Source organism: Shewanella benthica KT99 (genome assembly GCF_000172075.1).
Classification (GTDB): Bacteria; Pseudomonadota; Gammaproteobacteria; order Enterobacterales; family Shewanellaceae; genus Shewanella; species Shewanella benthica_A.
Genome location: NZ_ABIC01000026.1, coordinates 1 through 57,671, shown reverse-complemented (window position 1 = coordinate 57,671; position 57,671 = coordinate 1). Strand labels below are relative to the sequence as shown.

Sequence of the window (57,671 nt, the reverse complement as noted above, 5' to 3'; positions counted from 1 at the left end):
GAACGTCGTCTTTCTCGCTTAGGTGAGCAAGTTGCCGAGATTATCAACAAAGATTCACTAGACTTCATGAAGGGTGCGGTAGCTCAGCTATGTCAGCAGCTTGAAGTCGACACAGATGTACTTGCCGCCGCTCTGCTTCAGCAAGTACAGAAAGACCGTCCTCTGCAGCTACCCGCAATGAACGAACGTCAACGTGATAGCCGTGATGATCGTAACTCTCGTGACCGTAATGATCGCGGTTCTCGTGGAGAGCGCAGTGAGCGTCCGCGTCGTGATTCACGCCCAACTCCTAGCAACTTAGGTACAGCAGACTCGCTTAAAGACAATCCAGACGTTAAGATGTGTCGTTACATCATAGACGTTGGCCGTGACAATGGCGTTGGTGTCGGTAACATTGTAGGTGCAATAGCTAATGAAGCTAACATCGACAGCCGTTACATAGGTCAAATTCAGTTATTCGATCAAATAACATCTATCGACCTTCCTGCCGGAATGCCAGCAGATGTACTACAACACCTTACGAAAGTGCGTGTTTGTGGTAGACCTCTGAACATCCGTGAAGCTGAAGGTGCTGAACTTCCTTCAGGCGGAGATAGCCGTCCACCACGTCGCCCACGTAGATCTTCTAGCGATCGTCGCCCATCATCCGGTGACAGAAAGCCACATCGTAAAGGTGGCGCTCCTAAAGAGAGCTAATTTAAGATTTAGCTCTCTAGCTCATAAATGCTAAGTGAATATATCAATGAAAAGGAGCCTATGGCTCCTTTTTTTATGCCTTAAAAACTAGATAACGCTAAAACGCCAAAAACCAAGCCAGATAGCCACACCAATACCACATCTTCCCTACCCGCAGAAAGCACCAGTCAAACAAATAAAACACAAGAACCCAACAAGTAAGATTAAAATCGAGATACGGATCTAACATCCTGAATTTTCACGTGATTTTAAGCAGAAATTAAAAATATAATACTCACCAAAGATACACCAACGAACATTTTAGGCTCAGGTTTGTCCCCTTGGCTTAATCATCACAGGTAGCCATATGCTGTTAAAATTTCATCAAGATGTTCGCCTGCGCGTTGGAGATGTCATTGTGCAATACCGACTCATAAACAAAGATGCTCCCATAGTGATTACCTTCCCTCCCGGATCTGAATGGATAACCGAACAAGAGACAAATGAACAAGTGAAGCTGTGGGGATTTGATTTTTTCAAAAAACAGCAGATAAACGTCATCTCATTTATCCATATTGAGCAAGATGATTACTTTCCAAGCTGTTCAATAGAGTTGCAAAACTTTATTGAACAGCTTGGAAAGTTCATTGCCATGTTTCCTGACAAAATAGGTTATGGAAGCAGTAGAGGTGGTTTTGCAGTATCACTACACGCCAATGCACTAGGATTAGATAGAGCCTTACTATTGATGCCCCTTAGCACTTATTCGTCTGAACTCGCTCCTTGGGAGCCTAAAGTTATAAAGATGGCAATTTGGTTCTTTTCTGCTAGCAAAATTTGAAGCTACCAAGTGAGTCTCCCTAAAAACATAGGCTTGATAACGCTATCGAAGAAGACGACAACATAGAGTATGAGTAATAGTAAAACGCTGACGATGCAACGCCTTCGCGACTCTAAACCATCTGAGTTGAGCAAACTGGGGAAAAGAAAAAAAGTAAGCTATAACCAAGTAACCGATACCAATCGATTCTGACGTTTCGCATATGAACACCTCAAAGCTAGCAATAACCTTGCCCATAAGAGAGATACTGCACTACACTAGTTATAAATCTAGTACAATTTTCGCCAATCCAGCATTGCCGCAGACACTTTTAAAAAAGTGCGTTCACTTTTACCTAGTTAGAGTCCCACCTACGTTGTTTATGTTTCCTCTGCAAGTAATGCTTCTACATATTTTGCTATCGCCAAGCTGGCGGTGAGTCCTGGAGACTCGATGCCAAACAGGTTAATTAAGCCCTGTATGCCATGTGCTTTACAGCCACACAACTGGGCACGAAGAAAGCATTAGACTGGCTGACATCAAGCTTAATTTAGGCTCTTTCTGATTGATCTCGAATATATATTAGATTAATTATCATTTACCTACGAACTTATTCTCTCTCTGACGGCTCTAATACACTGAATTATCGATAAACACTCAAGCCCCTAAATTTTCTTTAGCGATACATCAAGGACTAGGGTGCTTGCCTAATGTAAATGTAACCGCTCACATTTTACAGACGTAGCTATTTTATACTAAGCTTCTATGGCGCTAAAAAAGTAATAATACAAGGAAGAAAAGCATGCATAAATTTAATTTTGGTTGTTCGGTCGAACTGTTAACTAACAATATTGCTCAAGTGACTATTGAGCCAGGTGTAGAGATCACTCTGGAGATGTTAGGGGAGTTTGATGAATACATGAGTCAAATTTTTAATCATGACTATGCCTTACTGGTCAATAAGCAACACAGATACAGCTATTCATTCGAAGCTCAACTTTGCATGGCATCACAAGAAAATTTAAAGGCAACTGCCGTAGTTTTCTACGATGAAAATGAGGAAAAACTCCCGCCAGAATTCAGTCAGAGACGTCAGATGGACGAATTGAATATACGCCTCTTCTCAGGCATCAACGACGGTAATAAGACCGCCGTCAACTGGTTAAAAGAACAGTTATCGACAGAGAAACAGCTCGAGTTGTCTTCATGATTTTACTTGTCATTTTTAACGGTTATGGAGATTCAGCTGTTTGATAAGATGGGGGAATATCTGCAGCACCATAAATTGCGTACACTAATCTAAGCGTTTGATGCCTAAGGTGACTTCTTGATTTAATTTGTCTATGCAGGATTCACAGATACAGGAGTTAGAGGATGGCATTGCACCTTGCAATACCTCTTTTGGCGGAAAACCGACGCCATTGCACCAGCAATCTGCTATCGCCCAACCAGACTCCACAGCACATGAGTTGCTTTGTTGACAGAGAGGGCAAAGGCCCTGTTCAATGACAGGCTTATGCATCTAAATCTACTTTCATTGTATTATACCATTCCATATAAGTACCTGGTCAGTTCAGAGACTCTCAGTTTTTTCAATTCAAGGCGCATTGATGAGGAAATGGTTATTCCCTTTTAAGTCAATGCAACACCGAAGTGGAAACACTGAGAGCCTCACGCAGTGCGGCTGATGTTTAAAGCAAAGGGCAAAGCCCTTTATGCTAGGTTGAATGTTCTCGATATACGACTGCATGGATGCAGGAGGTAGAGCAACGCAGGAGCTTGTTGCCGAGAATAACTATTAGCTTCAAACATTCGCCTTGCCTACAGTGCTTTGAACTCCCGCTGAATGTTCAGATACTTACTCGGAATGGTATTATAAATCTTATCCATAATATGGTAACGCCATCATATAGTGCCACGCCTTCTTGCAATAGCCGATGAAGTTGGCAAGGGTTATCCCCGCTAAAGATTGAACGCATAATTTCTCACCCCATAACGGCGGCAGGGAATAGACACCTGCTATTTCCAACCCTTGGCCATTATCACAGTGACACGACTGGCAATGAGCCCCATACACAGTTTTACCTCTCTCTGGTGAGTAAGCTAGCTTAGGCTTATCGATAGCAGGGAAGCCCTCTTTGATCGACCGTTAGCGCTTTCTGAATGGCCTCTGGAACAGAAAAATCAGCTCGCTTACCGCCTCATCACTCAACTCAGGGACCGCTCCCGCAACTTGATATTTATCCATCATGCCACTCATGCCTAACCAGCTCTGCTTGTTTATCTTGCAACTCTGTAGCCTGAGCAAGGGTAACATAGGAGAATAAGGCAGCGAATACGAAAGTTAGCCAGGCTGAAGCCACTAAAGCTTTTTTCAAAAAAATCATGAGTGACTCCCTATTTGAGTGTGGCGAAGTATTGCGATAAGGCATCGATTTCACTTGCAGTAATCTTGGCCGCTATATTACCCATAACTCCGTCATAGCACCTGCGAGCACTTGTCCACTTAGCAATAACGAAATGGTTAAGGTAAAAAGATATTTCATGTTAATCCCCCGATTAAGATGTGAATCTAATTAACTATTACCGAAATCGATATCGTATGCCAAGGCCCGGCACTCCAGATAAGCATAACAACCGGGATAAAAATCGTTACTGCATTCCATAATAACGTAACCATTGCCACCGACTCCCTGAGTCTGATATTTAAGATCGCGCTTGATAGAGTACCTGGAAGGTTTAAGAGAGTTCACCCCTTGCTGACATGAAGAAGCAATCAATGACCCTAGACCGCTTGATTGATAGCGCTGAATCTCCTCCGCGCTATATTCTATAACCTTGTCGGCATCAACCGAGTCTTGAACATGCTCAGCCAGAACGGGACTGATATTCGATTTGAATTTGATTCCACTACAAGCCGAGAGCAATACAGGCAAGAGCAATACAAGCAAAATTTTCATGACATTCTTCCCTAAATATCTAAATGTGTATTCTACTGAAACTAACACAATTTTTTAAAGAAAAGCTAATAAACTTAATGACTAAAACAAATTCAAGTCCCAGGGCGCACACCTAAGGTATGGCAGATGGCATAGGTCAGTTCGGCACGATTAAGGGTATAGAAATGGAAGTCTTTAACCCCTTCTCGAGACAGGACCTTAACCATATCGATGGCCACGTTAGCACCTACCATCTGACGGGTCGCGGGATCGTCATCTAAGCCTTCAAACTGCTTATGTAGCCAACCGGGAATAGAGACGTTAGTCATACCGGCGAAACGCTTAAGCTGTTTAAAGTTAGTCACAGGCAGTATGCCAGGAATGATTTCAGCATCGATACCGGCGGCGACACAACGATCACGGAATCTGAGGTAGGACTCGACATCGAAGAAGAACTGAGTGATGGCGCGGTTTGCCCCGGCATCTATCTTCTTCTTAAGATTGATCAAATCGGCCTGAGCATTCCTTGCATCCGGGTGAACTTCAGGATAAGCCGCTACCGAGATATCGAAATCGGCAACAGAGCGCAATAGACGCACTAAGTCATTGGCAAAACGGGTCGGCTTTGGACTGCCATCGGGGAGATCGCCACGTAATGCCACTATATCTCTGATACCTGAGTTCCAGTAATGCTTAGCAAGCTCTACGAGTTCCTCATCGCTGGCATCGACTAAGGTCAAATGAGGCGCGGCAAGCAGATCCGTCTCTCTCTGAATACGCTCAATAACACCATGTGTGCGGTCACGAACACCTGAGTTCGCACCGTAGGTCACAGATACAAACTTAGGTTTTAACGGCTCGAGACGACGAATAGAATTCCAGAGGATTTTTTCCATCTCTGGTGATGCAGGAGGGAAAAATTCGAAAGAAACGTTAATATCACCGTTAAGCTCAGCCAAGCTCTGATTTAGTGATGTTGAATGTTGTGCGTGATGAAAACCCATTCCTATCCCCTCTACTGCTCTACTTAACTGCAAAATAAAAACCGTCTAGACGTTTGGACGTCTAGATATCCATATTAGTGAAGCTGAGTTTGAAGTCAATAGTAAATGATAGATAGAATATACAGAACGGCTGAAAAACGCCTGTGAGAGCGCTGCAAAGCTGCTGCTAGAGCGTGACTTCGTCACTGCGAGGACGGCCTACGGCCTGCGAGAGCGCGGCACAGCCGCTGCTAGAACGGGCTGCGCCCTACAGAACGCAGCAAAGCTGCTGCGAGACAAAACTTTTGATCTTCTCTCGCAGCCGACTTGTTGGCGTCCTAGAAGTGAGCCCGCGAACGTTCTCGCAGCGAAGCGGCCTCGCAGTGAGCTTGCGAACGCCCTTCTTTACAGCTGCTATTCCTGCACAAGGTCCCGACAGATCTGCGCCAGATCAGACTGCACCGCAGCAGCCGTCACCTCACGGCCGGCACCCGGCCCTCTGATGATCAAAGGGTTGTCTTGATAGAAGGCACTGCGTATAACAAAAACATTGTCGCCAGGAGTTAAGTTAGCGTAGGCATGTTGAGTGTCGACCCACTCCATGCCAACTGCGGCCTTAAGCTGGCCATCGACAACATCCAGTCCGGCAACATATCTCAAGACCTTATTTTGCTCAGCCGCAGCCTGGAACTGCTGTAGCATCTCATTATCTAGCTCATCGATGCGCGCTAAAAACTGATCCAATGGAATATCGGCTAAGTCCTTTGGTACCAATGAGTTGAGCTCAATATCTTCCAGTTCAATCTCGTGGCCAATCTCACGGGCCAAGATCAATAATTTACGCTGCATGTCTCGACCGGACAGGTCATCACGGGGATCCGGCTCGGTAATACCTAAGCCTTTAGCCTCCAACACCAGCTCTGAAAACGGCTTCTTAGCGTCATATTTTTCAAATAACCAACACAGGGTGCCAGAGAATATGCCACCAATAGCTTCGATACTGTCACCGCTGTTATGCAGATCGTTCAATGCATGCTGTACGGGTAAACCCGCACCACAACTGGCGTTGTAGCGCCAGAACAGCCTGCGATTTCCCAGCTGTAGCTTAAGCTCTCGATAGAAAGCCAAGGGGCCTGAACCCGCCAGCTTGTTAGCGCTAACCACATGAATACCTCGTGAGAAGAACTCAGGGTATTGCAGAGTTAACTCGGCGCTGGCGCTGATATCCAAGGCGATGAGTTCGTCACATTCGAGCGCTTGCAGCTGCTCAAACATATGGTCATAGAGCCAAGGGGTAGCTTGCTGTTCAAAATCCTGCTTCCAGGAATCTAGATCTATCCCTTCCTCTTTTAACAAGGCCTTCTTAGAACTGAGTAATCCCACCAGCTCAACGCTAGCTTCTAACTCTTTATTGAGTGCGACTCGAGTGCGACTGAATAGATCCACCCAAGCTTCACCAATATTTCCCACGCCAAGCAGCAGCACACCGATGCGCTTTCGCGGACCTGCGCAGCGACGATGAACTTTTTGAGTCAGCAGGTTTACTTGTGATGTAGGCACTAAGGTCACCAGACTCAAGCCATCTTTAAACAGTGGCCTTGCATCCCGGCTCAACAGACGAGCGAAGCCACGGCGATAAAGGTCAGCATCTGCGCTGACCAAGGCGACTAGTCCCAGATCTTCTCGCAAATCTAAATCAGAAATACCCAGCCCATCGGTTTCCAGCATGGATTGAACTTGTTGCTGATTCTCGTGAGTAAAGGCGAGCTCGACTCGATTATGAGCCAGTTTCCAATGGGCTAACGGCATCAAGCCAGCACTTTCCAATAACTCAGCCAAATGAGCGACATCGGTACTTATCCTGAAGCTAAACAGGGAAACACTGGACAGATTCGTCACCACAGGGGCACTGGCTCGAGAGCTCTTTGGCGCAATCAAGGTGAAATCGGTATGAGAGGCATAGCTAGAACGAACAGCCAGGCTCACTTGAGTATCGAATAGGGGCTGCAGGGAACGGTTATGCAGCACGGGTGAACCCAGATGCGCTAAACGGTTAGCTTCATCTAACGACAGACTCTTGAGTAGCTTGGCATCGTTAATCTTATTGGGATCTGCGTTGAATACACCTTCCACATCGGTCCAGATGGTGACGCGGTCGATATCGGCTAAGCTGGCAATCAAGGTCGCACTATAATCTGAGCCGTTACGACCGAGTAACAAGGTTTCTCCACGACTGTTGGCGCAGATAAACCCAGTAATAATTAATCTTTCGTTGGCATGGTCATCCAGGGTTTGCTGAACACGTGCGCGGGACTCATCGAGTCTGATCTGCGGCACAGCCCCTTCATCGGCTAATAACAAGCTTCTGGAATCGATATCCAATGCTGCCACGCCGGACTCTCTGAGTAAAGCAGCTAAGAGACGGGCGGACCAACGCTCACCGAAACTCACCACTTCGTTTCTTTTATATTCGTTTAACGCCTCTAGAGAAAACAGGCTGATGAGTTGATACTTGTCGATAGACAAGCGTTCTCTCAGGCTTCTGGCCTGCTCGTTAGAAAGCAGCTGCTCAATTAGATTCTGTTGAAAGCCGATCAACACCTGCAGTTCTTCCTGCCATAGCTGACCCGTGTCTTTGAGTTGCAGTAGTTTATAAAGAAAGTTGGTGCTCTTACCTGCTGCCGATACCACGACGAGATCGTCGCTGTTGCCGTGAGTGAGAAGGATATGAGCAACACGACGGTAGCAATCTGCATCCGCTAAGCTAGAACCACCAAATTTGTGCAAATGACAACGCGCCATCTTTAACTCCTATCTACCGAGATTAACAACTCGCCGCAGCTGCTGCGAGTCCAGCTTCAATATCGGCAACTAAATCATCGGCATCTTCGATACCCACTGAAAGACGGATTAGGGTCTCTTTTACCCCAGCTTCTGCTCGAGCCTCTGGCTCCATAGCTCTGTGGGTCATTGTCGCAGGAACTGCGACTAAACTCTCTACCCCACCTAAACTTTCGGCAAGAGAAAACACCGAAAGTTTGTCCAGAAAAGCGACCAGCTGAGTTTCTCCACCCTTAAGCTCGAAACTGAGCATAGCACCGAAGCCTTGCTGCTGCTTCGCCGCAATCTTATGCCCTGGGTGATCACTCAGTCCCGGATAATACACCTTATCTACCGCCTCGCTGGCAGTTAATACCGCTAACACCCGCTGGGCATTGGCCTGATGTTCACGCATGCGTACTGCTAAGGTACGAATGCCGCGTAAGGTCAAGTAACTATCGAAGGCTGATCCTGTTAGACCTAAGGTATTAGACCACCAATGTAATAACTCACCTAGCTCGGCATCTTTAGCGACGACGGCACCACCGACTACGTCGCTATGGCCATTGATGTACTTAGTGGTCGAATGAATAACGATATCGGCACCGAGAAGCAGTGGTTGCTGCAAGATTGGCGACAAGAACGTGTTATCGACCACCACTAAGGCATCGACCAACTTACTCGCCTTGGAAATGGCTTCGATATCGACGACACGCAATAGAGGATTTGATGGTGTTTCCAGCCAAACCATTTTAGGCTTACGGGCAATGGCGGCTTCGAGTGCTGCACCGTCGGTCTGATCGACCACAGCAAGTTTAAAGGCTCCCTTCTTGGCTAAGTGAGTAAACAGACGATAACTTCCGCCATAACAGTCATGGGGGACGACCAGCAGGTCATCAGGGCCAAGCAGGCTAGTCACCAATGTGATCGCCGCCATACCGGTACAAGTCACCACGCCAGTGGCACCTTTTTCCAGAGCGGCGATAGCATCACCTAGAATAGAGCGAGTCGGATTACCCGAACGACTATAGTCATAATCTCTGGGATTCTTATGCCCATCGAAGGAGTAGTTAGTCGACAAATAGATGGGGGGCACCACAGCACCATATTGGCTATCGGACTCAATCCCTTGACGCACTGCAATTGTGGCTAACTTACGTTCGGTCATCTACTACTCCTAAACTATTTACTCAACACCTTGTTCTCAACAAAAATCAAACAAGAGATGTCTGGACGTCTAAATGTACCTAAGGGAAAGCCTAGCGTCAACCAGATATAGACGTCTATACCTATGGAAATCTATTTGCAATTGTCATAAATAAGAGGCAATAATTTGACTGTACAATTTAAAGGGTTAAAATCTGCCCCGAAATTTGAATATACAGGTGAGTCAATGACTGAGTGGAATGGCGATTATATCAGCCCATATGCTGAACACGGTAAGAAGAATGAACAAGTAAAGAAAATTACTGTTTCTATTCCCTTGAAGGTACTCAAGGTTCTTACCGATGAGCGCACGCGCCGCCAAGTGAATAACCTGCGTCATGCCACCAACAGTGAATTGCTTTGTGAGGCATTCTTGCATGCATACACGGGTCAGCCTCTGCCTAACGACGACGACTTGTCTAAAGATAAGCCTGACACCATCCCAGCCGAAGTGAAGCGCTTGATGGACCAGATGGGTATTGAGTGGGAAGATGTGGAGTAATCAGACTCACTTAACGTTTGACCAGTCAGTTTCAGGGATCGCATAGCGATCCCTGTTTGCTTCTACACGACTATTGACCCTGAAGATAAGTCCGCAGAAACAATCGAGACCAACTAACAGCTTAATTTCGAGGCCATTGCTATAAATTAATAGCGCTAACGCCTTCTCCAGCCACAATACATTAATAATTGAGAGAAAATGCCGTGCTTTCAATGATAGATCCAACGACCCTCGCCCTTGCCTCACTCATTATCTTCTGTGGTGCCTTGACCCAGAGCCTTATCGGTTTCGGTTTAGCCATTGTCGCCTCTCCCCTGCTGTATATCGTCGATCCTGAGCTTGTACCGGTCCCGGTTATCATCATGGGCTTCTCTATCTCCTTGTTAACCCTATTTAGAGAGCGAGGTGCCCTTGAGTTTAATGGACTGCAATATGCGCTGCTGGGGCGAATACCTGGAGGGTTTATCGGTGCGGGGCTATTGATATATGCACCACAACCGATTCTTGGACTGGCCATATCGGGCATCGTTGCCGCGGCGGTCATATTAAGTTTACTTAAGTTCAACATAGCCGTTAACCGCAAGAGTCTATTTGGCGCAGGCGTGATATCTGGCATATTTGGCAATATCGCTGCTATCGGTGGGCCACCACTGGCCATTCTGCTTTCAGGAAAAGATGCTCGCCAGTTTCGCGCGGCGCTAGCGGCTTTCTTCATCTTCAGCTCAATGATTGCCTTAGTGATTTTTGCAATCACAGGCTTACTCAACATCAAGCATTTCTGGCTGTCGTTGCTGCTGCTGCCTGCGGTGATCTTAGGTTATTGGGTGGCGGGAAGACTGGTAGGACACATTGATAAAAATAAGACTCGCAAGGCAACACTGATCTTATGTTCAGTCTGCGCAAGCTTATTGGCAGTAAAGTCGTTAATGGAATTAGGCTAGGCTTCGGCTGAGAAGCGCCTCAGAGAACGCGGCAAAGCTGCTGCGAGAAAAAGCTGTTGATCTTCTCTCGTAGCCAAGCGGCCTACAGAACGGCTGAAAAACGCCTCAGAGTACGGGCTTCGCCCTACGGAACGCAGCAAAGCTGCTGCGAGAAAAGTCTTTTGCTCTTGTCTCGTAGGGAACTTGTTCCCGTACTCACAGCGCAGCGTCCTCGAAGTGAGCCTGCGAACGCAGTCGCGGACTCGAAACTGCTTTTAAAAATGATATGAAGTCTGTAGCACACCGCCGATGGCATCATCGCTGCCGACCATGCCGCTGAGGTCTAAGTTGAACACACGACCAAGACTAAAGCCGGTACCAAGTGAATAAATATTGACCGTATTATCTTTCAGATCATGACGATAGCCGACCCTAAGTGCCAGCCAATCTGTCGCTAGCAACTCGCCTCCGACACGCCAATATTGAGTCTCTGCAAATTCCGCGAAACGCTTGCGGGCATTGAGGTCAATATCGCTAGTGAGCATGACCCCGCCCCAATCATAGGAGATCCCCGCCGTATAAAGAGGCTCGACCCGATAGGTAAATTGCCGACCTTTGGCTTGAATAGTCTCCAGCTCTCTGGCAATCAGATTACGGCCGGAGACGCCGAAAATTAACCCCTCTGTGGGCATGATGGCGACACCGACATCGAGATTAAACGCCGTTTCATCGGTTTGATATCTGTCGTCATCGAAGTCACTGGCATCGAAATTATTAGCACTGGCCACATAGTGATAGGTATCGATTCTTTGCACCTTAGCTGTTATGCCGACCGTAATAGGCATGTTGACAATAGACAGAGGCAAGCTTAACGCCACACCTAAATCCGATACGGCTCCGGCAATCACCACCCCCTGCGAATCAAGATCTGTGATCATAGGGGGATTGCTGGAATCGGCGCTATTTAATGTGTCGATATCCGACTGCTCTATTGCGGCCAGCCCGATGGCGTCGATATAGCCCTTATAGAAGAAGGCCATCGGCACTCTTTGGGTCGGTAACACCACAGAAAAACCTATGCCGACGCTCACGTAGCCATCGGTATCTTTCAGCGATTCGAGATCGATGACCAGTTCATCGCGATAGCGCACCATTCCAGCGATGTCACCCGTATGTACCGCCACTCCTAAGGCGTCGAACGAGTCTTGCAGGGCATCAAATTTATCCAGCATCTGATCCTTATCGGCACCCTCGATACCGACCATAGGTATCAACATGGAAATATTATCGTGTTTAGGAGCATGCAGGGCCAATAAAGCGGGATTGATGAAGGCCGCCCCCTCACGGTTTGATGATGCCACACCAGCGCCGCCCATGGCATCGCTGCGAGCCTCGTAGTATTGCTGCCCTGCGATAACCATCGACGGGGAGAGTATCAGTGCACAGCTAAGTGCAAGTTTGAGCATTTTCATCCTTTCAGCCCTTATCTTTATTTTTATTTTCTGATGTTCGTTACGTTTCTTCCTACTAGGTAAGGTTCAGCTTAGCGCTCTGAATAATACTCATGGAAATAAGTGGAGAGACATAGAAACAGTCAAATTTAAAGATAGTCCAACATTCAGGATTACGTACGATAAACGCTCAAAAAACCAACGCTGCTATTGATTTATTTTGATCTTTTTGTTAACAGAACTTCCTCCCCAATACCCACCTAATCTAACCAAGTAATAAATAAGAATATTTACCACATTTTATTGCCAACGAATCGGACGAATTCTCTTAATACCGCAGGCTGGCATCTGTCTTTATGGTAGAGGAGATAAAAGGGAGTATCGGCGACCCGCCGGTCATCAAACACCGAGACTAATTCGCCACGACTAGTTTCTTCAGCACCATACCGCTCTACTGAGACCCCTGAGCAATAAAGTCATTGACCAGACGCCACTATATCCTCGCCGAGAAAGCCACCCACACAGTTGATCTTGATGCTGCCCTGTTTGCTTACGAGCAACCTCAAAGCATCTGGGTGCGTGAAATCGTATTATCAGCGACTCGTCAACAAGCATAGCAAGGCAGCCGTAGTGAAAAAGAGTCCGATCCGACGCAGGTATCATCCCTGATACCCGTACGCGTTAAGCTTATTTTTGGTATGAACTAAAACAGTTAAAATGTTGGCGGAAGCTCGCGTAGCAGGGCGAATCCTTGCTTCATATGACTGCCGGTAACGACAAAACCAATCAGCTGCTGCTCTTCATCGAATGCTCTGGCCGTCATCCCCTCCCTGCTTGCGCTCACCTGCCAGCTAGCATCGGCGTTGGCGGTGTTACCACTTAACTGCATCGGGAGACGCGGGGTCTTAACCTTGACCATCATTGGCGGCAGCACCACATTGCTGGCCTGACCGAGTAAGGTTTTTGCCAGCGCATTGGCACTCAGTAGTATCGGCTGCAGAAAAGCCAGCACCTTGCCGTCAATTTCGGCGCAGTCCCCCAGCGCGAAGATATGGGGATCCGACGTTCGCAATTGACGATCCACCACTATGCCACGATTAGTTTGCAGGCCGGCCTCTGCCGCCAAGCGAATATTGGGCCTCAGCCCCACAGCGCACACCACGGCATCCACTCGATAGTCATGGCCATTTTCCATGCTGATAGCGATAGATTCTTCTGCCTGTCGCAGACTTTCAACTTGGGTGCCCAGTTCTATCGTCACCCCTTGATTGCCCAGGGACTGATATAGTTGCGCGGAGACAAAATCGGGTAACAGACTCGGCAGTAGTGCCTCGGCCCTGTCGGTCAATATCACACGTTTATCCGCGCTGGCTAGGTCCATTGCTATCTCGGTACCAATAAGGCCTGCGCCTATCACCAGCACAGATTTAGCCTCTTTGAGCTCGGCCTGGGAGGCAGCATAATCCTCCAAGCCATTTAGGGTAATGATTCGACCCACAGCGTCCCCCTGAAAGGGTGGCACAAAAGCACTGGCTCCTGTTGCCAAAATCAGTTGCCGATAGGCAATCGACTCTCCATTACAACGCAGCGTTTTTTGCGTCGCATCTATGCTCTCGACCCGGCTATGACGCAACAGGCTAATGCCATAGGTATTGGCAAAATCATCGGCGCTCATCTTAATCAGATCTTTAGCGGACTGACCCTTAGTGAACACATGACTTAGATCAGGTTTAGCATAATCATCACCACCGTTGGCGGTGATCACTGTGATCGCCTGCTGTGAATCTTGCCTGCGTAGTGTCTTCACCAACTGATAGGCGGCAAAACCACTGCCTATTATCACTATGGGCAGGATCATGCTGCCACCTCTTTGGCGAGGGGTTCAAAAACAGCCTTACCTAAACTACAGTCAGGACAGAGAAAATAGTCCGGCACGTCTTGCCACTCAGTGCCCGGGGCGACATCTTGGTTCGGCTCTCCCAATGCGGGATCGTAGACCCACTGACACACAGTGCATACCAGGCTCTGCCCGGCAAAATCTGTAGTACTGACGCTGGCTACTTCGGCTTGGCTGGCTGATTCAGTGGGCTTATTAACCGGCATAACAGGATCATTTACAGCCGGCTTTTCTTGCTTGATATCTAGCACTTTCAGGGGGTGTAAAGCCCATTGACGCGCCACCTCTTTACCATGCTCACGACATGCCAGCAGTGCCTTGCCATCGGGTTTCCATTTAGTCTTTAATCCCAGAACGGTTTCAAAGCCGGCATCGGTCAGACGGGTATGGATACGGTCTACCGCACCACCGTTCCAACCGAAGCTGCCGAAAGCGCCGGCCTTCTTATTTTTAAAGCGCAAACCGGTGATCTCCTCCAGCATACCTGCCACCTTGGGCATCATCACATTGTTCATGGTCGATGAGCCGACCAGCACGCCTTTAGATCTAAACAAGCTGGTCAAAATCTCATTCTTATCGTGGCGGGAGACGTTGAAGATCTTCACCGCAACCTGGGGATCAACCTCATAGATCCCTTGAGCTATGGCATCTGCCATCATGCGAGTATTGTTAGACATAGAATCATAGAAGATAGTAATGCGATCTTCCTGGTATTGATCGGCCCATTCGAGATACTTATGAATAATCTGCGTCGCATCCTTACGCCACACCACGCCGTGGGCGGTGGCAATCATATCGACGGGTAGGTTGAAGCTAAGTATTTCATGGATTTTCGCGGTCACCAGAGGACTGAATGGGGTGAGGATGTTGGCGTAATATCGCAGACATTGATCCATCAGCTCAGTCTGATCGACCTCATCGTTAAACAGGCGCTCGTCACAGTAATGCTGACCGAAAGCATCGTTACTGAACAACACGGCATCACCCGTTATAATAGGTCATCATGCTATCGGGCCAATGCAGCATAGGGGTCTCGATGAAGATCAGTTGCTTGCCGTTGCCCAGATCCAAACTATCACCAGTTTTAACAGTATGGAAATTCCACTCGGGGTGATGATGATGCCCAGTGATCGAGTCGATGGCATTTTCGGTGCAGTAAATAGGCGTGCCAGGGATTTTGTCCAACAATACCGCCAAGGCACCGGCGTGATCTTCTTCGGCGTGATTGATGACAATGTAATCGATCTGCTTCAGAACGATCTCCAGCTCTAAGTTTTGCACGAACTCATGACTGAACTTATGATCGACGGTATCGATCAGTACCGTTTTCTCCTCTCGGATCAGATAACTGTTATAGCTGGTGCCCTTTTCTGTCTTATACTCGGTACCATGAAAATCTCGTACTTCCCAATCGCGTTGACCAACCCATTGAATATTGTTCTTGACCTTAATTGCCATGATGAAACCTCAAATATACTTAAATTATTAAACTTACATGGCCTATTGCACAAGCCGAGCCAGTTTTATAACTAACTATATTTAAAGTGTTTTACAGATTAAGTACTCGCGACAGGTGTCATAATGACACAATAAAAACTGTCAATATGACACCTGAGTGTCAAATTGACAGTTCCATTCTATTTGGCTGAGCAATGTCAAAACAACAGAGACAGGCAAATAATTTACTTGGCGACTTCATTGTATAAGCCTTAATTAGCTAAGGAAGATAAATACCCATTTAGATACAGCTCAACTTAGTTTATGGTCAACTTGTCCCATCCAAATGTTACAAATAGCCATAATTGCTCCCTGAGAGCCTAAATACAAATGTAATAATTGGCACTATAATTGTATCCATATCTAGTAGAAATCAGGGTTTTCTCTTCTCACGGCAAGCTATATGACATGCAAAAGCACATTTCTTAACAGATGTGATCGATACTCGGGTGAGCTCAGCGGAGCCTTCGCCGACTTAGGTACGTTTCTACCACTCGTTTTAGGCCTTATCGCCCTTAACCATTTTTCTCCTCAGGGGATCTTTATGGGCTTTGGGGTATTTGCGCTATTTACCGCTTTTTACTACAGGCGTCCTATCCCGGTACAGCCAATGAAAGTGATCGCCGCCTTGGTTATCGCCCAAGGTCTGACGCCAGGAATGCTGCAAGCCAGCGGCATGATGATGGGCATCATACTCCTGCTACTCGCTTTTAGCGGTGCGATTAGCTGGATGGCGAAACAGCTTTCTCCCGCTATCAGTATTGGCATACAGCTCGCCATAGGTTTACAACTTATCTGGATGGGCGGACAGATGATGGGTGAAACCTGGTTTATTGGTATAACCGCTTTCGTCGTTCTGTTTGCCAGCCGCTTCCTACCGATGCGTTATCTGGCAATGCCTCTGGTGTTAGCATCGGGCATGTTATGGCAGTACACGAGTGGCATGGCGCCTAGCTTTAATTTAAGCGTCGACACTAGTTGGCAGCTAAGCTGGCCTAGCATCCAAGAGTGGACCTCAGCCGCGGGTCTGCTGGTACTGCCCCAACTCGCACTCACCCTGACCAATGCGGTGATCGCCACCTCAGCCATGGCGAGGGAGAAGTTTCCAGCGGATACCGTCAATGGCAATGAGAACTTCACCCCTAAGCGCTTAGCCACCAGCACAGGCTTGATGAACCTCATCCTTGCCCCTTTCGGTGCAACCGCCATGTGCCACGGCGCCGGCGGCTTAGCCGTTCAGCACCACTTCGGTGCCAGAACCTGGATAGCCCCCACCATATTTGGCAGTACTTGCCTGCTCATCGCCCTCACTTGGGGAGAAGGCATCGCCGCGATGTTATCGCTGATCCCGTTAGCCCTGCTAGGCAGCCTACTCGCCATTGCGGGCCTACAACTCGCCTGGTCGAAGCGGTTTATCGATGGCAGACCCTTCTGTATCTTCGTTATCCTCTCGACGGCCGCCATCTGCCTGCTAGTCAATACCGCAGCAGGGTTAGCAACCGGGTTTGTCTTAGAGAAGGCTCGTCGACAATGGCATCTGGTCTCCGATTTGAGAAGTTAACATTTTATTTTTTGTTTCATGCGCCTGTACATTCGTACTGAGTGAGGTACATAAGCATGTAATATTTTGCAAATTCATTGCTTTTGTTTAATCTGTGAACTCGTAAATTACGTCTGGGATCCATACTGAATATGCCCGCAGCACTCCCCTTAGTCCTTGCTGGTCCAACACTGCGTCATTGCGACCAAGATAACTTCACCTTGTGGTTCGTCATATTGTCTGGCGACGTGCATTATTCCTTTGCCTATGACATTCGCATTCGTTTCAGGAAGGCTGGCCCCAAATTTACCAGATCACCTGCAGCGGTATTAAAAATCAGTTCCCGGAGAAATTAATCCCTATCTTCGACAAGCTCAATGGCTGGCTATACGGCCATTTCTCGCCACTTAACTTTTTGACTAACGCGGCCGACGCCCCAATGGCGAACGCAGTAAACGCTTGATGAATCAGAGTGGCATAGGTTTGCTAAGTTTAGCTAACAATGGCGCGCCGACTAAGATAGCCGTGCTGCATGCCGACATAAGTGAAACCCATTTTGACGCACCAAGAAAATACTAGCTGTCGACTTATTTAACGGGAGCCTGAGACGGCATGCTCACAGGTGCAGAGACAGGCTGCTCGGTGCCAGGTCTTGGGTGATGGGCATACTCAGGGTTGGCATTGGGTGCCGATCTCGGCGCTCGGTTTGCGTTCGGAGCTTGACGTGGAGGATGGCTAGGGTCATTAACTGCTGAAGGTTTAGCATCAGGACTCGCCACTAAATCTGTCGCTGCGGAGCCGCTCACTGTCTCAGATGCTGATGGCGCACTCATAGAAACAGGCGCTACTGGCTTAGCAGATGCTTGTGCTTGTTGTGCAACAGGAGAAGTGAGGGCAATAGCCTCGACGGATTCAGGCTCTGAGGTGAAACTTTGATAGCCTATTGCAGCCACAACAGCGGCGGCAACCAATGTGATAGAGATCAGGGTCGATTTAGTCATTATTATTATCCTTCTATTTTAAGCTCGCCTCTCACTAAACAAGAGTGACAAACGAGGGTTTTAACCCCTACCGCATACTGAGGGCTATATATTTATTGGGAGCATAGCTTTAGTGCTATTCACCAGCGACTCCCTTATACAATAACGTTCTTGTAACAAGTCCAGCATAGAGTCTATCCATAACAAAAACAAGCTTGGGATATTTCATACGGTTTTACTCGGCTAGATTGGAAATGAGCCGAAACCTTCACATTCTATATCCAAGGCGATGCCTGTCACAGGATCGTTAAACTTCAATCGCTTAGCCACTAGTTTTAATGGACGAGCATAGTCGTCATCTGCTTTTGGCTGTAACTGGGGATAACACCTATCGTTGATAATCGACATACCTAAGCTTTGCATATGCACTCTTAGCTGATGGGTACGCCCCGTGATAGGCGATAGTTTAAACAGGCCAACATCATCTTTAATATCGATAAGGCTGATCTCGGAGTGGGTATTAGACTCCCCCTCGACCACTTTCATGGTAAAACTAGGCTCGCCCTTCACCATGCGGTTTTTCACCGTCCACTGGAGAGGAAGTGCTAGCTCGCCAACTTGATGACTAGCCAATAGCTCGGGAGTTAATTTAGCTAATGCTTGATATTCTTTGGTTATTTGATGGTTTTTAAACAGGTCGTGATATTGAGTACGCGTCTCGGGATTGAGGATCATAAGCACTATGCCCGCCGTTGCCCTGTCTAGCCTATGAGCGGGCACTAGTGTCTCTATGCCGGTTTTAATCCGTAATCGATTAACCAGACACTCGTTGACGAAATTACCACTGGGGTGAAGCGCCAGAAAGTGAGGTTTAAAGGCTAATATGATCTGCTCATCCCGGTAGAGGATCTTCTCCTCGAAGGGCACCTTAGTCTCAGATTTCACCTCACGGTAATAATAAACTCGCGCCCTGGGTTTGAACTCTGTGTCCAGCTCGATTAGAGAGCCATCTTGCCAATGCACCTTGCCATCAATAATACGCTCTCGCCAAATATCGCTGCCAATCTGTTCGAAACGTTCGACAAGAAAGCTCAATACGGTCGGTTTATCGGTTACATTTTCAGCAAGAACCACATAAGAGGCTTGGGAGGCACGAACGGATGAAGGCATGTTAACTCTAAAAATATCGGACAAAAGATAGGGTATTTTAACAGAAAATCTGCTGCGAGAGCGTGACTTCGTCACTGCGAGGGCGGCCTGCGGCCTGCGAGAACGCAGCAAAGCTGCTGCTAGAACGTGACTTTGTCACTAGAGAACGGCTGGGAAGCGCCTCCGAGGACGTCGCTTTGCGACTGCGAGGAAAAAAAAGTCAGAAGATGAAAAGCTTTTGCTTTTAGTTCGCAGCCAACTTGTTGGCGTCCTAGAAGTGAGCTTGCGAACGCTCTCGCAGCGAAGCGTTCTCGAAGTGAGCCTGCGAACGCTCTCGCAGCGTTTAGCCCGCGTGTGACTTGATCAGTTCAAGCACGAAGTTCATGGTCTTGTGGCAATCGGGTTGATTCAACAAAACTTGCTTATCTTTGCTATATAAGGGAAGTACCTCGAGCCAACGCTGACTGACCCAAGTCGCATCATCGAGATGTAGATTGGAATAGAGGCCAAATAGATTGGGGTTCACTTCATAAAACTGCTCTAAAGCCGCACTGATCAATTCAAACTCCCCTCTTATCGGCTCTTCACACCAATTATTACAAGGCAAGGTTCTGGTGATCCACACACCATCCCTGTTCTGCGCCGCAGATAACACCTTCACTCTCTGCTTACCTTCTAAAACTATGCCTAATGAATCATCATTGAGCAGGTTGAAATCGATGATTTCACACTGAGTGGCATTGGGGTAACAGGGAGGCCTGCCATTAGGCAGGAGCATGCCGAAAGCTAAGGGGTACTTACCTTTAAGCACATCCGCAATCACCTTTAAATATGCAGGACCCACAATCCTAATTTCGAGTCTGCCATCTGGCAGCAACACGGCATCTCGCGTGATTAACGCCATCTCCTGTGTTCGCATAGTAACCTCCCGCCTAAGGGTTGGTATAACCTCCTGCCTAAGGCTAAGTGACTGACAAAAAGCGCTGCCTCTCTCGAATTTAGAAACTGCCAAGGCAATATTCCTAAAGTGTAGCAGTTACAGAATTAACTGCTAATTGAACGTGTTTGAGCCTTTATTAAGACGAAAAAACACAAAACTCTGCTTTTGTTGCCTATTTCCAACACTATTTAGGGTACTGGAGCTAGACCATCCCCTCACTGTATTAGACATACATTAGCCAATATTTGTTGCAATAGAAATTAACTGGATAGAAGAAGTTAATAGAAAGGCTCGAGACGATCCATAATAGACCCTTTAGCCATTACCTCAGCAAACTCATCCACTAACACCTCGCTCATAGCGATAGTCTTATACCAATATGCCATTCTTTCCTCGCTGCTAAGATGTGTAAAGTCACTACGATCAGGCAATTCCCCATAGGGTAAAGAGGCCAGATACTCATCACTGGGCGCAATAATGAGTGCATTGTGATAGTTCGTTTTCGCCTGTCGCCAAGGGCAAGATACACAGTCAATAGACGCTAGCACCTTGAATCACTTATTTATCTAGATAATACCATTCCATATAAGTATCTGGTCAGTTCAGAGACTCTCAGCTTTTTCAATTCAAGGCACATTGATGAGGAAATGGTTTTTTAAGTCAATGTAACGCAGAAGTGGAAACACTGAGAGCCTCACGTAGTGCGGCTGATGTTTAAAGCAAAGGGCAAAGCCCTTTATGCTACGTTGAATGTTTTCGATATACGACTGCATGGTCTATTTTGTTCCATACAAAATAAGACATTTCCCTGACCCATAGGGATATGGGAAATGTCTTGAAAGCGTATGGAACGCTTAAGACCATGGAGGTCAGATGCAGGAGGTACGAGCCCATGGACGGGTGAAGGTAGAATAATGCCGGAGCCATTATCGAGAGCAACGCAGGAGCTTGTTGCCGAGAATAACTATTAGCTTCAAACATCCGCAAGCCACATGGATGTGGTGAATGTCTATATTGCACGACTATAGGGATATAGGAGGTAGAGTAACGCAGGAGCAGTTACCGAGGAGCAAATATAGACCTTGCCTACAGTGCTTTGAACTCCCGCTGAATGATCAGATACTTACTCGGAATGGTATAATGACTCTTGTGCGCTCCGATTTATTACTAGGCTTGGTATAAAATGGCATGAGCGCTAAACTCGTGCCATCAATAGCAAACGAGTCAGAGCCCAAAATGATCGTCGATACCTTAAATAACCAAGACCTTTACTCACACATCAGCCCACGAATAGCAGCTGCTTTAGCTCATCTAGCCGAGACTGATTTCACCAAAGTGGATGTCGGTAACTATGAACTCGATGGCAATAACCTCTTCGTTATCGTCAATGACTACGAGACTAAACCCCGTGAAGTTGAGCCCTTTGAGGTCCACCAGCAGTATATCGACGTACAATATGTGGTGAGTGGTGAAGAAGAGTTCGGCTACCTTCCTTTAGCAGACCAGACACCTTCAAAACCCTACTTTGCCAAGCATGATTACGCCGAATTCGATTATGAAAGTAATAAAAGTGATGCTGCGTTCATCCCGTTTAAGGCCGGCATGTTTGCCATTTTCTTTCCCCAAGATATGCATATGCCGGGCACTAGCACATCGCCGCAACAAGTACGTAAGGTAATCATAAAAGTAAAGATATAGGGTAGGAAGCATTAGCCTTGATAACTTAATCAAGGCTTGGCTCAGCTCAAAAAAATAGATTTTTTAAAGTTCAGTTAACACTGTGATCACTGCAGGACTGCCCAGTAAGGCGGAGTTTGAAAAGCTCGCCTCTGCGGGGGTAGAAGTCGTGATCAACCTCATTCCCGATGGCAACCCAAATGGTCATGCTAATGAAGCTAGCCTAGTCACGAGTCTAGGTATGCAGTATGAACATGTCTCGGTGAATTGGACGCAACCAAAGATAACTGACATCGAGCGTTTTTTCGACATTATGGATGCCAACAAAGGTAAAGATATACTGGTTCACTGCGCCGCCAATTATCGCGCTTCTGCCTTTTATTATCTTTATCAAATCAAACAAGGCGCAGAAGATAGCCTAGCGTACAAACAGCAAACTCTAGCACCTTAGGGCGATCTAGAACAAAGTCTGCAAGAGTATCCTCAATGGAATACCTTGATCGAAACGGTCAAGGCCAAATACCAGCATTAAACCAGCAAGAGATCACAGACATTGCTGAGATAATGAGCTCCAATAGAGGCTCATCAATCAATACTTTCAGCACTTTAAAAAACTAAAAAATGTGATCTTGATCATTTAAGTCAAACTGCTAATATAACCGCATCGAATTACATATATCAAATAGTTATATAGGTGTTATTTTATTAAGCATGTTTTACGTGCACTTGTATAACGAAAAGCCAAACAACAAGACGAGCGCCCTTATGAGTCAAGTAGCCCATTTAAGCCAGATCTACCTAGATGCCAACGCCACAACCCCAGTCCTTCCCCAAGCGGCACAAGCTGCATTGAAAGCGATGGAAGAATTGTTTGGTAATCCAAGTAGCAGCCATATCACAGGCCTTCAAGCCAAGAACTTGATGGAGCAAACCAGACAGAAAGCTAAGGTATTACTGGGTACGGGCGAAGGGAAACTCATCTTCACCAGTGGCGCTACCGAAGGCATCCAAACCGGAATATTGTCTGCTCTTATCGAGGCCAGAGAAAATATCGAACCGGGAAAAAAGTACGCTATCCTCTATGGTGCCACTGAGCACAAAGCCGTACCAAACTCACTGAAACATTGGAATAATATCTTAGGCCTCAATGCCGAGATTAAAGCCATTCCCGTCGACAGTTTGGGGAATTTAGATCTAGAATTCATCGCACGAGAAGTCCCTCATGCCCTGATGATCTGCACCATGGCCGTCAATAACGAAACGGGTGTATATCAAGATCTCAAGCGGCTCGAACAGACGATTCGTGATCACAATGCCGATATATTCTGGATGGTTGATTGCGTTCAGGCTCTGGGGAAACGTCCGCTAAAACTGAGCGAAACCAGTATCGACTACGCCCCATTTAGCGGCCATAAACTCTACGCCCCAAAAGGCATTGGCTTCCTCTATATTCGTGACACGGCCCCTTTCACCCCCTTTATCGCAGGTGGCGGCCAGGAGGGCGGTTTACGTTCAGGCACAGAAAACCTGCCAGGTTTTGCCGCCCTCAATGTGATCTTCGAGATGCTGCTCGACCATGAAAACTCATGTTTCGCGACCGCTGAAACACTGGAACAATACCGACAACAACTAGTATCGAGTCTTACTGCGGCTTTCCCTGAGATCGTATTTAACCACAGCTTCGAAAACAGTGTAGCCACGACGCTTAACTTCGCCGTTCCAGGCTTTAGCAGCAAGGAGCTCATGGATCTCTTCGATGCAGCGAATATTCGCGTCAGCTCAGGCTCGGCTTGTAGCGCTAAGGTCACCCGCAGTTTCGTACTCGATGCCATGGGCTTACCCACCTGGCAGAGTGAGTCGGCGATTCGCCTCTCTTTTGGCCCAGCCATGACTCAAACCGAGGTCGACGCCGCCTGCGACAGGATTCAACTTGCCGCCAGCGCGTTAACCCACAGCTGTCTGATGTTAGATAACACTCAATTAAATGAAGATAGAGCGCCACTCGATGGCCTGGTACAACTCAGAGGCGGTGCGAGTTGCACTTGGATCTATGCAGACCAGAAAACGAAACAGGCGCTGATTATCGATCCACTACCCGAGCTCGAGAAACGTATCAACACCCTGCTCGAGTGCCAGCAACTAACGCCAATCGCCATTATCGATACCCATGGCCATGGGGATCATATCTCGGGCCGCGTCGCCTTGGCACAGAAGCACCTTAAGCAACAGAAGTGTGACCACTTAGGTTGGCCTGAGTCGAGTGCTAAAATACAAATTGATGGCATAGCACTCGATATGATCAAGTTAGGTGAACTCTCGCTGGTTAAGGTCGCCTCACCGGGTCATACCGATGACAGCATCAGCCTCTTGCTAACCTCTGACATCACTAAGCTAAAGAGTTCGACGCATTTCGCCTTCTGTGGCGATACGGTACTCATGGGCAGTCTGGGTAGAACCAACTTCGAATCAAGTAGCTCAAATAAAATGTTCCACAGCTTGAAGCAACTCGAACAGTTAATCGGCCCTAACACCTTACTCTGTACCAGCCATGACTATAACAACGAATTTACCACCAGCTTGACAGCCGAAGTGATGCGTAACTCTTTGCTCGATGATGTGCTCAAGGGCCAAATAACCGAGAGCCAGTTTGTCAGTAGAAAAGCAAACTTAGACGCTAGCCTCAACGATGAAGTCGGCACCGAAATCATGTGCGGTGCCTACGCCTCCGACTGTCAGAAATTGGCCATCAAGGAATATGATGCCTCCAGCCTTAAGCTAGAGCTTGCTCAGTCAAACAAGATCAAGCTAGTGGATATCCGTGAGCCTCACGAATATGCATTGCAGCACTCCCTCGGCATGGAAACGGTGGAGACAACGAAAAGTATCAATGTGCCTATGACACGCTTAGTACAATTTATTCAACAGCATCAAGCCGATAAAACCAGCGAGTGGGTATTGGTGTGTCGCAGTGGTAGCCGTTCACTGGTTGTCGCACAAGCCATGCAAAGGTTAGGATTTAGCAATATCGCTCACCTCAAGGGTGGTTACGCCTTAAGTAGCTAATACCCTGCTTACTTTTCATTGAATATGAACTTATTTAAGCAGGAGTTGGCACAGCTCTGGTTTCACCTTGACAGGCTTAGGCTCTCTCTTCTTATCTTTAGACGTTTGAGCCGATTTTTTAGGCTGTAAAATCTGCTGTTTCCACCAGCTAAGATCCTCACAACCCGTGCCGCTGACCGGTAGATTTTGGTTTTGACAAAGCTTATCACCCTCCGCGCAGCTTAGGCGTACGTGCATATGGATTTTATGCCCCCACCAGGGGCGTACCTTACTGAGCCAGTTATAAAGACAATCAAGACAATCAAAGCCAGCCATTATTAATCAATAACATACCTCGCTGACAATGCATGTTCAATCCTCAGCCCCCACCTAGACCGAAAACCTTAATTTTTTGCTGGTAACTTTGTAAGCGTCCGGGCAAGTACAACTTCAACAGATTTCATTGATCCGCCATATTAACTCCTGACTATTTATCAGGAGTTAATATGGCTAAACGTTCTCATCAAGATTGGGCTGCTTTGATAAGGCAGCAACCCGCCAGCGGCTTAACTATCACGGCTTTCTGTCGTCAGCATAAGTTCAGTATCAGTACCTTTTATGCCCGTAAAGCCAACAAAGATAAAATTAAAGCGGTCATGCCTTTTGCTAAAGCAACGCTGGCTCCGACAACAGCGGTAACGCCTCAAACTCAACTTTGTGATGCGCAACAGATGATACGTTTACAGCATCAAACAGGGGTATGGACCTTCCCAAGCTCGTTGCCAGCAAATTACTTACTTGAAATTATAAAAGGCCTGCAAGCATGTTGATGTTTCAGCAGCTTCCTAGTATTTATCTGCATAGAGAGCCCGTGGATTTTCGTAAGTCGATAAATGGCTTGGCCATCATCGTTGAGCAACAACTGTCGCTAGAGGCCACCGACGGCAGTGTGTTTGTTTTTTGCAATAAAAGCCGCGATAAATTAAAAATATTGTACTGGGGTAACACCGGCTTTGCGCTTTGGTATAAGCGCCTCGAACAGGCAAAGTTTAAGTGGCCAACTCAGAGTGAAGATGAATGTATGCGCTTATCTGAGCAAGAGTTTCATTGGCTGCTCTCAGGGTTTGATGTATTGGGACACCGTCAAGTTAAGGGCTTGAGTTACAGTTGATTGATCGCTATTACGTATGCGGTTTTCGATGATTAGATCACTGCATTAGCCTTATTCTGGATGACATTTGATATCATTACCCCATGAAATTAGCACCCGATAACCTACCCAATGATATTGATTTGCTTAAGCAATTATTGCTTGAGGCAAGTCAACTTGTGGCGTCACAATATTCGGAAATCGCCGAGCTTAAACAGTCTGTGCAGCGGTTATTGGAGCCATTTCGCTTAGCGCAACAGCAACGCTTCGGGGCCAGCAGTGAAAGCCATAATTATCAAGGTGAGTTATTTAACGAAGCTGAAGTCACCCTTGATGAGCCAGAAGAATCAACGGCAGATGATGTGTCTGTTTCCCCTAAGAAACGTGCCAAGCGTAAGCCTCTGCCTAAAGACCTGCCTCGTGAAATTATCACCCATGATATTAGCGAAGCGGATAAACAGTGTGCTTGTGGTCATCAGTTGACCTTGATGGAGCAAGATAGCAGCGAGAAACTTAAGTTTGTTCCCGCACAAATCAGTGTCATTGAGCATGTTAGGTTAAAATACCGCTGCAAGCATTGCGACACTAAAGGGACGCAAGCTAACATCAAACAAGCCCCCGTGCCTGCTCCAAAAGGTTTTGCCACGCCAAGCCTATTGAGCCAGCTCATCACCAGTAAATATCAGTACGCCTTACCGCTTTATCGACAAGAAACTTTATTTAAACAGTATGGTATCGAATTAAGTCGTCAAACGATGTCAGACTGGATGATGAAATCAGCCGCCTTGTTTAAACCCTTATATGATTTACTGCACCAACACCTATTAACGCAAGGTGTACTGCACGCCGATGAGACCACGCTCAAAGTGATTAACGATGAACGGGTGATGGGTCTATTGCTCAGGTGCGGATAGGCCGAGTCTCGAGCCTAGATATAAAGGTGTAAACAGCATCGTTCTGTACGACTATCAAGGTGGTAGCCGCGCGAGCACTTGCGTGAGTGGTTTTCTTGCCACTGAGCACACCGTGTTTAATGGCTATTTACAGGTCGATGGCTATGCAGCTTACCAACGGGCCAATGACAAACTTGTGGGTTGTTGGGCACATGCGCGGCGTAAATTCAAAGTTAAAGAACGGCTGTATTTTAGGCGTACGCATTCAAGCGCCCAACTGACGACATTGAAGCAATGGCTGGATAAATCGGTGCAACAAGTGTCGAAGCAAAGTGCCTTGGGTCGAGCCATCCATTACACTATCAATCAATGGCCAAAGCTCAGCCGTTACCTAGAAGATGGTCGACTCAACATTGACAATAATCGCGCCGAACGCGCAGTAAAACCGTTTGTGATAGGGCGTAAAAACTGGGCAAGGCGTAGTTCGCCGGACGCTTACGTAGCTTTGTTATCCAGGAGGTAAATAGTCACTTTTTGTTCAAAATTATGAATTTCAGGCAGCACAAAAGTCAAACCCAAGATGGAGGTCTGAATGAAACGTAAAGATCTTTAATTATCAGCTCGTTTGTAAGTAATCACAGCAGTGAGCAAAGTGCCGTCGTCGCTTACCCAAGTGTTCACAATAGCTGGTGAGTTCTTGTAGTGTACCCACTGGACCATGGAATAATTTGCCAAATTCAGAAGTGATATGTATCCAGTTGTCACTGGAAATATTTAACCGAGTGAGTATCTTAGAAGCACTTGCAGATATAAACCCTCGTTTATCATCACGAAGAATCCTGCCGGTTTCATCGACTAATTCAAGATAGTCTTTGAGTGAAAATTGAATGCCTTTTGGCTGTTTGAGGCACTCATTTCCAATAAAAGGCAGCAGTTTTTCTGGTTGTTTGCCTTTTAAAGCTGCTTTTACTCGCAATTTAAGGCTGGTGTGATCTGAAGTTTCTGGTGTATTAGCCATCTTGGCACGTATTGGATTGAGCTCTACATAGGCCATACAGGCCAGCACGGCGGCTTCATCGAGCAGGGCCTGTGACTTGAACCGACCTTCCCAGAAATGCCCTGTACACTTATCCTCTTTATTCGCCATCCTCGCGATTGGCTCATTGAGGCAGCGCATAAACCAACTTATGTCACTTAATCGGCTTCGATATAAGGCTATTGAATGTTTGAGGGCGTTGATTTCATGGCTTTCAATTATCTCACACTTTAGAAATTTCTGAGTTATTTCAGTTCCTTTAAACAGTTGATGCCAATGCTCCACTGCCTCTCTATCTGTCCAGCGGTTTGCTGACTCGATATCGATTCTCAACACCACATGTAGATGATTGCTCATCACCGCATAAGCCGCTATATCTATAGAAAATACCCCTGCGAGTTCGATGAGCCTAGATTCAACCCACTCACGTCGATGTTCATAAGAGCGACCCGAATCTTTATCGACTCCCGTTAACCATGCTTTTCGCACACACCTTGAGGTTGTGTGGTAGAACGGCGTATCTTCAATGCTAACTTGAGTTCTTCTGGGACGTGACATTACAACCTCCTAAATCGACCAGTAACTAAAGCTTAGTAGGAGAAAGAAAATGCACCATTAACAATGGCTGGCCTGATTTATTGACCTAATTAACTACAACCTATTTATCCCTTAGCTCTCAGAGAGAGCTTATCCATTATTATTTAGCCTAATCAATTTTTTCTCCACAGTGCCAACAAGTATCGCTAGGAAGCCTGTATGAGAAAAAGCCTTTCATGATCTGATTTTTCTTACAGCTGTGACAAAAATAACCAAACACCATATAAAATATATAAATACCAAGACCCATCACTGCCCAAAAAAGTATGTCATGCAGAGTGCTTCCTTTCAAAGCAATTAGCTTGTAAAACACTGTGATTAGCACCTGAATTAACAATGCGACTTTGAATTTTACCGATTTTTTCATAGACGAATCCTTCATAAACATCACTCTATAATTTCCTTCATAAAATCAACGACTTTAGAGGCTGCGTTGCCAATATCTTCATTTGTTAAACTAATAGTCTGGCTCACTGTAGCATCAGCACCAAATGCGACCCCTAGTTCTGTCGCAACTGATGTTTCACCTGATGCTAAGCCGCCTAATGAAATAGAGACAGGGCCTAACCCTACATCAATGGATGCATCAGTACCTTGAAAAGTCTCAGAGGTATGGGTACCAGCTTCCTTGCCAATGGTTGCCCCAATTAAAACGCCAGTCTTCATACCCGTTTGCTTTAATACACCTTTAGACGCATCACTCTCTGCATTAGAGGCACTTGTATTAATTCGAACAAACATACCACTGGTTGTAGATCCTTCCCCGGCAGAGTTTGGCGAAAACCCAACGGTACCAATATCTACAGAGCCAGCAAATGGAATTTTTATAGATAGATATGTGGCTTTAAAATCCTTTCCATTTGGATCTGTATATTTATATGGATTGTTCGCAGCATAAGAATAACGGTTAAAGCTATGCACATCCCTAAACGGCAAAGGATCATTCGAATAAAACCGCCCGATAAGTGGATCATAGTATCGTGCCTGCATATACGTTAACCCAAGGTCTTCATCTTGCAAGTGCCCGGTAAAACCTATTCCTTCTTTCTCACCGCCGAGGCGCTTACCAAAAGGCTCATACACACTACGACTGATGACATTACCGGACTCATCGGTTTCCATAACTGGCGTGCCCAGCATATCGGTATGTTGGTAGCGCACAGTTTGTGCTGTAGCCAGAGGAGCAATCACTAAACACAGAGTGATCACAATTAATTTCGAGATATAATGCATCCTTGCTGCTCCCTTAGTATTCATTGCCATTACCACCAATAATAGCCATTTTAGTCGTCGTGCCACCGCTGTTAACACAAGTTAACCGCGCCTCATACACTGCGCCATCATTCGAAAAGTTAATGCCTAAATTACTGGTACCAGACAAGGTTTCTCGAATCCCACCATTACGTAACACAGTACCTGTACAACTATCTGCATTGCTTGTCGTCCATGACAACACATAGCTATCGGTAGGAGGTAGTGTAGGAATCCTGCTCACAGATTGACACACAAACCCCTTAGGGCAATCACTTCCACCACCTCCACTTCCGCCACCTGAAAAGTTGATACTCACACTTGATTTTGGCGCAGGTGGTGTATAGGTTCCATTGAGGTCTATTTCAGCAATTAACTGCTTACCTAAATAAACAGTATCAGTTTTGTTGCCGTTGGATTTTTGACGATAAAACAATTGCCCACCTTGGCTGTAGACACTGTAGTCATTATTCTTTTTCACCCTTCGGTTATGACCGTCATAGCGATAAGGTATGCCTTTGGCTGTCTTCACCTGATTGGCTCGGTTAAAGACCAAGCCATAGCGGCCATTGTGGGTCACATTGCCTCGAGTATCGTAACCATAGCTATAGCGATACGCACCAGAAATATTGTTCAAACGATTCAAAGTGTTGTAAGAATAGTTAATCGTAGAGCCACTGATGCTGCGACTTAAGATGTTACCTAAGCCATCGTAACTGTAGCTGCCGCGGCCCCACTTACCGTCGGCGGACGTCAAGCGGTCCAGGCCATCATAACTCATGTTATCTATGTCATTACTGCGGTCAACCCAATCTATTAAGCCTGCAAGATTATCATTTCGGTCATAACTTGGGTCTAAGCGTAAGAGGTAGCGACTCTCTTTAGTATCAGAGATGGCATCGATACGTCCAGTGGTATCCAATGCAACATTTCGCACAATACCATTGCCGTAAGCCAGCTGCTTTAATTGACCATTGGGATAATATTTAACATTACTGGCATAATTGATACTGCCATCTGAAGCTTTCGTGGCCTGACCTAGGGCATTCGGTGAATAACTTATGGTTTTTCCTGAAGGGTATTTCAGTGACGATACCGCGCCTAAACTGTTGTAACCCCAATCCAATACGAAGCTTTTACCGTCCATTGACAGGGTTTCTTTCTCTATGAGGTTTAGCGAGTTGTACAGATAACTCCAGCTAATGGCACTACTACCACTGCCAGATATTAGACTGGATAAATTACCATTCGCATCATAATTATAGGTATTATCGGGTGTAGAGTCCGGAAAATTCTCACTTCTTAGCTGACCGAGATTGTCATACCCCAACAGCACTTTATGCGATGGCGGTACCGATGATGCCGCGCAGCTGCTACTACCACCACTAGTCCCTTCGGCATACCAGATTGGCTGACGCTGAACGTTATAACCATAAGCGGTCACTCCTGTTTCAGGGCGATAGATTTTACACAGTTGTTGATAACCGTCATACAAGCGTTTTTCGGTAACAGAACCCTGAGTAATCGACCTGACTTGGCCAAATTTATTATATGCAATAGAAGTATTGCTACTGTCAGGTGCTTGTATCAAAGTGGGTTTATCGTAACTGGGGCTGCCATAAGCCAGATAGGTTGTGGTGGTTACATTACCTTTTGCATCGGTGACTCTTTGCTTGTTACCGCTAAGATATTCGATAGTTGAAGTAGCATTATCACTTTGGCGGGTATTAGATATAACGCGGCCAAGTGCATCATACTCTGTCTCCATACCAGTCGTGTTGCTAGCACTGCTACTCGGGAAAGATTGCTGTATTGGGCGATTTTCAAAATCAAATTCATATGAGTTGTAACGGGCACTGCTACTATCAGCGGTATCTCTTTGCCTTGTCAGCGTTTTGCGCAACATCGCATCATAATAGATAGTTTTTTGATAACCAGCTTGAGTGATAATTTGTTTCTGCTGCCCTGCCAATATTCCGCTACCGGATATGCCGTCACCAGCACTAGTCACTTTACTGTAGCTAATGTTTTTATCTGTCCAGCGACTGTCTCCGTGGTCGACTTTAGTCACCCAACCCGCTTGATTGTAGCTATAACTTGTTTTACTGCCCTTAAAATCAGTGACACTTTTGGTACTACCATCGGCATTAATTTCAAACTTTGCCACCATAGTGTTTGCACTACTGGCATTGATAGAATTACAGCCATTGGTTAATGCGCAGGGCAACGTTACTTTCCGAGTTTGGCCCCGATAATAATCTTCAAATAACTCGTAGCGTAATACCCCTTCATAATCGACTCTTTTTACATTTCCATCAGCGTGATAACTACTGACTTTTTTGAGTATTTTCCCCATCACCTTTGTCTGATAGGGTGAAGATTTATACCCTCCCGTCGCCGAATAATACGTGGACTCATTGATTGTAGACCAGTTGACACCATCACTTGATAACTCTCTGCTTGTTGGTAAACCAATAAGCCAGTTTGTGTAATCATTATAGTAATGACGTTTGGTGTAATGCTTTAGAGAAGAGACATCTGATGATGCTTTTACTTGAGAAGGATTGCCAAATTGATCGTAGCCAGAATAATCAGTATAAAACGTATCAGTACCATCTTGTAAAAGATTACGATAAGTGACTTTTTTAGTATTGAGTCTATATCGTTCATTAGTGTTAGCATGCTGAGTAAAGTCTGTTCCCGTTTGCTGAGGGAATTGTTCAAACTCATTAAATGTTGAGGATAGCTTTACGCCATTGGTAGAATACTCTTCGCTGTATACCGTTTTCCCTTGGTAAATTGAAGCATAATCACGATTCACATAGCTAACCGTTTTGGAAAGATCTGGCCTGGTGACAGTGACTCTGCGATAATTAATAGCATCGACATATTGTGTCGGCACACTACCTGTCATTGCTGTGGCGATGGGGTCGCCATCATATGGACTAGAGTTCCCCGAAGCCACGAAACCGCCCAGACCTTCTTCGAAATCATAAATCCAAACTGAGCTTGCATTAATGTTCTGAATAGTTTTCTTCTTAAGCCGCTTGACCAAAAAACATCGTGGATGATAGTGCAGTTTAAAAATGGGATCTCTTCTCATGGTCTGCGCTTTTACATAATTATCAAAATTTGGCTGATTACTAAACCCACTAATTTCAGTCACTCTTTCAAAAGTGGCTTTAGCACCATTAGGATGTGTTACTTTAGTATATGTACTACCGCCAATTTCACCTGTCATGGTATCGATTTCACATTTTGCTTCGGGAACTCTAAATGAAGGAGAATACGCTATTCCTAAGCCAAACCCCTCATATTCCCATGAACTTCCATTTGGGAGAATTACCGATTTTAACCATTTACCAAAATGGATATTGTCACCATAGACATATTGCCATTGCTTACCGGTATACACTTCATTACCCGAGCTATTCACACTATACGTTTTGATCCCCCCGATAATCTTTCTTAAACCATCATCGAAATAAGAAATTCTAATCACGGCACCATCATTAGACTTTAATGAGAGTAACTGGCTATTATCAGAAGAATATTCATAGTTAATATAGTTTCCAAACCTGTCTTCAATTTTAGAAACATACATATAGCCTTGGCTGTATCTTGTTTTCCAAATTGGATCGAATAGACTCGTTATGACGGTTTGCTTATTATCAAAATAATATGTCACACCTTTAGGAGAAGTCGCTTTAAAACCTTGGCCTTTTCCATCTTGGCGGGCGAAACAGTTGATGCTCCAATTTGACTTAGTGATAAGTCTGCCCCCCTGACTCATCTTGTTGTACAACATAGCCTCATGAGTCTGATCAGGCACATGTAATATTGCTCCCTTCCATGACTCATCGACTTCGATATCTCCTTGGTCTTGACTTAAATTGATGCACTCTTGATTGGTATCCCAACCGTGAGATAGACGGTTAAACCTAAACATGAGTGACAAATTGATATGGGGAATATCCAGATACCAACCAGCAGAACCAAAGCTATTATTATTACTTTGCATTAGAGTCGTCGGTTGAAATATCCGTTTAACGGACATATCTAATTGAGAATTAAGCGGGATAGAAACATCTTTATAACTGAACTGAATCGTACCATTGCTTAAATCAATTCTGTCACCGAAAGAGTCTTTGGTGAGAGGAGTTAGTTCAAAATTTGTCAGCATCTTGGACTGCACAATATCGTTGTTATAGCCGCTTAAATTAGAAAACTCATCATCTCCAGGAACCTTAGAACCTGATACGGCACTAAATGAAGTAAAAAAAGCGAATAAAACACTGGCTGTAACTAGTTGGCGAACAATATCCATATTATTAACTCTCCCTAGTTTTTGAATACTTTATACAGAAACAACAAAAAACACAACAACTACGCAACAAACAGAACCGCTGCTTAATTAAGTGAACAGGATGAGGTGAGCACCAAAATAATTAACAAATGTTTCATGCGCTATGAAAATGTAGCGACTAACGGGCTTCAATTAACCTAGCCAGCAGATGAATAAATGGAAAAAAATGTAACTAAATCGAATTTAGAGAGGGATTGGCAGAAGGGGGGGGCAATCATGAAAAAAGAAAAAGGCGCAGCGTCCTGCTGCGCGTAATAAGTCGACTCACCAGAAAAGTAAGTGACCCTAGCCAGTATAAGATGCGACGGCAGACTAACGCTACGCATCTCATTTAAGCTTCCAGCTTAATTAAAAGTCATAAGTCATAAGCTGTAAGTTATAACTGAAAGCCACCTCACAACATTGATCTATGAGATATCCAGCTCATTAGCTTTACTTACAGTTTACCTCTTACAGCTAGCTCTCTTCACTTCTATAGATCCAGCGATACAGGGTCGGCAAGACCAGTAGCGTCAACGCAGTGGAGCTAAACAAGCCACCGATAATCACCACGGCCAAGGGCTGCTGAATTTCACTGCCTACCCCAGTTGAGATCAAGATAGGAATAAGGCCGAGCGCCGAGGTCAGTGCCGTCATCAATACCGGACGCAAGCGCCCTACCGTGCCTTCATAGACCGAATCATAGAGGCTTTCCCCTTGGCCAAGAGTCCCGGTAGCTTCTCGCAATGCCTGCTGTCTTCTCTGGTTAATCGAGTCCACCAGCACCACACCGTTAAGCACGGCGACACCGAACAAGGTGATAAAGCCGATGGAGCTAGGAACCGATAAATAAGTACCGCTGATAAACAGGGCAACCACACCACCGATTAAGGCCAGTGGCACGTTCGCCATGATGAGAGCGACTTGCTTAAGCGAGCCAAATGAGAAGAAGAGTAACAGGGCAATCAAACCGATAGAAATAGGCACGACTAACATGAGTTTCTGCTGGGCTCTTTGCTGATTCTCATACTGACCACCGACAACCACGGTATAACCCGCAGGCAAGTTAGCCTGTGGAATAATGGCGTAGATGTCATTGACCACCGAACCCATGTCGCGGCCAGAGACGTTGGCCTGCACCACGACCCGGCGCTGCACATCATCGCGGCGAATATTTGGCGGCGCCATCTCGACTTCGACACTGGCCACTTCGCCTAAACGTACCGTAGCACCGTTGACGCCGTTGAGGAGAAGATCTCTCAGGGCATCCGGCGAGTTACGATATTGCTCGGCGAGACGCACATTGATGTCGTATCTGGCGTTGCCATCGATCACTTGTCCGGCACTTACTCCTCCTATACCTTGGCTAACCAGGCTCATGATCTCATCGACACTGATACCATAACGCGCCAGCACATCACGCTTAGGTCTCACCACTAACTGAGCCTCACCACTGACCTGTTCCAGTGACACATCCACTGCACCCGGTATTTTTGCTACCAGCTCAGAGAGCCTCTCGCCGCTGGCTGATAACACATCTAAATCTGGGCCAAAAATCTTGATCGCCAGCTGAGCCTTGACGCCCGATAGCAGTTCATCGACTCGGGTGGCAATGGGCTGAGAGAAGGTGAACAGCAAGCCTGGGAAGACACTGATTTTCTCCTCCATCAACTTCTGCAGCTCGATTCGGCTCGAAGCCGACTGCCACTCTTCCACTGGTTTGAGGCCAATATAGATCTCGATATTACTCACGGGCTCAGGATCGCCGCCAAGCTCGGGGGCACCGATGCGACTCAGGGCATATTCTACCTCGGGGAACTCGAGTAACAGCTTCTCTATCTTAGGCGCAACATCGATTGAGGTCTGTAGGCTCGCCGTCGGCGCTAGGGTGATCCTCAGGTTAATGGTGCCCTCTTCAAGCTCGGGTACAAACTCGGTGCCTAAACGTGGCAGCAAGGACATGCTCAGCACAAAGAGTGTCACAGCCGTGACTGCTACCGTCTTAGGACGCGCCATGGTTACCGTCAACAAGCGACGATACACAGACTCGATAGGCTTAAGCAGCACACTTTCTCTGGGGGTGATACCACGCTTAAACAGATAAACTGCCAGAGCCGGTACGGCAACGAGTGCCACCAATAAGGACGACAACATGGCCAATATGATACTTATAGCCATGGGCTGAAACAGCTTACCTTCGACGCCTTCCAGGGCAAACAGAGGCGCAAATACCACTATGATGATGGCCGTTGCGAAGAAGATAGGGCTACAGACTTCCTTGGCCGCCAGCATGATACGCATATCGATGGCCGAAGATGTTTTGCCATGGGCCGGTGTCCCTACGCCATCTTCGTCGGCATGATAAGGGTCAGCCTCGCCATCGGCGCGACTACGGGCATCGTTAAGATGCTGTCTGTCCGGTTGAGTCAGATGCTTGAAGATGTTCTCCACCATCACCACTGAGCCATCCACCAACATACCGATAGCCACCGCAAGTCCACCTAAGGACATCAGGTTTGCCGACATACCGAAATATGACATCACTATCAGCGCCATGCCGATAGAAACCGGAATAGACAGTAACACCAACATGGTGGCGCGGATGTTGACTAAGAACAGCGCCAAGATCACCACGATGAACATGAACGCCATCAAGAGGGCATCACGCACCGTGGTCACCGCCTGATCAACCAGATCCGCCTGATCGTAAAACACCTCGAAGGTGACACCATCAGGAAGCGCCTGCTCAACCAGTGAAGTTCTGGCATTAATATCATCTATGGTCGCCTTAGTGTTGGCCCCCATGCGTTTGAGGATAACCCCGGCAACGACTTCACCCAAGTTTTGAGGGTTACCCGCCTCGTCACGGCGAGTCATGGTCACCGCGCCGACACGAATTTCTCTGCCGTAAGCCACATTGGCGATATCGCCGACCCGGACTGGGGTTCCCGCCACTTCGGTCAAGGGGATCTGAGCAATGGCTTTAAGCCCTGCATCACCCGCCGGCAAGAGACCATAGCCACGAACAACCAGTTGCTCCTGACCCTGTTCCATAAACCAGCCACCTGCGTTGCGGTTATTGCTCTCCAGCGCTGTGATCACTTGCCCCATGGAGAGGCCATAACTGCGCAGCTTATTCGGGTCGATCTGCACCTGATATTGACGCACATCACCACCGAATGAGAGCACCTCGGTCACCCCAGCCACAGGCATCATGATGAGCTTAACCAGGTAGTCGTTGAGACTACGCAATTCGGCCATATCTATACCTGAGCCGGGTTCGGCGCGCAGAATATACTGATAAATCTGACCTAGACCTGAGCTGTTTGGGCCAATTTCGGGCACACCGATACCATCGGGGATCATCTCTCTGGCTGCCTGCAGCTGTTCGAACACCTGCTGACGGGCAAAATAGATATCTGTGCCTTCGGCAAACACCACGGTCACTACGGATAAACCAGTGCGAGATAACGAACGTACCTCAGTCACGGCAGGCAAGGCATACATGGCCGACTCGACCGGATAACTGATTAACTTCTCCACTTCTTCTGCCGCTAACCCTTCGGCCTCGGTGTTGACGATAACTTGTACGTTGGTAACATCGGGAAAGGCATCCAGATTCAATTTGGGTAACATGATCACACTGGCTATCGCGACAGCAATAAGCGCCAGCACCACCATGAGTCGATTGCGGATAGCAACCTCAATCAGTCTCTGTAACATAAGAGAGCTCCTTAACTTTTAAGAGATTAGTGGTTGTGGATAGCGAAGCCGGACTTAGCCAGTTCAGAGGCCAGAAAAAAGGCCCCGGATACCACCACAGTACTGCCAGGCGTCAGGCCACGAACCAGGTTCATGCCGCGCTGACGCTCAACCACTTCGACCTCTACCGCCTCGAAGCCATCTTCATCCTGAATAAACACCTGCCAATCGCCATCTTCGCCACGAGTCAGGGCCGCGTCGGGTAAGATCACTCCTCCTCGTATCGCATTAGGCAAGTAAAGCTCGGCAAACTGGCCGGCATGGAGCACATGACCGATATTTTCCAGACTCAGCAAAATCTGCTCGGTGCGCGTCACACTGTTTAGCTCATGTGAGCGGCCGATGATTTTGGCTTTGATGCTTCTGTCACCAACACGTACTAAGGCTTCACTGCCGACACGGATGTTTTCCGACTGAGCCGGAGTAACCTGAGCCTCGACCCAGAGATGTGATTCGTCGGTGAGCTGCATCAGTGCGGTCCCCGAGGTGATCACTTGGCCTAACATGGCAAGATCTTGCTGCACGCGGCCATCTATCGGGGCTAATAACTGATAGCTACCGATAGTGCTAGGGGTTGACGCTAATTTGGTGATCTGCGCCGATGTCATCTTCATCGCCTCGAGAATGGCACGCTTAAGCTCGGCATCTACTTGAGCCTGCAGACGGCGACTGGCACTGACGGCACTCTTGCCCATGCGCTTAACCCGGCTCCACTCGGCCGCGGCATTAATATAATCGGCCTGAGCCTGAGCTACCGCCACACCACCAAGCGTTAACAAGGGGTCGCCCTGACTCACTTCCTGGCCCGGAACCACATGACGCGCCAATACTCGTACATCGACTTGGGGCGCCAAGGTCATGGTTCTGTCTCTGTCTACAACCAGAGTCGCCGTGGCAACCGCCTCTAAGCTGAATATCTCCTCGGAGAGTCGCGTCACCTCGATACCGGCAAGGGCTTGCTGCACAGCCGTTAGCTTAAGCGCATGTTCCTCTTCACTTTCCTCTGCACCGTGACCATCACTTTTAGCAGGTATCTCAGATTTTTCTGCAACCTGATCATGACCTTCTCCGGCAAATGCCGTTGACGGGGTTGCAACAGCGGCGGTCAAGGTCATTAAAAATGCAAAGCTCATGGCTCTGGCAAGCGCACTCAGATGAAATGGTGCTACAGCTTGATTTTGCGTGTTCATATCCATGCCAATGCGGTTAAATCTGGTGTTAATCGTGTTCATAACTCGCGTTCCTATCTGAATTAGTACTTAGCCGAAGAGATGTTTTTCCCTGAGCCAGAGTGATTAGTCTTTGATAATCTTGGTAACTGAGCATTCAAATATGCTTCCAGCTGACCACTGGCTCCCATCCAATCGAGCCAACTGGTATACAGGGCTGTCTCCAGGGACAAACCAACAAGGTAACTGGTAGACAGTTGACGCTGACTCTGAAGGTAAACACTGGTATTTATGTCACCGGCGCGCCATTGCTGCGCCAGACCAGATGCGGCCTCGTGACCCGCGTTAAGCACCAGATCACGCCATTCTTGATAACGCTCGGTTAGTCTGGGCATGCTCAGATAAAACTTCTTCTGTTGCTGCCTGAGCACTCGCTCTTGCGCTAGATAAATTTGCTCGGCAATGGCAATCTCCTGACTCGCCACCGCTAAGGTATCGCTGTAGTTATTGCGGATCTGCAGCGGAATGGATAATCCTATGCCTACCTTGTTTTCATCGCCCTCACGTTCGGCGCTAAGGCTGATGGTTGGATCGGCTGATGTATCGGCTTTAACTTGCTCGGCGTTGAGCTTGGTCAGCATAACGGCTTGATAAGCACTCTTTAATGCGGGAAGCTCTGGGTCTATCTGCCTCGACATGCTTGGCAGGCTCAATGAACCGATAAAGCCACTAAAAGCCGTTTCACTCTCACCTAATAGCATCAAGACATTAGTATCGGCTGTGATCGAGTCCTGTTCGGCCATAGCATACTCGGCGGCGCGGCTGGCCACATCTAGCTGTACTAGCTGCAAGGCAACCGATGAGAGGTCTCCCACCTGTAACTGCTGCCTGGCAATATCCAGAGAGCGCTTAGACGAAGCAAGCTGTCGCCGTTGAAAAATCAGGGCCTTACGGCTCTGGGATTGCTCTACTAGCGCCTGAATCACACTTGCCAGCATTTGACTTCGCTCTAAGGTGATGTCTGCAAGTAACATTTCGGCTTGAAGTTGAGCGATACGGGTGGCGGCGCCGCGCTTATCACCCCAATCTAGGGTCTGACTGATATCCAGAGTATAAGTATCGTCGGTGGCATTTTGGTAGCTCACGCCCAGCTCTGGATTATAGATGGCTTGATCTGCCGCCCTGATGCTGAACTCTGCTTGGGTACGTCTGGCTTCTTGAGCAGCGACTTCAGGCAGAGCATTGAAGGTTTGCATCAAGTTAGGCAACCAAGTCTTGAAGCCGGTTTGATTGCCTTGGGTAAGCCAAGCTTCACTGCTATTGAGTGCGCTGTCCGCTGCTACCGAATCTAGGTTAGCCGCCTGAACCCATGTTGCGCCACCGGTTAAATAGGCTAATAACAGACTGGCTATTATGGTTTTTTTCATTGTATATCCTATCCCTAAAGCCATCTCTTTCAGCAAAAGCTGCGCTGCACGTTAAGCCGAATCTCAAGGTGATTACGGACACATGTTTGCAGCCAGATCATTGCAGGTATATACCCAAACTACTTCAAAATGCAGGATTCAGCATGTCGAGAAGTGACAGAGTTCAAGGCATGAAATAGTAGTACTAGTTATTCTAATTCAATATTTCATAACGCAGAAAAATGTTGCTTCTCGCCTTGCCCTGCGGGAGCTCCCGTAGAATATCTGCACTGCGTTAGTGCTATCGACAAGGGAATAACCATTCTCTCAATCACTGCCTTGTTCAGCTATCCTACGGGGGCTCTGAAACGAGCACCTTGAGGTGGCTTGGGTATAACAGAGTGCTTTAGGGTTAAATCATCTCTAAGATCGTTTGGGCAAATCGCCTAAAGATCCAGTTAACGTTAGTCATGATTTTCTACTTGCGATGGATAGATAGCATTAAGCTATTTAAAGCAAGTTTAGGGGTTATACGATTGGAGGGCGGTAATCGGGTAGAGACTCTGGAGGTAAGTAATTGCTCACCATGGCGACGAACCCATCGCTTAACGGAACTGAAGGTTCGCTGGTTCCGCTGGTCATCACAGTGGCATGTCCACCATGGCATTGGCAGTCTAAACAGATATCGAAAAGCTTAGTCTCAGTCTTGCTGATTTGATGACTATGAATCTCAGTAGCAGCAGGCAGTTCCTCATAGAGAGAAGCCGCTTCGAATGAAGAACCTAAATTTGCTGCTAAATAATTATTTGATATCAATTCACCATCGGCGAAGGAGCGATCACAGCTATTCGTTTGCGCTACAGTTTGATTGGCATGCTCAGAATCGCTATAGCTTAAGTCATTACACGCGGTGCACTGCTCTAACGCTAATGTCATGACTTGGGCGGTAAATTGCAAATGAGGATGGTTTGCAGGTTCTTCGTCATGACCACCAAGATGCAACTGATGCTCACCCATGTTGCCAGCTGCAAACTGCAGCAGCACAACGGCGATCATCGCTATGGCTATCTTGTGAGTGAATTGACGAAAATTATGCTGCAAAGAGAACCTTATTGATTCAAAAGAACTGACATTTAATAGCTAGGAACGAATAGCTCGAAACAAAGAGTGAGCAACTAGCTTCTAATCGTCTGACCCAGATTATAATCGAAAGTTCAAAACTGACAATACTTAATTAAAATATGCAATTCTTGGCATAATCGGCCGCTTCGTTAGCGGTCCAGTCACCCTTGTCTTTGTCACTCATCTGCTTACACCATTGTTCGCTACCGACTTCTGGTGCGCAACCAGACAGGCCAATAACAAACATAGACGCTAAGGCAAATGAAGTTAATTTGAGCACTTTATTGTTGGCAAATTCGATCACTATTTCCAATATCAAAGCGACGAGAAGTAAAGCGATTAAATCGGCAGTGGGCAACTCAGTTTAGCCGTGATCCACTCGATAGCTTTAGGCTTGTCATCCAGAGAAAACCAAGCGACTTCACCCTGCATGAATGGGCCCAACAAGCGTACGGCATTACCGAACCAATCCGGTCCACCAACCAACACCAGGGCATCGAATCTTGGTAGCTGTATTTCCCCCACCCCAGATATAGAATCACTCTCCCAGCCCTCTAACAACACATCGGCTTCGATATAGAGGCAAATCTTGCCCGACTCGGCACTATATTCCTCGATAATGGGAACGATTTGCTCACAATAGTCCAGGGTCGAGAGGCGCCCACTGGCAAATAAACTGATCACGCCTTTGGTAATATCGGCGATTTGACATAACATAGATGAGCTCCGCTTCCATCTGCTAGCTAATAATGAGCGAAAGGGGTACAACCTCTTCATTCATCCCAATAGGATACCCGTTTGAGGTCTTAGACCAAATCGGCACCCAACAACTCAATCGACAAAGGGTAATACAAAACCCGAATCAAAGGCCATGATAAAAATCACTAACCGTGTACTTCTTCAAGAAAATGAGATCGAATGGCAATTTATCCGTTCCAGTGGTGCCGGTGGACAGCACCTGAATAAGGTCTCTACCGCCGCTCAGTTAATTTTTGATATACGTAAATCATCCCTGCCGGAACTTTATCAACAAAGGTTACTCGCCAAAGCCGATCATCGCATCACTAAGAGCGGTAAAGTCATCATCAAGTGTCAGGCTAGCCGTAGCCAAGATTCCAATCGTCAAACCGCATTAGCCCAATTTATTGAACTGGTCGCCAGTGTGGGCCACACACCGAAAAAACGCATTGCCACTAAGCCCACCAGAGGCAGTCAACGCCGACGAGTCGATGCTAAGAAACAGAAAGGCGCGACTAAGGCGCTAAGACGCAATAAGTCAGATTATTAAAAGAAGGAAGCCAAGTTATAAAAGTTCCTAGGTACTAGCCCCTAGGATCTAGAACCTTATTTCCATCATTTTCGTCGAAAATGCAGGCAAATGTCGACATCTTCGCCAACTTCTGTTGAAATCAAATGATTCACCTTATCCATCGTTATACCCCTTGGTATAACGACGAGTCATCTGTATTGCAAAGGATTTTGACATGAGCAGCAAAGCAAAGGTCTTATTAATTAACGGCCCTAACCTTAACCTTCTGGGTCGACGTGAACCGGGCCACTATGGCGTGAAGACCTTAGAACAGATAGTTAAAGACCTCACAGATGAGTCAAATGCGGCCGGTATAGTGCTTGAGCATATTCAATCTAATGCCGAGCATGAACTCATCGATGCTATTCATAACACGGATGCGGACTTTATCATCATCAACCCGGCGGCATTCACCCATACCAGCGTCGCGATACGAGATGCAATATTAGGCGTCGCCATTCCTTTTATCGAAGTTCACCTGTCTAATGTGCATGCTCGAGAGCCTTTCCGTCATCACTCATATTTCTCAGATAAGGCCATAGGCGTGATCTGTGGTTTGGGCGCCGAAGGTTATCACTTCGCCCTGCAATCGGCGATTACACGATTACATGCGAAGCAGGCTGAGCATTAAAAGTGGTGTTCGATTTACGTTTTCCAGATGATTTTCTAGAGTCGTTTTAAAGAGAAGCTTTTAAGGTGCAAAGTTATGGACATTCGAAAAATAAAGAAGCTGATAGAGCTGGTTCAAGAGTCTGGCATTGCTGAGCTCGAGGTCACCGAAGGCGAAGAATCGGTACGTATCTGCCGCCAAAGACCTGCTCAGGTGAATACGCCGCAACAGGTCTACACAGTGAGTGATCACTCACCACAAGCTAATGCCAATACCGCTCACGCTCAAATTAATACTGCCCTAGCAAGCTCAACAACAAGTGATGAGCTAGTTAAGCCTAACGAAAATACGGTTATCTCACCTATGGTAGGTACCTTCTATCTATCTCCTGCTCCTGAGTCTGCTCCCTTGTCTCAAGTCGGACAAAGAGTCGAGAAAGGACAAGCCATTTGCATCATAGAGGCGATGAAGATGATGAACCAGATAGAAGCCCATCGTAGCGGCATTATCAAATCGATTCTGGTCGAAAGTGGCGACGCAGTCGGCTTCGATCAGCCCTTGATTGTTATTGAAGATCGATGAGCGAATTACGGGTGACGAACTTCGGGCTGCAGCTCGTGACTCTAGGCTTTCTTAGCCTTGTCTTGAGCTCGATACTTTATCGAGCTGCGAGCTGCGAGTTGCGAAAAAATAACCAACATTTAAGCGCATAGCAAAAGAGGAATAGCCACGAATGAGCCTGCCAGTTGTGCGCCCAATCAAGCGAGTGCTAATCGCCAACAGAGGTGAGATAGCCCTGAGAATTCAGCGCGCCTGCTCTCAACTTGGGATAGAGACCGTAGCCGCATACTCCATTGCTGATAAAAGCTTGCTGCATGTGCAACAAGCCAATGCAAAGCTATGCATAGGTAAGCCTGCAGCAATCGATAGCTACCTTAATATTGCCGCTATACTCGCCGCCGCATCGGCAACCAAGGTCGATGCCATACATCCAGGCTATGGTTTTTTGTCAGAAAATGCCGACTTTGCCGAGCAAGTGGAAGCCTGCGGCTTTAGCTTCATCGGTCCGACAGCGGCAGTGATCCGATTGATGGGCGATAAAGTCTCAGCCATCTCGGCAATGAAAGCAGCCGGAGTTCCTACAGTGCCGGGCTCAGATGGCATGCTTTCAAATGATTCAGTGCTCAATAAGCGAATTGCCAACAAGATAGGCTATCCGGTGATCATCAAGGCAACTGCGGGAGGCGGCGGCCGTGGTATGCGTGTGGTCCATGATGAAGCCGAACTGATACCAGCCATAGGACTAACCCAGGCCGAAGCCAAAGCCGCCTTTGCTAATGGCGATGTCTATATGGAGAAGTATCTACAAACACCTCGCCATATCGAGATTCAGGTGCTGTCAGATGGTCAAGGAAATGCGATACACCTGGGAGAGCGGGACTGCTCCATGCAGCGCAGACATCAGAAGGTCATAGAGGAAGCCCCGGCCTTGGGCATAGACTCTGACACCCGCCGAGAGATTGGTGCCTTATGTGCTAAGGCCTGTGTCGATATCGGTTATCGTGGTGCAGGTACCTTCGAGTTTCTCTATGAGGCGGGTCAATTTTACTTCATCGAGATGAATACCCGCATTCAGGTAGAGCACCCAATCACAGAGATGATCACAGGGGTCGATCTGATCCAGGCTCAGCTGGAGATCGCAGCGGGTAAGCCACTGACTATCGAACAAGACGACATCTCGCTAAACGGCCACAGCATAGAGTGCCGCATCAATGCCGAAGATCCACAGACCTTTATTCCCTCCCCCGGCACCGTGACAGCATTTCACGCCCCCGGCGGCATCGGCGTGCGCTGGGATTCTCATCTCTACTCAGGCTACACAGTCCCTCCTTTTTATGACTCTATGGTAGCCAAGCTGATCACTTGGGGGCCAACACGAAACCAAGCCCTCGCCCGCATGAAAACGGCGCTCAATGAGCTAGTTATCGAGGGCATATCAACCAATGTGCCTCTGCTACAACGGATACTCGAAAATGAAGGGTTTAAAGAAGGTGGGCAGTCGATACATTATTTAGAGGAAAAGGTGCTTATATAGAACGGGCTTCGCCCTGCTAGGGCGGCACTTATGTGCCTGCGAGGACGTTCGCAAGCTCACTGCTAGTGAGCCAAGATGGGCTCACAAGATGAGGTGTAACTATCGAGTTCAATCAATCCTCGAAGTATGATGCCGTGATAGCGGGCTTTAATCAGCTGGTAATCCATTGAAGGGGCGAAATAATAAGTAACATCTTCGGCACCCGTTTGCTCCACAGGTATCAAGGTTAGCTCGCCCCAGGGCTCTATATTAGCTGTCAGCGTGTCCTGAACATAGAATTGATACGCCTCTATATCATCAGAAGCTTGCCTGATTAAGGCAAATTGTTTGCTTCCTCGAAGCAAGTATTCACGAATTTGAATCAACAAGGTGTCCACATCTCGCAGAGGAATATCTTCTGATACATAAGTCTCTACCTCTCCATCTAGATCTACCCGTGACTCATGGCCATTATTTTCAAAAGTAACCTGCATGTCTCGAGAGCGAAATCCGGTCACTTTTTGATGAAAATTATCGGTTAGCCATTCATCGGTGGTACTCGACCAAGATAACTCTGTCCGCTGACGATACTGAGTGCCGATACCTAAAATGCTGGCTTCACTTTTTGACGTAACTACCGCAGTGTTTCCCTGCCAAGTCTCAGTCCTGTTCATTGAGCCAGTATATATACCACTCAGATAAATAGAGTAATTTGCAGTACGGCTGCACTGCTCTAGTTCATGCTCTTGTTGTTCATTGGCAAAGGCTGTATTGGTTAATGTTCCAAGTAATAAAGTTAGCCCTAAAACTGGTGTTAGAGCTGCTACTGACAAAAAAATACGACCAATGGCATATAAACGAGCGGTGATTGGTTTGCCTCCCATAACGGCAACTGGCTTGCATAAAACAGTCGATGTCATCATCTAAATAGGCTCTTTACACTCTTCATACTTTCCATAACGATCGCAGTGTTAGCCATGCTTAAAAGACTTCATTCACATTAAGGTAGAAGTTAGTTTCATTTTCACCTACGCCCACGTCAAAACGTAAATTAATATTGTCTTTGATGTTAAAACGAAAACCGGTTCCGTAAGAGGTTAATAGCTCCTCGGTCAGATCGCTTACGTGGGGTGCGACGCTACCTACTGCGCCCCAAAAGACCATGCCATAACGTTGAAATATGGGTAAGCGGTATTCAACTTGCCCCATCATCATCTGCTCATCACGGTAACGGCCTTTGATATACCCGCGCATGGCATTAGATCCGCCAAGGTCTGGCAACATATTCCAAGGCACATCGCCATCGGTAAAGTGTCCCTGCACTTGCCAGGCTATGAGTCCTGGTGCAGAGCTGCCTAGATCAATATAGTTCGCTAACTCAATATTATAAGTCGAAAACGAAGCAGACTGGTTGTTTTGATATAAGCCGGCATCAATTTGAAATAACCACCCCTTGGTGGCATTTAATCGATAATCTCGTGAATCATAGATACTGGTGATCACTAGGCCTGAACTAAAGTTATTTGGCAGTGCCTCTAGGGGAGCAAGAGCATCGGCTGAATCCACAGGCGTTTCAGTTTCGACTAACTCTAACTTTCCTGCACTTGCATAAATCAAGTCGGCACCGATACCGATAAAATAGTGGTCAGCCACTTCAGTCATCCAACGAGGCTTGAAACTATATAACTGTTCTTCAAACTCATGATGATTACTGTCTAGATCGCCTTGTTCGATGCCTTGACCATAATAAACGGCGGCCTCATTGTGTAACTCTAATTCCAGCAATAATCTTTGCTGGCCTTGATTGAAAAATGTCATGTTTTCAACTTCGACGCCATAAGAGTTATTCATCGAGACAAACGAATTTAACACCAACGATGATGGCTGTTCATCACTCGATGCGTCGTCGGTTTTATATAACCCCACCATCAAGAGACCCACACCAAACTTTTTCTCTGGCGTGTAATATGCCGTTGGTAAGTAACTCATATCAATGGCTTTAGTTTCATCAAACTCACCATCTGCACCAAAGATTGACAAAATATTATCAAGCCATGTAGGCTCCATATCTTCTGGCATTGCAAATAAAGGTTCAACGGCGATGGCCACATTAGAAAAAACAAACAGGGATAACAGTAAAATCCGTTGCATAAAAACTCTAATCAATGATAGGGATAAGGGAGGTGCTAAACGACCTTTTTAGCAGTCACTTGACATGCCGAGCGCAGTTTAACACGACATCAATTTTGGACAATTAATTATTAATGAGATATCACATTTATGAAAGGTGAGCTGCAGGGACGTTAACGCCCCCGAACTCTACTTAACTAGGCATTGCATTTTAATGGTTTATCATCCAAGTATTTAGCAAGGTCTACATGGTTGATCTGAGCGGCATCGAGGAACTTATGCGCATATTCGAGATAGATCCCACTGGTTAAAAACAGCTTAAACAAGTCCATGTCGAGATGCTCATCCAGTGCCATCTTATGAAGGATATCGATGGCGACACTGAGCGGCTTGGCCTTCTTATAGGGTCTGTCAGCTGCGGTAAGCGCTTCGAAGATATCGGCCACCACCAGAATCCGCTCAGGAATTGAGAGGTCTTCAGCGCTGAGTCTACGGGGATAACCCGTTCCTTTTAAGGTTTCATGGTGGGTCGATGCGTATCTTGGGACTTTAGCTAACTCAGGTGGGAATGGCAGAGTTTCCAGCATCTTGATGGTGCTGATGACATGCTCGTTAATCTTAAACCTGTCTTCGGCGGTAAGGGTTCCTCGCGAGATGGAAAGATTATACAGTTCACCGAGATTATATTGATGCTCAGGGACATCCATCTTGATACCAAATTTAGGGTCAAACTCCACCTTATTGATACGCTTGATGATATGCTCCGGCTTGTCTCTCAAGAGTGGCTCGGTAACGGGGTAACTCTCCGTTGACTGCACATCACTTAAGTTAAGCTCTTCGACGGGAGATAAACCTAGTCGATCATCGAAGTTTCTCTGCCAGGTGATTCCGGCCAGTTCGGCCAAACGGTCTTTATGAGCTTGGCCCATAAACTCACCGCCCACATTGGCATTGGCGATAAACTCAAAATCTTGCTTCAGCTGCAGTCGCTTATTATCTAGCTCTGCAGTCAAGAATTCATTCGATTCAGTAGCCGAGAGGCGCTTAAGATAATCGATTTCGGCGTCTCGCCACAACACCTCGAAACGCATGCGCACTTCGTGTATTCGGTTATACACGGCCTCTAGCTTAGTGCCCTTATCGACGATAAATTCCGGGGTGGTGATCTTACCGCAATCATGCAACCAGGCGGCGATTCTGAACTCTCTGTGCTCATCGGCCGTTTTGAAGGAAAAGTCTTTAAAAGGAGCCAGATCAGATTTAGCGGCAGCATCGGCAAGCATTAAGCCAAGCTCAGGGACGCGATTACAATGACCCGCCGTGTAAGGAGACTTATCATCGATCGCCTGAGCAATCAGCTTGATAAACGACTCCATCAACTCTTTTTGGTTACGTTCATATAATTGAATAGATTCCGACATCTCCCACATCGAACTAGCCAGATCATCGAGCTCGGAAATACTGCTGTTCACATTAATAACTTCATCATAGCGACGGTTTTTTATCTTCTCATTCTCAATCGCCAGCGCGTTAATGGGTCGAATGATCGGCGACGCGAACACCCAGGAAATGGGCAGAACCAATAATAGGCACAACATAGTGATTAAGATAGATTTGCTAATCTTATCTTTACTCGATGCCAGTAATATTGAAGCAGGCACCACAATGGCAAATTTATCTTGAGCAGCTTTACCCTCTCCTAAACTGGTGACATAGATAAACTGCTCGATACCATTTATTTTAGTGCTAATGAGTTGGTTTTGCTGTTTAGGATCTGCAGCCATATCAATCAACACCTTATAAGGAACGATTCCTTGAGGGGTAAAACTCTGTAGCTCACCATGTGCAAACCATTTAGCGGTTAATGCATCTCTTTGCTCTGACGTAATATTGCTAATAGCCAAATTTATGATGTCTATCAAGGGAACATTTTCACCTTGCATCACCATATGCAAGCCAGTGGGGACACTGATATCCCCAAAACTAATGGTTTCATGATATTTAAGTCGATCAATAAAATAGCTTTGAGCGGTATAGTGCAAAATGACACTATTATCCAAGGCCGCAAACACTTCGCCACTCTCTACAGCTTGTAAGATTGCCTGGGTGGATGCCAATTCGACAATCTCAATATCTGGAAACGCCTTGCTCACAATTTGAATGATTGACCAGCCCTTTGGGATAGCGAGTCGCTTACCATTGAGTTCAGAAAGTCTAGTTATGGTATCGTTTTCTGGTTGAGTCACAATCGCATAATGGAGATCTAAGAAGGACTCGCTAAATTCACCTAAAGTTTCATTTTTATCTGTCAGCATGATGGAGTGCAACATGTCGATCTCTTCCATCATGTAGCTATCGACCAGCTCATTCCAGGTAAAGCCATTAACAAAGTTGAACTTAAGCCCACTCGACTCAGCAAGCATTCTAAGTAGATCGATACTATAGCCTTCTGGCTCACCTGAGATGGTAAAGTCTATAGGTGCCCAATCAATCTCATTAGACACCAGCAGCTCTGGAGTATTGGCAATTAGAGCGCGCTGTGCAGCGGTTAATGATAAGCCTGGCCCTTTAGGCATCAAGGTATTGAGTTGCGGATACCGATTGGAGGCAATTAACTCACCGCTGGCTTTATAAAGGTAAGCCTCGACCTGTGATTGATCCCCTCGCGCTATCAGGTAATCACTTAACGTCGATAGTGCAATATCAACGGCTAAAACGGTATCTGAATTTGGTAGTTTGATAGAATAAGTTTGCCCAGGAGCTTGTAGGTGCTGAAACAGGTAAGGCTCTGTTTTATTTACACTGACGCGATTGGCATCGATGAACCAAGGTCGCAAACGGGCGTCGAACTCACTTGGCTTTTGACGACTTGCACGTAAGTTAAACTCTTCATCTAGATATTGATAATATTGGCTTCGCGCTCTCCCCTCTCCCTTTATCTCTATCGTAACCCAACGATCTAAATGAGAAGCTTCTAACTGCGAACGAATGATAGGATGAGCATCTAGGTTGATAAGCTCATAAAAATCGCCATTAGGTAGACCAACATAGATAGCATAAAACAGTGGGTTACTTCTCATCACCTCGGCGAAGGTGTCTATGGATTCAGGATTAAACTTGTCGTTTTCTACCAGGCTATCAAAGCTTGATAGTAATTTAGTGACATTGGTTGCCTGAATATCGATTTGAGAGAGGTATGTGGAGGCGCTTTGTGATGCTTGATTATAATATTTTAGGGCCGAGTCGGTCGCCATGGCTTTGCTAAAATAATATTGTAAACCAATGGCAATTGCGGCGGTGATCACCGTGGCCAAGATGAATATTCCCACCACAGTAAAGCGTATGCTAAAACGCTTACCTTTTCTCTTCGTTACCACTTCCATCAAAGCCCTTACATATTCAATCCATGAAGGGGACTAGTGTATAAAAACCATACTGAGAGTCAATGGTGCATAACAACTAATTAGGCGCTGTTGTAGCGAAATGTTGTCTACCCTTATCATTGAGCGTAATTGATTGAGGTTAAAGAAAATGAAAACAAAATTATTTGTGAGTAAGCTTAACCAGATAACAAAAACATTTTTATCGATGACACCGGCTCAAAGAGAAGTCGTTCACCAGTCAATTCAGGCATTAAACGCTAAAATCCCCACCGATGAGCTCATTCAACCACTTTTCGATGCGTTATCCCAGTGCCCACATTGCCACTCTCCTCAGTTCAAAAAATGGGGGAAGAAAAAATATAGCCACCCATTGCTAATCAATAACATATTCAGTCTAGAGTGAATTATCAATGAACATCTTACCCATAAACCCAATCGCATAAGCTAATGGCATATTCAAAGCCTACATTGTTGGAAGAAGGGGATTTAATCGGGGAAATGATGAAATGAAGCTGAGGTAATACAATAAGTGCAACAGATTAAGGTTGAAAAGTGAGAGAGCTGAAGGCAGAATTTTAGTTCTCACACACAAATTCAGAGTCGGTCATGAACAAACAGTACCATCAGCTCACTCAGGAACTACGATACCAAATATCTGCCTCCCGTAAAACAGGTATGACACTTCGTCAGATCGCCGAGGAAGTCGGGGTACATTTTAGTACCGTATGCCGTGAGTTAAAGCGAAATATCACCAGCCTAAACTATGACCCGAAAATGGCACATACGTTAAGCTGTAAGCGTAAAAGGACGTCGAAAAAAGCCTGTAAACGCCAGCCAAGTACTGACGAGATTATTCGAAAATGCATGGTGCTTAACTGGTCTCCTGGGGCGATCTGTGACCGCATGCCAATAGAATTCGCCCCAAGTGAATGCTTGAGTGATGCGATGATCGCTTTGCTTGGGCAAGTCCATACTGCATTGACAATAACCTTGGATAATGGCGGTGAGTTTGCAGGCCATATGAAGGTTCATGAAGCGACGGGAGCGAAGGTTTATTTTGCCAAACCTTATGCGAGTTGGCAGCGAGGAACGAATGAAAATACTAACGGTCGGATTCGGCGGTTTTGGCCTAAGAAATTCGACATGGCTAGGCTGACGGAGGAGGAAATCGAGAACAGGATATTGCAACTAAATTTAACGCCAAGAAAGATATTAGGCGGGCTAACACCCCTCGAGGTCTTTACTGGTAAGCGTGTTGCACTTATTGCTTGATTCCAGCTTCAATCCATGAAGGCTACTAGTGTATAAAAACCATACTGAGAGTCAATGATACATAACAACTAATTAACATGAGTTTCAAGCAAGAGTTACTGACTAGTTGGCGATACTCTCTACTCTGGTAAGACACGCTATTTCTCCTTCGCATGCCAAGGTTTCCAGATAACTAATCCTGAGTGTTTTGGTTATTTTTGCTTATTACTGCGTAAAGGGATCTTCATCTGACAATTTTGGGTGTCTTGATTGTTGGTTGTTGTTGTTGATTAGACTAACAATAAATGTATAGTGATAACTGCCTATGATAATAATCAAGTAACAATGTGCAGTGGTATATAAATGGATAGTAAAATATCAGATGTTTTTATAGATTTGACAGATTCGTTAAGTAAATACAGAAGAGCTAATTTAACTGATGATAATGGAGGTAACTTAATAGAACACCTTTATGTAGATCCATTAGATAATGATCTAATATTGAAATCTATGTTGAAAAATAACACCACCTTGTTAATTGGAAGAAAAGGAACTGGCAAGTCAACTATTATCAATAGGTTTCAACACGAGATCAAAAAAAATAATGATAAGATTTCTCTATATCTAGATATTAAATCTCTTTTTGAACAAACTAAAAAATCTGCAGCTAGTATAAATTCACTTGATATTGAATTGTCAGCTTGTAATCGAGAGAAGTTTGGCTTGCATCTGTTTTTTATAGACAAGGTCATTGAGCGGTTAAGGCTGGAAATCAAGGATAGTGTATTTGATAGTCGGTTTTTGGGCGCATTCTCAAAAAATGGACTGTCAAAATCTGATTTTGAACAGGAATTGGATGAGATTTTTGATGATGTAAAGATGCCTTTATTTACTGAGGCTACAGATCATATGCATTGTAAGAGAAATGTTTCTCGGAAAAATGCAATGGGCAAGTCAACGGCTCTTAAAGGTAGGGGGTCCAAGTTTAAACTGTCAATTTCAGCTGATGTGACTGAAGATTTACAATCAGAACAGTTTAGTTGTAATCGAACAGTAAGCATGTTGGCAAACTTTTTTGATATTATTGGATTGATGAATGGTTTAAAAAACCTTCTTCGAAAAGTCTCCATAAAATGTGTCTTTATATGTTTAGATGACATGTCGGAGATCGATCAAGATTCCATGGGGGTTTTTTCTAACTTTATCATTGACCCTTTAAATAATTTGTCAGATGAATACTTCAAGTTTAAAATCTCTCTGTATCCAGGGAGAGATTTCTTGCCTTGCATTGATCGTCAAAAAGTCAAAACGTATAGATTGGATTATTACGATCTATATTCAATGGGTAGTGTTGACAAGGTCGAGTTAGCAGCGGTTAAATATACTCGGCGTTTAATCGAGAAACGTTTCGATTATTACTTTCAAAATATAAACCTTGATGTTTTCTTTGAGATAACTCCAAGTGTTAGTATGGATGATTACTATAAATTACTGTTTCAAATCAGTTCAAATGTTCCTCGTATCATAGGCAAAGTATTAGAAATTGCATTACAGAAAACTAATGGTTTTGAATGCAAGATCACCAGGAAAATCCTTCAAGAATCTGCCAAGCAGCATTATAAGAGTGACATAGAGTTCGTACTGACAAAAAGTGAATATGTTGAGTATAAAACTTATAATGAATCTTTTGAACAGTTTCATCTTCTTGAATTACTGAGAACGCTTATTGAAAAGTCTGTAGTTAACAAAAAACACATTGGTAATTCAAGAGCTAAAATATTTGAAAAATATACGACTAACTCAGCACCTTCAAATTATTTATATATACCTGAAGCTATGGAAGATATTTTAAAGACCTTGGAGTTTAACTTCTTTGTGACAAAACACAGCCAACAAAAAGATAAGGATGGATGTAATATTAGCATCTTTTCTCTAAACTATGGTTTGTGTGTTGATAATAATATTATCTATGATGATGGCTGTGATAGAAAATTTAGGCTTGAGAGAATTTTTGATTGTAGTAAATTGTTGGCAGATTGGATGACTTGCTCTAAGGAGTTGATTTGTTTGACCTGTGGTTGTAAATATGAAATATCTCAAAAAGATGTGTTTATAAAACACGGCGTGAAGTGTTTCGCTTCTAATTGTCAAGGGGATGTCATACTGCAGCCGGTGATTAATGCTGAACACAAAAAATTGATTGAAAATAATATTCGCATTCAGAAAAATGAGTATGAAATCCTGAACGCGTTAGAAAGTAAAAAGCATATGACAGCGACAGAGTTAGGTAATGAATTAGATAGGCCGTACCAATCGATAAATCATAGTATAGGTAAAAATAGTAAGATTAAACATTATGGGTTTATTCATCGAGTAGTCAAAGGTAATCATCCTTATTTTTCAGCTTCTGAGAATGGAATACTATATTTGCAGGGAAAGTATATTTAAAACTACTGATTTATGGGATTGTTTAGTGCGCAAATGATGATGGCCTTGGCTTATTACTTGATACCAGCGAGGCTTCCATCACTATCCGAGATTTATCTTCATTGAATACAACGTCACTGACTGTTCTCAATACACCAGTGTTGACGGATCTAGTGATACAAGATTTTGTGTTTAGGTGACAACAATCCTGACACAGGGTGCGCCCGCCTAACGGGAAAATTTTAATGAAGCATTTTTGTGTGATACTGGCGTACAGCGACAAAACAAAAATGCACAATGAAAAATCGTCCCAGTTTAGGCGCTTGTTAGTGTGATGAGCCACGATATTAACCAGAGCTAACCATTTCTTTAATTTTTAAAGCCTTCTCAAAATGATCTAACTTGTGAGTCATAATCCACCATTCTGCGGCTTCCATAAGTAATGCAGGATCATCATTTTTGTTTGCGAAGAATGCATAAAATGACAAGCCAACATTGGTTCCTTTTTTCTCAATTTTATCATCACATACTTTGATAATTTTTAATCTAAGACTCTCTCTCATACAACTCTTCTATTGTTCCGAAAATATTATCGCGACCACGATGACTGACATCACACTAACGTCCTAGTATTTGTACATTGCGCTGCCTGCAAAGCATAAATAGCTTGTTGGACTGGGCTGCTGCCACATCCAAATTATTTACTTTTTTTGCGCTGTGGGCACCCTTTATGCGTAACCGTTCACCAGCCCCTTATTGACACGATCAATTGATGATCAATAAGGTTTGGTCATATCGCTATTGAACGATCTCTTTGCCGTGTCAAAATAGCTTCATGAAAAAGAAAAAACAATTCGCAACAGAGCCGCCTACGGTTGCTGAACTCGGTGAAAAAAAAGCAAACTTACTCATTCAAGAACTGTGGGAAAAGTTACGTGAATATGAAGACCGCCTAGCATTGAGCTCTAGAAACTCATCCAAATCACCATCCTCTGACTCCCCTGCGGATAAGGCTGAGCGAAAAAAGCTCAAACGCCTCGTAGTGGAAATAAGGTTGGCGCTCAACCTGGACATACGGGGCATAAAAGACCATTAGCGGAACTCAGCGCAACCGATGAGCAAGTCGCTTGCTTACCCGATTCATGTTGTTCTGATTGTGGTGGCGAGGTCATTGCCAACCCGACTCCAAGCTATCGTCATCAGGTATTTGAATTACCTAAACCTGCACTTGATATAACTGAATACCAGTTATTTCACGGGCGTTGTCAGCAGTGCAACACCGTGAGCAAAGGAGCCTTGCCTGAAGAGGCTCCCGATGGTCAGATGGGGCCACGATTGCTCAGTTACGTGGCTGTGCTCAGTGGCTTGTATCACCTGAGCGTACGTAAAATTCAACGTTTACTGCAAGACCAATACGGGACTCATTTCTCTATCGGTCTGATTTCTGAAGCGCAAGGGCGAGTCAGTAGTATGCTGACGCCGACACACCAAGCTCTGCATCAACACATAAAAAAAGCGTCATTAGTGCATGTTGACGAGACGACGCACAATCGTAATGGTGAAGAGCATACCCGCTGGGTCTGGTTGTTATCGAGTGAGGATGCCGTATTCCAACAGGTGAAATATTTTCGTAATAAGGATGCAGCCAAATCGATATTAGGCGAGCATACCCAAGCGATTGTCGTGAGTGACCAATGTCCCAGCTACAACTGGATTGAGCCCGAACGGCATCAATTTTGCCTTGCCCATGTGCAGCGTAATTTACAACAAATGGCCGATTATTCAGGTAAGGGGCTTACCGCGAGTATCGGCAATCGACTGGTATTGCTATTCAAGTCCGTATTTCGCACTCAACATAGATATGAAGCCGGTGACGTTGACGAAATAATGTGGCGTCGGCGAATGCAACGACTAAGGCGCAATATTAAGCGCTGGCTTGAGTGCGGGGAAAATGTGCCCGCTTCACGCTACTCAGGCCGATGCCGGCATATTCTCAAATATGAGCAAGGTTTATGGGTTTTTCTCAATCACCCAGGGACACCTTTGACCAATAACGAAGCCGAGCGTTGTTTGCGTGGCAGCGTGATCATGCGCAAGATCTGCTATGGCACCAGTTCAGATAGGGGTGAGAAGTTTCGATCTCGGATCCTCTCAGTCGTTGAAACGTGCAAGAAGCGCAAGTTATCCCCGATAACAGTGATCAGCACTATCATTGCGGGCGTGGTGGGTAAATGCGACTACCCAGACGTATTTGGACTAACCTCAGCTTAGTCAATCCCCCTCTGGTGAATGCTTACCATTTCTCTACCGGTCTGATTTCTGAAGCGCAAGGGCGAGTCAGTAGTATGCTGACGCCGACACACCAAGCTCTGCATCAACACATAAAAAAAGCGTCATTAGTGCATGTTGACGAGACGACGCACAATCGTAATGGTGAAGAGCATACCCGCTGGGTCTGGTTGTTATCGAGTGAGGATGCCGTATTCCAACAGGTGAAATATTTTCGTAATAAGGATGCAGCCAAATCGATATTAGGCGAGCATACCCAAGCGATTGTCGTGAGTGACCAATGTCCCAGCTACAACTGGATTGAGCCCGAACGGCATCAATTTTGCCTTGCCCATGTGCAGCGTAATTTACAACAAATGGCCGATTATTCACGTAAGGGGCTTACCGCGAGTATCGGCAATCGACTGGTATTGCTATTCAAGTCCGTAT

General features: G+C 45.9%; 47 protein-coding genes and 5 pseudogenes (1 of these 52 running past the window's edge). 23 read left to right on the top strand and 29 right to left on the bottom strand.

The window, feature by feature from the left end; genetic code table 11:
* The 3 genes from KT99_RS12785 to KT99_RS12775 all read left to right on the top strand — a co-directional run.
* Positions 1-696, top strand: the 3' portion of a protein-coding gene (locus KT99_RS12785) for a DEAD/DEAH box helicase (protein ID WP_005500691.1). Its footprint begins 1,140 nt before the window's first position; only the last 696 of its 1,836 coding nucleotides appear in the window; its start codon lies off the left edge, out of view; the stop codon is at positions 694-696.
* A gap of 346 nt (positions 697-1,042) precedes the next feature.
* Complete coding sequence (locus KT99_RS12780) at positions 1,043-1,516, top strand: hypothetical protein (RefSeq protein WP_005500690.1); 474 nt, start codon at positions 1,043-1,045, stop codon at positions 1,514-1,516.
* 781 nt (positions 1,517-2,297) lie between these two features.
* Positions 2,298-2,705, top strand: coding sequence for a hypothetical protein (locus KT99_RS12775; RefSeq protein ID WP_005500688.1), 408 nt, complete (start codon positions 2,298-2,300; stop codon positions 2,703-2,705).
* A gap of 84 nt (positions 2,706-2,789) precedes the next feature.
* Here the strand turns inward: KT99_RS12775 and KT99_RS12770 are convergent, their stop codons facing one another.
* The 7 genes from KT99_RS12770 to metB all read right to left on the bottom strand — a co-directional run bounded on the left by KT99_RS12770 (position 2,790) and on the right by metB (position 9,405).
* On the bottom strand, positions 2,790-3,017 hold the full coding sequence (locus tag KT99_RS12770) for a cysteine-rich CWC family protein (RefSeq protein WP_005500686.1): 228 nt from the start codon (positions 3,015-3,017) through the stop codon (positions 2,790-2,792).
* Between the two features lie 360 nt (positions 3,018-3,377).
* Positions 3,378-3,617 carry a c-type cytochrome gene (locus KT99_RS23595; protein WP_269764049.1) on the bottom strand — a complete coding sequence of 80 codons (240 nt, stop codon included), beginning with the start codon at positions 3,615-3,617 and terminating at the stop codon, positions 3,378-3,380.
* 118 nt (positions 3,618-3,735) lie between these two features.
* Positions 3,736-3,882, bottom strand: a complete 147-nt coding sequence (locus tag KT99_RS22910; protein WP_172605725.1) for a hypothetical protein — start codon at positions 3,880-3,882, stop codon at positions 3,736-3,738.
* A gap of 189 nt (positions 3,883-4,071) precedes the next feature.
* Positions 4,072-4,455 (bottom strand): hypothetical protein, encoded by a 384-nt coding sequence (locus KT99_RS12765; protein ID WP_005500683.1) that lies wholly within the window; start codon positions 4,453-4,455, stop codon positions 4,072-4,074.
* Between the two features lie 92 nt (positions 4,456-4,547).
* On the bottom strand, positions 4,548-5,438 hold the full coding sequence (gene metF / locus KT99_RS12760; protein ID WP_005500682.1) for a methylenetetrahydrofolate reductase: 891 nt from the start codon (positions 5,436-5,438) through the stop codon (positions 4,548-4,550).
* Between the two features lie 393 nt (positions 5,439-5,831).
* Positions 5,832-8,219 carry a bifunctional aspartate kinase/homoserine dehydrogenase II gene (locus tag KT99_RS12755; RefSeq protein ID WP_005500681.1) on the bottom strand — a complete coding sequence of 796 codons (2,388 nt, stop codon included), beginning with the start codon at positions 8,217-8,219 and terminating at the stop codon, positions 5,832-5,834.
* Between the two features lie 22 nt (positions 8,220-8,241).
* A complete protein-coding gene (metB, locus tag KT99_RS12750; protein ID WP_005500680.1) occupies positions 8,242-9,405 on the bottom strand; it encodes a cystathionine gamma-synthase in 1,164 nt (387 codons plus the stop codon).
* 225 nt (positions 9,406-9,630) lie between these two features.
* Between metB and metJ the strand changes: the two genes are divergently transcribed.
* The gene (gene metJ, locus KT99_RS12745; protein WP_005500679.1) at positions 9,631-9,945 is read left to right on the top strand and encodes a met regulon transcriptional regulator MetJ; all 315 of its coding nucleotides are present in this window, start codon (positions 9,631-9,633) and stop codon (positions 9,943-9,945) included.
* Positions 9,946-10,148: 203 nt separating this feature from the next.
* Positions 10,149-10,886 (top strand): sulfite exporter TauE/SafE family protein, encoded by a 738-nt coding sequence (locus KT99_RS12740; protein ID WP_040571957.1) that lies wholly within the window; start codon positions 10,149-10,151, stop codon positions 10,884-10,886.
* 254 nt (positions 10,887-11,140) lie between these two features.
* Here the strand turns inward: KT99_RS12740 and KT99_RS12735 are convergent, their stop codons facing one another.
* The 3 genes and pseudogenes from KT99_RS12735 to norV form a co-directional block, all read right to left on the bottom strand.
* On the bottom strand, positions 11,141-12,337 hold the full coding sequence (locus KT99_RS12735) for a conjugal transfer protein TraF (RefSeq protein WP_005500677.1): 1,197 nt from the start codon (positions 12,335-12,337) through the stop codon (positions 11,141-11,143).
* 691 nt (positions 12,338-13,028) lie between these two features.
* A complete protein-coding gene (gene norW / locus KT99_RS12730; protein WP_005500675.1) occupies positions 13,029-14,174 on the bottom strand; it encodes an NADH:flavorubredoxin reductase NorW in 1,146 nt (381 codons plus the stop codon).
* Positions 14,171-15,671, bottom strand: a pseudogene (gene norV, locus KT99_RS12725) (anaerobic nitric oxide reductase flavorubredoxin). Before norV ends, norW begins: the two are co-directional and overlap by 4 nt.
* A gap of 442 nt (positions 15,672-16,113) precedes the next feature.
* Between norV and KT99_RS12720 the strand changes: the two are divergent.
* On the top strand, positions 16,114-17,271 hold the full coding sequence (locus KT99_RS12720) for a putative sulfate/molybdate transporter (protein ID WP_005500670.1): 1,158 nt from the start codon (positions 16,114-16,116) through the stop codon (positions 17,269-17,271).
* A gap of 206 nt (positions 17,272-17,477) precedes the next feature.
* Positions 17,478-17,829 (top strand): annotated as a pseudogene (locus tag KT99_RS20900) (alkaline phosphatase family protein); the annotation flags it as partial.
* Between the two features lie 8 nt (positions 17,830-17,837).
* On the opposite strand, the gene KT99_RS12715 reads toward KT99_RS20900, so the two are convergent.
* From KT99_RS12715 to KT99_RS12700, 4 genes are all read right to left on the bottom strand, one after another.
* On the bottom strand, positions 17,838-18,251 hold the full coding sequence (locus tag KT99_RS12715) for a hypothetical protein (RefSeq protein WP_005500667.1): 414 nt from the start codon (positions 18,249-18,251) through the stop codon (positions 17,838-17,840).
* Positions 18,252-18,473: 222 nt separating this feature from the next.
* Positions 18,474-19,400 (bottom strand): pseudouridine synthase, encoded by a 927-nt coding sequence (locus KT99_RS12710; RefSeq protein ID WP_005500666.1) that lies wholly within the window; start codon positions 19,398-19,400, stop codon positions 18,474-18,476.
* Positions 19,401-19,722: 322 nt separating this feature from the next.
* Positions 19,723-20,298 (bottom strand): LON peptidase substrate-binding domain-containing protein, encoded by a 576-nt coding sequence (locus KT99_RS12705; protein WP_005500657.1) that lies wholly within the window; start codon positions 20,296-20,298, stop codon positions 19,723-19,725.
* Between the two features lie 299 nt (positions 20,299-20,597).
* A complete protein-coding gene (locus tag KT99_RS12700; protein ID WP_005500655.1) occupies positions 20,598-20,867 on the bottom strand; it encodes a hypothetical protein in 270 nt (89 codons plus the stop codon).
* Positions 20,868-21,555: 688 nt separating this feature from the next.
* Here KT99_RS12700 and KT99_RS12695 point away from each other — a divergent pair.
* From KT99_RS12695 to KT99_RS12685, 3 genes are all read left to right on the top strand, one after another.
* Positions 21,556-22,017, top strand: a complete 462-nt coding sequence (locus KT99_RS12695; RefSeq protein ID WP_040571963.1) for a YhcH/YjgK/YiaL family protein — start codon at positions 21,556-21,558, stop codon at positions 22,015-22,017.
* Positions 22,018-22,099: 82 nt separating this feature from the next.
* Positions 22,100-22,447, top strand: coding sequence for a protein tyrosine phosphatase family protein (locus tag KT99_RS12690; RefSeq protein ID WP_005500651.1), 348 nt, complete (start codon positions 22,100-22,102; stop codon positions 22,445-22,447).
* 314 nt (positions 22,448-22,761) lie between these two features.
* Positions 22,762-25,059, top strand: coding sequence for an aminotransferase class V-fold PLP-dependent enzyme (locus KT99_RS12685; RefSeq protein WP_040571962.1), 2,298 nt, complete (start codon positions 22,762-22,764; stop codon positions 25,057-25,059).
* 30 nt (positions 25,060-25,089) lie between these two features.
* On the opposite strand, the gene KT99_RS12680 is transcribed toward KT99_RS12685, so the two are convergent.
* Positions 25,090-25,374, bottom strand: coding sequence for a penicillin-insensitive murein endopeptidase (locus tag KT99_RS12680; protein WP_005500646.1), 285 nt, complete (start codon positions 25,372-25,374; stop codon positions 25,090-25,092).
* A gap of 170 nt (positions 25,375-25,544) precedes the next feature.
* On the opposite strand from KT99_RS12680, the gene tnpA reads away from it, so the two are divergent.
* The 4 genes and pseudogenes from tnpA to KT99_RS23300 form a co-directional block, all read left to right on the top strand.
* Complete coding sequence (gene tnpA, locus KT99_RS12675) at positions 25,545-25,868, top strand: IS66 family insertion sequence element accessory protein TnpA (RefSeq protein ID WP_005497564.1); 324 nt, start codon at positions 25,545-25,547, stop codon at positions 25,866-25,868.
* Positions 25,862-26,209 carry an IS66 family insertion sequence element accessory protein TnpB gene (gene tnpB / locus KT99_RS12670; protein ID WP_005500640.1) on the top strand — a complete coding sequence of 116 codons (348 nt, stop codon included), beginning with the start codon at positions 25,862-25,864 and terminating at the stop codon, positions 26,207-26,209. The genes tnpA and tnpB overlap by 7 nt, the downstream gene beginning before the upstream one ends.
* 83 nt (positions 26,210-26,292) lie before the next feature.
* Positions 26,293-27,102 carry an IS66 family transposase gene (locus KT99_RS23305; protein WP_005500637.1) on the top strand — a complete coding sequence of 270 codons (810 nt, stop codon included), beginning with the start codon at positions 26,293-26,295 and terminating at the stop codon, positions 27,100-27,102.
* A 34-nt stretch (positions 27,103-27,136) separates the two neighbouring features.
* Positions 27,137-27,604: pseudogene (locus KT99_RS23300) on the top strand (IS66 family transposase); the annotation flags it as partial.
* 93 nt (positions 27,605-27,697) lie between these two features.
* On the opposite strand, the gene KT99_RS12655 reads toward KT99_RS23300, so the two are convergent.
* From KT99_RS12655 to KT99_RS12610, 10 genes are all read right to left on the bottom strand, one after another.
* Positions 27,698-28,675 carry a transposase gene (locus tag KT99_RS12655; RefSeq protein WP_040571956.1) on the bottom strand — a complete coding sequence of 326 codons (978 nt, stop codon included), beginning with the start codon at positions 28,673-28,675 and terminating at the stop codon, positions 27,698-27,700.
* A gap of 148 nt (positions 28,676-28,823) precedes the next feature.
* Positions 28,824-29,081, bottom strand: a complete 258-nt coding sequence (locus tag KT99_RS12650; protein WP_157752205.1) for a hypothetical protein — start codon at positions 29,079-29,081, stop codon at positions 28,824-28,826.
* Positions 29,082-29,101: 20 nt separating this feature from the next.
* Entirely contained in the window at positions 29,102-29,977 is an 876-nt protein-coding gene (locus KT99_RS22905) for an RHS repeat domain-containing protein (RefSeq protein WP_232504299.1), read from the bottom strand.
* On the bottom strand, positions 29,961-34,292 hold the full coding sequence (locus tag KT99_RS12640) for an RHS repeat domain-containing protein (protein ID WP_005500629.1): 4,332 nt from the start codon (positions 34,290-34,292) through the stop codon (positions 29,961-29,963). Before KT99_RS12640 ends, KT99_RS22905 begins: the two co-directional genes overlap by 17 nt.
* Before the next feature lie 495 nt (positions 34,293-34,787).
* Positions 34,788-38,033 carry an efflux RND transporter permease subunit gene (locus tag KT99_RS12635; RefSeq protein WP_005500628.1) on the bottom strand — a complete coding sequence of 1,082 codons (3,246 nt, stop codon included), beginning with the start codon at positions 38,031-38,033 and terminating at the stop codon, positions 34,788-34,790.
* A gap of 26 nt (positions 38,034-38,059) precedes the next feature.
* A complete protein-coding gene (locus KT99_RS12630; RefSeq protein WP_420038552.1) occupies positions 38,060-39,262 on the bottom strand; it encodes an efflux RND transporter periplasmic adaptor subunit in 1,203 nt (400 codons plus the stop codon).
* A gap of 62 nt (positions 39,263-39,324) precedes the next feature.
* Complete coding sequence (locus KT99_RS12625; RefSeq protein WP_005500626.1) at positions 39,325-40,668, bottom strand: TolC family protein; 1,344 nt, start codon at positions 40,666-40,668, stop codon at positions 39,325-39,327.
* A gap of 507 nt (positions 40,669-41,175) precedes the next feature.
* Positions 41,176-41,748 (bottom strand): hypothetical protein, encoded by a 573-nt coding sequence (locus tag KT99_RS12620; RefSeq protein ID WP_005500625.1) that lies wholly within the window; start codon positions 41,746-41,748, stop codon positions 41,176-41,178.
* 133 nt (positions 41,749-41,881) lie between these two features.
* Entirely contained in the window at positions 41,882-42,016 is a 135-nt protein-coding gene (locus KT99_RS12615) for a DUF3012 domain-containing protein (RefSeq protein ID WP_083804845.1), read from the bottom strand.
* A 92-nt stretch (positions 42,017-42,108) separates the two neighbouring features.
* Positions 42,109-42,486, bottom strand: coding sequence for an STAS/SEC14 domain-containing protein (locus KT99_RS12610; RefSeq protein ID WP_005500623.1), 378 nt, complete (start codon positions 42,484-42,486; stop codon positions 42,109-42,111).
* 154 nt (positions 42,487-42,640) lie between these two features.
* Here KT99_RS12610 and arfB point away from each other — a divergent pair, with 154 nt between their 5' ends.
* The 4 genes from arfB (at position 42,641) to accC (ending at position 45,783) form a co-directional block, all read left to right on the top strand.
* Entirely contained in the window at positions 42,641-43,057 is a 417-nt protein-coding gene (arfB, locus tag KT99_RS12605; RefSeq protein WP_005500622.1) for an alternative ribosome rescue aminoacyl-tRNA hydrolase ArfB, read from the top strand.
* A gap of 196 nt (positions 43,058-43,253) precedes the next feature.
* A complete protein-coding gene (gene aroQ / locus KT99_RS12600; RefSeq protein ID WP_005500621.1) occupies positions 43,254-43,709 on the top strand; it encodes a type II 3-dehydroquinate dehydratase in 456 nt (151 codons plus the stop codon).
* Between the two features lie 75 nt (positions 43,710-43,784).
* Positions 43,785-44,270 carry an acetyl-CoA carboxylase biotin carboxyl carrier protein gene (accB, locus tag KT99_RS12595; protein ID WP_005500620.1) on the top strand — a complete coding sequence of 162 codons (486 nt, stop codon included), beginning with the start codon at positions 43,785-43,787 and terminating at the stop codon, positions 44,268-44,270.
* A 151-nt stretch (positions 44,271-44,421) separates the two neighbouring features.
* Positions 44,422-45,783 carry an acetyl-CoA carboxylase biotin carboxylase subunit gene (accC, locus tag KT99_RS12590; RefSeq protein ID WP_005500619.1) on the top strand — a complete coding sequence of 454 codons (1,362 nt, stop codon included), beginning with the start codon at positions 44,422-44,424 and terminating at the stop codon, positions 45,781-45,783.
* 62 nt (positions 45,784-45,845) lie between these two features.
* On the opposite strand, the gene KT99_RS12585 is transcribed toward accC, so the two are convergent.
* From KT99_RS12585 to KT99_RS12575, 3 genes are all read right to left on the bottom strand, one after another.
* Positions 45,846-46,685 carry a hypothetical protein gene (locus KT99_RS12585; protein WP_005500618.1) on the bottom strand — a complete coding sequence of 280 codons (840 nt, stop codon included), beginning with the start codon at positions 46,683-46,685 and terminating at the stop codon, positions 45,846-45,848.
* A 58-nt stretch (positions 46,686-46,743) separates the two neighbouring features.
* A complete protein-coding gene (locus KT99_RS12580) occupies positions 46,744-47,913 on the bottom strand; it encodes a BamA/TamA family outer membrane protein (RefSeq protein ID WP_005500617.1) in 1,170 nt (389 codons plus the stop codon).
* Positions 47,914-48,089: 176 nt separating this feature from the next.
* Entirely contained in the window at positions 48,090-51,275 is a 3,186-nt protein-coding gene (locus KT99_RS12575) for an HD domain-containing phosphohydrolase (protein WP_005500616.1), read from the bottom strand.
* 148 nt (positions 51,276-51,423) lie between these two features.
* Between KT99_RS12575 and KT99_RS12570 the strand changes: the two are divergent.
* The 3 genes and pseudogenes from KT99_RS12570 to KT99_RS12560 form a co-directional block, all read left to right on the top strand.
* Positions 51,424-51,627 (top strand): annotated as a pseudogene (locus KT99_RS12570) (IS1595 family transposase); the annotation flags it as partial.
* Between the two features lie 254 nt (positions 51,628-51,881).
* Positions 51,882-52,547, top strand: a complete 666-nt coding sequence (locus KT99_RS12565) for an IS30 family transposase (RefSeq protein WP_005500612.1) — start codon at positions 51,882-51,884, stop codon at positions 52,545-52,547.
* Positions 52,548-52,889: 342 nt separating this feature from the next.
* Positions 52,890-54,974: a hypothetical protein gene (locus KT99_RS12560; protein ID WP_005500610.1), complete on the top strand. Its 2,085-nt coding sequence runs from the start codon at positions 52,890-52,892 to the stop codon at positions 54,972-54,974.
* 326 nt (positions 54,975-55,300) lie between these two features.
* Here the strand turns inward: KT99_RS12560 and KT99_RS12555 are convergent, their stop codons facing one another.
* Complete coding sequence (locus KT99_RS12555) at positions 55,301-55,516, bottom strand: DUF6500 family protein (protein WP_005500608.1); 216 nt, start codon at positions 55,514-55,516, stop codon at positions 55,301-55,303.
* Positions 55,517-55,788: 272 nt separating this feature from the next.
* On the opposite strand from KT99_RS12555, the gene KT99_RS12545 reads away from it, so the two are divergent.
* Together KT99_RS12545 and KT99_RS12540 are read left to right on the top strand one after the other, a co-directional pair.
* Positions 55,789-57,224, top strand: a protein-coding gene (locus tag KT99_RS12545; protein ID WP_086017578.1) for an IS66-like element ISSbe3 family transposase whose coding sequence is annotated in 2 segments (ribosomal slippage) — positions 55,789-55,981 and positions 55,981-57,224 — 1,437 coding nt in all. Because the reading frame shifts where the segments join, the coding sequence is not laid out codon by codon here.
* A gap of 29 nt (positions 57,225-57,253) precedes the next feature.
* A pseudogene (locus KT99_RS12540) lies at positions 57,254-57,671 on the top strand (IS66 family transposase); the annotation flags it as partial.

What these genes read in the sequence shown, in the direction of transcription:
- tnpB (WP_005500640.1), top strand. Translation starts at nt 25,862, where the DNA reads ATGTTGATGTTTCAGCAGCTTCCTAGTATTTATCTGCATAGAGAGCCC.
- KT99_RS12575 (WP_005500616.1), bottom strand. Translation starts at nt 51,275, where the DNA reads ATGGAAGTGGTAACGAAGAGAAAAGGTAAGCGTTTTAGCATACGCTTT.
- KT99_RS12560 (WP_005500610.1), top strand. Translation starts at nt 52,890, where the DNA reads ATGGATAGTAAAATATCAGATGTTTTTATAGATTTGACAGATTCGTTA.
- KT99_RS22905 (WP_232504299.1), bottom strand. Translation starts at nt 29,977, where the DNA reads ATGGCAATGAATACTAAGGGAGCAGCAAGGATGCATTATATCTCGAAA.
- metJ (WP_005500679.1), top strand. Translation starts at nt 9,631, where the DNA reads ATGACTGAGTGGAATGGCGATTATATCAGCCCATATGCTGAACACGGT.
- aroQ (WP_005500621.1), top strand. Translation starts at nt 43,254, where the DNA reads ATGAGCAGCAAAGCAAAGGTCTTATTAATTAACGGCCCTAACCTTAAC.
- KT99_RS12755 (WP_005500681.1), bottom strand. Translation starts at nt 8,219, where the DNA reads ATGGCGCGTTGTCATTTGCACAAATTTGGTGGTTCTAGCTTAGCGGAT.
- KT99_RS12770 (WP_005500686.1), bottom strand. Translation starts at nt 3,017, where the DNA reads ATGCATAAGCCTGTCATTGAACAGGGCCTTTGCCCTCTCTGTCAACAA.
- KT99_RS12735 (WP_005500677.1), bottom strand. Translation starts at nt 12,337, where the DNA reads ATGAAAATGCTCAAACTTGCACTTAGCTGTGCACTGATACTCTCCCCG.
- KT99_RS12565 (WP_005500612.1), top strand. Translation starts at nt 51,882, where the DNA reads ATGAACAAACAGTACCATCAGCTCACTCAGGAACTACGATACCAAATA.
- accC (WP_005500619.1), top strand. Translation starts at nt 44,422, where the DNA reads ATGAGCCTGCCAGTTGTGCGCCCAATCAAGCGAGTGCTAATCGCCAAC.
- KT99_RS12610 (WP_005500623.1), bottom strand. Translation starts at nt 42,486, where the DNA reads ATGTTATGTCAAATCGCCGATATTACCAAAGGCGTGATCAGTTTATTT.
- arfB (WP_005500622.1), top strand. Translation starts at nt 42,641, where the DNA reads ATGATAAAAATCACTAACCGTGTACTTCTTCAAGAAAATGAGATCGAA.
- KT99_RS12720 (WP_005500670.1), top strand. Translation starts at nt 16,114, where the DNA reads ATGACATGCAAAAGCACATTTCTTAACAGATGTGATCGATACTCGGGT.
- KT99_RS12715 (WP_005500667.1), bottom strand. Translation starts at nt 18,251, where the DNA reads ATGACTAAATCGACCCTGATCTCTATCACATTGGTTGCCGCCGCTGTT.
- metF (WP_005500682.1), bottom strand. Translation starts at nt 5,438, where the DNA reads ATGGGTTTTCATCACGCACAACATTCAACATCACTAAATCAGAGCTTG.
- KT99_RS12555 (WP_005500608.1), bottom strand. Translation starts at nt 55,516, where the DNA reads ATGAGAGAGAGTCTTAGATTAAAAATTATCAAAGTATGTGATGATAAA.
- KT99_RS12630 (WP_420038552.1), bottom strand. Translation starts at nt 39,262, where the DNA reads ATGAACACGCAAAATCAAGCTGTAGCACCATTTCATCTGAGTGCGCTT.
- KT99_RS12780 (WP_005500690.1), top strand. Translation starts at nt 1,043, where the DNA reads ATGCTGTTAAAATTTCATCAAGATGTTCGCCTGCGCGTTGGAGATGTC.
- KT99_RS12775 (WP_005500688.1), top strand. Translation starts at nt 2,298, where the DNA reads ATGCATAAATTTAATTTTGGTTGTTCGGTCGAACTGTTAACTAACAAT.
- metB (WP_005500680.1), bottom strand. Translation starts at nt 9,405, where the DNA reads ATGACCGAACGTAAGTTAGCCACAATTGCAGTGCGTCAAGGGATTGAG.
- accB (WP_005500620.1), top strand. Translation starts at nt 43,785, where the DNA reads ATGGACATTCGAAAAATAAAGAAGCTGATAGAGCTGGTTCAAGAGTCT.
- KT99_RS12625 (WP_005500626.1), bottom strand. Translation starts at nt 40,668, where the DNA reads ATGAAAAAAACCATAATAGCCAGTCTGTTATTAGCCTATTTAACCGGT.
- KT99_RS12655 (WP_040571956.1), bottom strand. Translation starts at nt 28,675, where the DNA reads ATGTCACGTCCCAGAAGAACTCAAGTTAGCATTGAAGATACGCCGTTC.
- KT99_RS23305 (WP_005500637.1), top strand. Translation starts at nt 26,293, where the DNA reads ATGAAATTAGCACCCGATAACCTACCCAATGATATTGATTTGCTTAAG.
- KT99_RS12765 (WP_005500683.1), bottom strand. Translation starts at nt 4,455, where the DNA reads ATGAAAATTTTGCTTGTATTGCTCTTGCCTGTATTGCTCTCGGCTTGT.
- KT99_RS12640 (WP_005500629.1), bottom strand. Translation starts at nt 34,292, where the DNA reads ATGGATATTGTTCGCCAACTAGTTACAGCCAGTGTTTTATTCGCTTTT.
- KT99_RS22910 (WP_172605725.1), bottom strand. Translation starts at nt 3,882, where the DNA reads ATGATTTTTTTGAAAAAAGCTTTAGTGGCTTCAGCCTGGCTAACTTTC.
- KT99_RS12685 (WP_040571962.1), top strand. Translation starts at nt 22,762, where the DNA reads ATGAGTCAAGTAGCCCATTTAAGCCAGATCTACCTAGATGCCAACGCC.
- KT99_RS12650 (WP_157752205.1), bottom strand. Translation starts at nt 29,081, where the DNA reads ATGAAAAAATCGGTAAAATTCAAAGTCGCATTGTTAATTCAGGTGCTA.
- KT99_RS12705 (WP_005500657.1), bottom strand. Translation starts at nt 20,298, where the DNA reads ATGCGAACACAGGAGATGGCGTTAATCACGCGAGATGCCGTGTTGCTG.
- KT99_RS12615 (WP_083804845.1), bottom strand. Translation starts at nt 42,016, where the DNA reads ATGTTTGTTATTGGCCTGTCTGGTTGCGCACCAGAAGTCGGTAGCGAA.
- KT99_RS12585 (WP_005500618.1), bottom strand. Translation starts at nt 46,685, where the DNA reads ATGATGACATCGACTGTTTTATGCAAGCCAGTTGCCGTTATGGGAGGC.
- KT99_RS12710 (WP_005500666.1), bottom strand. Translation starts at nt 19,400, where the DNA reads ATGCCTTCATCCGTTCGTGCCTCCCAAGCCTCTTATGTGGTTCTTGCT.
- norW (WP_005500675.1), bottom strand. Translation starts at nt 14,174, where the DNA reads ATGATCCTGCCCATAGTGATAATAGGCAGTGGTTTTGCCGCCTATCAG.
- KT99_RS12695 (WP_040571963.1), top strand. Translation starts at nt 21,556, where the DNA reads ATGATCGTCGATACCTTAAATAACCAAGACCTTTACTCACACATCAGC.
- KT99_RS12580 (WP_005500617.1), bottom strand. Translation starts at nt 47,913, where the DNA reads ATGCAACGGATTTTACTGTTATCCCTGTTTGTTTTTTCTAATGTGGCC.
- KT99_RS12680 (WP_005500646.1), bottom strand. Translation starts at nt 25,374, where the DNA reads ATGGCTGGCTTTGATTGTCTTGATTGTCTTTATAACTGGCTCAGTAAG.
- tnpA (WP_005497564.1), top strand. Translation starts at nt 25,545, where the DNA reads ATGGCTAAACGTTCTCATCAAGATTGGGCTGCTTTGATAAGGCAGCAA.
- KT99_RS12635 (WP_005500628.1), bottom strand. Translation starts at nt 38,033, where the DNA reads ATGTTACAGAGACTGATTGAGGTTGCTATCCGCAATCGACTCATGGTG.